The organism is Paenibacillus sp. CR_12 (genome assembly GCF_041953985.1).
In the GTDB taxonomy this organism is placed as follows: Bacteria; Bacillota; Bacilli; order Paenibacillales; family Paenibacillaceae; genus Paenibacillus_AQ; species Paenibacillus_AQ lautus_A.
Window position 1 is genome coordinate 1267579 of sequence record NZ_JAVFHO010000002.1, and the last position, 57671, is coordinate 1325249.

Sequence of the window (57671 nt, forward strand, 5' to 3'; positions counted from 1 at the left end):
TATACTTGCTGCCGAGATATTTGCCAATCGTTTTCGCCTTGGCAGGCGACTCTACGATGACGAGTGAATCCGCCACAGGTTCATCCTCCTCTCCAACATTCAAACTTTCCCATTATATGATTTTATATATAGCACCGGGTAATTGGGTAATCTGCTTTTTTATGATTAAAGATAACAGAACTGAATGCAAATGTCCAAAATCCCACCGGGTACGCTCGATCATCTCATCCAGCGACCCGGGACCCTGTTCGAGCATATGGTATATTTGTCGTTCGTCATTTGTCAACCCGGCTCGTTCATCCGGACGCTCCTGACGAGGGGCCCGCCGCTCCTTATTGTATGTATCCGAGACCCCTTTTGGCAACCAGGAATCATATTCTTCTATTATATCCCCGGCTTCCGTGACCATCTTGGCCCCTTGCTTGATCAAATCCAAGGTCCCTCTGCTCTTGGGTGAAGTGAGCGGTCCCGGAACGGAAAACACGTCCCTTCCCGCCTCCAGGGCCAAATCCGCCGTAATCAGCGATCCGCTGCGGGCATCCGCCTCCACCACCACGGTTCCCAGCGTCAGCCCGGCGATGATCCGGTTTCGCTGCGGGAAGAATCCCGGCAGCGCCTTGGTACCCGGCGGGTATTCGGAAATAATAAGCCCTTTAGCTGCGATCTCTTCATAAAGTGAGCGGTTCTCCGGCGGATAAATGACATCGATGCCGGCTCCGAGAACGGCCACCGTCGGCCCGCCGCTTCGCAAAGCGGTTTCGTGCACGACGCTGTCAATGCCTCTGGCCATGCCGCTGACAACCATAAGCCCCGCTCGTGTCAGCGCCTCTGACAGCATCGATGCAACCTTGCGCCCGTAGCCGGTAGGCATTCTTGTGCCGACCATCGCGATCCCCGGCGTGGACAGCAAATGAGGATCCCCGATGCAATACAGAACCCAGGGCGCTTGCGGCGACGATTTCAACATGTCCGGGTAGACAGCATCAAGGGCTGTTATAATACGTATTTTTGTGCGGTTTGTCAAATTCCATACCTTGTCTTCCTCTTGTCGAAGCTCGACCTCCTCGTCATTCGACAGTTCGACACGCTTTCTTTCGACGGCGATAGGGAATTCTTTAGCCAGCTTGTTTGCTTTTTCGACAGGCAGACCGCACGCTCTCCAATCCTGCGCATCATAGGACAGCAAGCCTTCATGCAGCTCGCCGTTCAATACCATTCGGTTTATGGTCTTCCATCCGATGCCTTCGCTTTCATGCAATGCAATCAGAAGTAATCTGTCCAGCCTCATCACGTGACCTCCTTAAAATATAAAATCATAAACAAAAAAGCAACCCTTCATTTCCTAATCAGGAAATAAAAGGTTGCTTACCTTAAGTTATAACGTAAATCTGGCCTATTAATGGATAGGTTTAAGCCTTAGTGCGTTGTGCAGGACTCCAAAAGACCCTTCTCTTCCAGCACGCTAACCAAGGTCGAGCCCATTTCGGCAGGCGTAGGAGCCACTTTGATGCCGCATGCTTCAAGCACAGCGATTTTTTCCTTGGCTGTTCCTTTACCGCCGGAAATGATCGCGCCCGCGTGGCCCATGCGTTTCCCTGGAGGCGCTGTTGCGCCGCCAATGAAGCCTACCACCGGCTTGGTCATGTTCGCTTTGATCCACTCAGCCGCTTCTTCCTCAGCGGTTCCGCCGATCTCGCCGATCATGATCACCGCTTTGGTATTCGGATCTTCGTTGAACAGTCTCAGCACATCGATAAACTCCGTCCCTTTGACCGGGTCGCCGCCGATTCCTACGGCGGAGGATTGTCCGATGCCGCGGGCCGTAAGCTGATGAACGGCTTCATAGGTCAAGGTACCGCTCCGCGATACGACCCCGACATGTCCCGGCGTGTGGATGTAACCCGGCATGATGCCGATTTTACATTCACCCGGCGTGATGACACCCGGACAGTTAGGTCCGATCAAGCGAGTCTTCTTGCCTTCCATATAACGGGATACCTTTACCATGTCGAGCACCGGAATGCCTTCCGTGATGCAGATCACCAGATCCATCTCGGCATCAACGGCTTCCAGAATGGAGTCGGCCGCAAAAGCAGGCGGTACATAAATGACGCTTGCGGTTGCGCCTGTTTTGGCTTTGGCTTCCTCAACGGTGTTGTAAACCGGCAGTTTGACGGTTTCGCCGTTCTCCAGCGTGATTTCAACTTCGGTTCCGCCTTTGCCGGGCGAAGTTCCGCCGACCATCTGCGTACCGTAATCCAAGGCGCCTTTTGCATGGAACAGGGCTGTTTTACCTGTAATCCCTTGCGTGATAACTTTTGTATTTTTATCGATCAAAATACTCACGATTGATTCACATCCCCTATTGTTATTTGAAAATGAAAGCAACCGCACGGCAGGGCTAAGAAGCCCATCGTGCCATGCCCCTTCAGGAATGAAATATTACTGAACGAGGGAGACGATCTTCTGTGCTCCGTCGGCCATGGAATCAGCAGGCACGATATTCAGACCGGACTCAGCCAAAATCTGCTTGCCTAGGTCTACGTTCGTTCCTTCCAAGCGTACAACAAGCGGACGAGTCAGTCCCAGCTGTTTCGCTGCTTCGACAACACCGGTAGCAATAACGTCGCAACGCATAATGCCGCCGAAAATGTTGACAAAGATTCCTTTTACTTGAGGATCGGACAAAATAATCTTGAAGGCTTCCGTTACCTTCTCCGTTGTTGCGCCGCCCCCAACATCAAGGAAGTTGGCAGGGTCGCCGCCATAATACTTGATGATGTCCATCGTAGCCATGGCAAGACCTGCGCCGTTAACCATGCAGCCGATGTTGCCGTCGAGAGCTATGTAACTCAAGTCGTATTTGGACGCTTCGATTTCCTTCTCGTCTTCCTCATCCAGATCTCGCAGTTCCAAGATGTCTTTATGACGGAACAACGCATTGGAATCGAAATTGAGTTTGGCATCGAGAGCCATGACGTTTCCGTCACCGGTTACGACAAGCGGATTGATTTCAGCGATAGAGCAATCCTTCTCTACGAATGCCTTATACAAGGCCAGCATGAACTGAACGGCTTTACCTACCAGTTCATTCGGAATATTAATGGAATACGCTAATTTCCGCGCTTGGAATGTTTGAAGTCCGATCGCCGGATCCACGACTTCTTTGAAAATTTTCTCAGGAGTTGCTGCTGCAACCTCTTCGATTTCGGTACCGCCTTCCTCGGACGCCATCATGACGACACGGCCGGTAGCGCGGTCAACGACCACCCCGATATAGTACTCTTTGCGAATATCGCAGCCCTCTTCAATAAGGAGACGCTTGACTTCCTTGCCTTCCGGACCCGTTTGGTGAGTCACCAACACCTTGCCCAGAATTTCTTCGGCATAAGCACGAACCTCGTCCAGGTTCTTCGCCACTTTAACGCCGCCGGCTTTACCGCGGCCGCCTGCGTGGATCTGCGCTTTGACAACGGTTACGGGACTGCCCAAAGATTGCGCAGCTTCAACTGCTTCTTCCACCGTAAACGCTACCTTGCCGTTCGGAACAGCTACTCCATATTGCTTCAGTACTTGTTTTCCTTGATATTCATGGATATTCATTCTCGAATCCTCCTATCAACATGACTGGAACAAGGCTGGCTGACACGGAACCAATCTATGAAAGTTCGCACTGTCAACCTTTATATATTAAACCCAAGCTATTGTAACATGTTTTTAAAACGCTTACCTTAAAAAGTTCACCGTTTATCCACTCGATTTGGCATGGGTATGATTCCTTCCAGATATAAATTGGAAATATATGTATGCTTAATTGTTTTTTCGCGCGTAATGTATCAAACCTATAATGCCTAACACCACAATGGCAATGCCAAGCAATCCTGCTGCAAGCATAATTAAGATATTTTCCCATAATATCGTCATTTCGATTCCCTCTCCATTCCTCATAGAATTAGTGTATTCGTTACTATTATACCATTAAATCCCTTTTTAGTAAGATCAAACTGTGACGCATTATAAAACTCTTTATCCTTTCTGTGCGATCCGGTAGAATGATTTGGAAAGAGAAAGACAAGTAGGCGTGTTCATAAGGAGATTCAGCATGAAATGGTTGAAATCGTTTTTTCCGCTTCATTCATTATTCGTCAAAATGTTGGTCTATTTTCTCGTCGTGATTATCCTGCTCTCCTCCTACAACCTATGGTCGATGACCTTCTATTCCCGCAATGTGAACAATGAGATCGTCAAATATAATCTGACCCTGATTCGAAACACCGTCGACAATTTCGAGAAGCAATATTCCACCTGGAAAAGCCTTCTCCTCAACCTTCAGCATAACGAATTCGTCGGCAATATCAGCAGGCAGGCCGATGCCGGCGGAAAGAAAGGAATCGATTATCTGCAGGTTGAAATGGTGACGGATCAGATTCGGACCCTGGTCAGCCAGCCATACTATCACTTGAATAATGTCATGATCTACTACCGGAATCATGCCTTCCTGCTTGAACGGGACGGCATCGTTAACGATGACCGCATGTTCAAGCATTATTACATCAGCAATTCCTATCCGTACGAGTTCTGGAAAAAGACAGTGCCCGCCAATGGGTTTATGCAAATGCTTCCCAGCAGCGCCTTCTCCATCGGGACCGAGAAGAGCGAGGTGCAGCTGCTGCCGTTAGTCGCTGATGTGCAAGGAAGCCCCTGGCAAATCATAGCTTTCGTAAATATGAAAAGCTGGTATGAATCCTATAAAGGAATGGCCGGTTCCCGTTTCGTGCTGTTGGACCCGAAGGGAACGAAACTGTATGAATCCTTGCCGGACACGGCTTCCCAGCCGCTTCCGGAATGGGACGGCCAGTCGGATTGGATCATGGAGAAGGGATCGTACTATTTTTTCGAAAAAGGGGCACGCTCCGGTCTTACCTATATATCCATCATTCCGCACAACGAACTTAATCAAAGCATCAGCCGCATGAACTGGATTGCCGTGCTGTTATTTGCCGCTACCCTGCTAATAGGCACGTTGGCATCGTGGGTCTTCTCTCGCAATATCAACCAACCGCTGAAGCGATTGGTGACGGGACTGGGCCAAACGGAGATGGAGCTGTATCAAGGAAGCATCGCCGAATTCAGCGCCATTTCCAACCATCTGAAGGGATTGCAGCACGAGCGCAAGATGATCAAGGAATGGATGGACCAAACCAAACCGCTCTTAACCAGCTATCATTATTTGGCACAGTTCAAGAACATTGCCATCGATACCGCCGCTTCCAAAGAACTTTGGGTCGGCGAAGGAGCATTCATGGTTATCGTCTATCAATTGAGGTACCGTCATAACCCGACTCTAAAGCTCGATGCCTTGATGACACGGGCAACCGGCAAAATCAAGGACATCATCACGCTGCAGATCCAAGAGGCCTTTCCCTTGTCGCACACCCTTCAGATGGAGGGCAAACAAATCTTATCCATCGTGTACACGCAGGAAAAATCAGACATGCTGCAGCAGAGCCTCAGCCAGCTCAAACGGATATTTGATCACGATCAAAGCGTCTATCTCGTGAATATCGCGGTTTCATCCGTCTTCCAGCAAACCTCGGAGTTCGATCAAGCCTATGCGGAAGCCATGTCGCTCCTGCTTCAAGCCCGGCCGCTTGAGGAAACCCAGATTATCTGGGAGAAGGAACTCCGCGGCGATGCAACGGGCTTCACCGCCGAGCAGGAGCACGAGTTTTATGTGAATTTGCAGGCGGGCAACGAGAGCAGCTGCCAAATGCTGATCGATCGGGCATTGGAACGGTTGCAGCGGCAGGAGGCTACGGCGGATCAGCTGAGCCATTTTGCCAAATCGGTCTCGGTCCGCATGAGAAGAACCGTCGAACTGCTGAAGATCAATACCGACGTGCTTCCGGATTATGTCGATATGCTTGCGTACAGCGTAACTCCCGCCCAATACCGGGAAGTCCTTCTGGGCGAGCTCGCCCATGCAACCCAAGCGATCCGCCGGAAACGGGAGGAGCATTACGATATCATCCAATATGTCATTCAGTACCTGGAGTCTCATTACAACGAAGAAATATCGCTCGAGCAGCTCGCTTATAAACTCAACATGTCACCCACCTATCTGTCCGGGTATATTAAAGAGAAGACGGGGAGCAACTTCAGCGACCAATTGAATGCCATCCGGATAACAAAAGCAAAAGAGCTTCTGGAGACGACGAACATGCCGATTCAGGAAGTAGGCAACCGGATCGGCTACCGCAACGTCACTTCCTTTATCCGCATGTTCAAAAAAATAACCGGCCAAACACCAGGCGATTACCGGAAAACCAACTGGATCCGGTAAGGCAGGTGAGGGGCCGGCCGCTTAACCTTTGACGGAGCCGATCAAAGCTCCTTTTACGAAATATTTCTGGATAAACGGGTAAACCAGCAGGATCGGCAGGGTGGACACCATGATGGTAGCGAACTTCAGACCATCCTCCACCACCACGATATCGCCTACAACAGGCCCATCCGTTCCCGTCAATTGGCCCGACAGCACGATGTTTCTTAATATCACCTGCAGCGGCTGCATATCGGCATCCCGCAAATACAGCAGCGGACCCATGAAGTTATTCCACATTCCCACCGCATAATACAATCCGATGGTGGCAAGCACCGGCTTGGAAAGCGGAAGCACAATCCGAAAGAAAATTCCGATCTCGGACAGACCGTCGATTTTGCCGGATTCCTCAAGCTCTTGGGGCATTCCCATGAAGAAAGTCCGCATGATCAGCAGGTTCCAGGTGGCTACGGCTCCAGGCAACACCATGCCCCATATGGTGTTGACAAAGCCCAGCTCCTTCACGACCAGAAACGTCGGAATCATGCCTCCGTTGAAAAACATCGTAAACACGATCAGCATCAATATCGGTTTACCCATGACCAGCTTGGCCTTGGACAGCGAATAGGCCCCCAGCGCCGTCACCAACAAGGAAATCGCCGTACCGAGAACGACATATATCAGCGTATTCTTGTATCCTTTCAGCACCCGCCCGTCCTCGAACACATACTGATACATATCCAGGTTGAAGCCCTTCGGCCACAGCCAGACCTCCCCCGAGGCAATGGAGGCGGAATCGCTGAGGGACACGGCCAGCATGTAGACAAACGGGTATAAACACGCCCCTACGACCCCAGTCAATATCAAGGCATTCAGGGCATCAAACCAATTCCATTTCGGTTTCATCACGTTCCTCCTCTACCAGATGCTGCTTCCGCTGACTCGCCGGCTGAACGCATTTGCCGCGATAATGAAAATAAAGCTGATGATGCCGGTAAACAGATCGATCGCCGTTGCATAGCTGTAGTTGCCTTGCGTTAAGCCTACTCTGTATACGTAAGTAGATATGATATCGGCCGTCTCGTAAGTAGCGGGAGTCGCAAGCAGGTATACCTTCTCAAAGCCGATCTCCAATATTTTTCCGATGTCGAGTATCAGGATGATCACAATCGCCGGGGCGATGCCGGGCAGCGTAATGTTCAGCGTCTGTCTCCACCGGTTCGCTCCGTCCATGCGCGCCGCTTCATAGAGCTGCGGATCGATGGCCGTCAATGCGGCCAAATAGATAATGGTCCCCCATCCAATATGCTGCCATACGTCCGTCGTCACATAAATCGACCTGAACCAGGAGGCTTCCACCAGAAAGTTGATCCGTTCAAGCCCAATGGCATTCAGCAGCTGGTTGACCACCCCTCCTGTAGGCGACAGAAACATGACCGCGATCCCCGCGACAACCACGTTGGATATGAAATGCGGAAGATAACTGACCGTCTGGACAAACCGCTTCAAGAAAGATTTGCTCACTTCATTAATGAGTAACGCAAGTATGATGGGGGCGGGAAAGCCGAAAATCAGCTTATACAACCCCAGCAGAAATGTATTCCGGAGAACAGGCCAGAAGTCGGGCGTATTAAAAAACATGCTGAAATATTTGAACCCCACCCAATCGCTCTCCGCGATTCCCTTAAACAAGTTGTAGTCCATGAAGGCGATCGAAACGCCGAATATGGGAACATATTTAAAAATGATGTAATACAGAGCACAGGGAAGAAGCAGCAACAGCAGGTATTTATCCCGCTTCACTTTGGTCAAGAAACTCGAATGCCGTGCTTGCAAAAAACGCATCCTCCTTTAGCAGCGAAATCCATGCGGTATCCTTAAGCGGTACCCCCTGCGGGCCGGAACCAGGCATAACGAGCATCCGAAGAGCCGATCCGAAAAAGAGAGCCGCCGCGGTTCCTCTGGCTGCATGGCGTTCAGGTTAAATTACTTGGCTTCGTTCAGGAATTTCTTCGTCCGTTCATAAGCGCTTTGATGAACATCCAGCACCTGCTGCACGCCAAGTTTGTTCACTTCTTGCACGTAAGTGTCCCATTCATCCATCGGTTTCTGTCCCAAAATGAATTTCGCAATCTGCTCCTCATGGAATTTCTTCACGGTTTCACCGACCATGCTCAGCACTTCATTCTCTTCATTCGTATACGCAAGCCTTGGCTGCGGCATCGTTTCATGGTCTGGTGCGATTTTCATCGCTTCCCGCATTTTTGGTGAATACATGGACTCGTATGCGGTCATGTCCAATACTATGTGAGCGCCGATCGTCGCAATTCCCGTTTTGGTTCTTAAGTCGCCAAACTCTTTGTAATCATCGTTGAACGTGCGAACCCCGTTCTCCGTCGTGAACGTCTCGCCTTCCCTGCCCCAGGTTGCCAGCTCAATCCCTTCGGGGGAGAACAGGAAATCAAGGTACTGCAGCAGTCGATCCCGCTCTTTGGAATTTGACGCTACGGCAAAGCCGTCACTCTGCAATCCGGCAAACACGTTATGGGACTTGCCATCCGGCGTGCCGATAGGCGGAACCATGTAATCAAGACTGAACTCAGACGATGCATCCCCCAGCATCAACGGCAGCTCATCCATGATGCCGATGTAGTCGCTGGCGATAAACGATTTGTTCTGAAGCAGCAGATCGTTAAATTGCTTGCGTTTATGTGCCATGAAGTCAGGCGCAACCAAGCCCTCCGCGTAAAATTTATTCATATATTCGACCATTTTCTTGTAGTTGTCTTCTGTCGGTCCGTAGCGCCATTCGTTCTTCTCGAAATCGTAATAATAGCCGCTGTTGGTATTAAACGCAGGTGCCATATTAACCAGCGGGCTCAATCCGTTGAACACGGCAATCGGGAAGCTGTCCGGGTACAGTTCCTTTAACTTTTTCGCAACGGTATACAGCTCGTCGTAAGTCGTGGGCGGCGTCAGATTGTGTTTCTTGAATATATCGTCCCGGTAAAGCCAGGAACGCCTGGATTGCTGCTCAAGTCCGTACAACGGCATAAAATAATTTTTTCCCTCGGGAGACAGAATAGCGGCCTTTACCTCCGGATGATCATCAAGAAACTTCTTGTAATTCGGCATCTGATCCAGATGCTCGAAATAGTCGACGAACGCGCCGCTGGCCCCGTGCGTGTTGGCGGCATTCAGGCTGTTGACCATCATGAGATCCGGGATCTCGCCCGAGGATATCGCCAGGTTCATCGTGGTGATGTAATCGCTCATGACGGGTTGCACCTTGAAGGAGATGCCGGTTTCCTCTTTTAAGTACTTATAAATCGGCCAATTCTCCTTGTACGGCCAATTCGTATGGGAAAAGGTCATCATCTCTAACGTGATTTCCTTCCCAGTATCAGCGCTTTCATGATTCCCCTCGTTTGCCGCGTTATCTTTCGAGCAGCCGCTCAACAATGCGCCGGTCATGACGGCAGCCAATGCCGCCAGCCCCAGCTTTCGGTTCCAAATTTTCACGCAACCCTCTCCCTTATGTATGATTATGTAACGCTCGACGCTCAACCCGTCTTGACGTTTACGGATTTGATTGTACCTGCCGGAGCCGCTCATTGACCATTCACAATCCTTCCCGTTATTGGCCAGACCTCAGAATCTGAAAAAGTGGCAATCATCTGAAATACGGTACATTCATCGCCGAAACTCCGCATCCTGTCCGGGTTCCTGCCTGTAAGACGGGGCTTTTACTATATACTCGCGAATTGACAGACAGGAGGGAAACTTTTACAATACGGACTAGAATCACCCAGCGAAAATGAGGAAGCACCCTTTTCGAATCTTGGATGTTCGTTCTTGTTACAATCCACTGATATCTGAAAAGAGGTGCTTTTCTTATGTACGGAAAACTTCATAGCGCCTGCTTGCACGGCATTGACGGCGTCATCATTCAAGTGGAGGTGGACCTCGCTAACGGGCTGCCGCAAACCGCCATCATCGGGCTGCCCGATTCCTCCATCCGCGAATCCGTCGAGCGAGTACGGGCGGCGATTAAAAACTGCGGTTTTACTTATCCACTGAAACGGGTGACCGTCAATCTTGCCCCTGCTGACCTGCGCAAGGAAGGTTCCTCCTTCGATCTGGCGATCGCCGTCGGCATTTTGCTGACAAGCGAGCAGTGGGCCTTCTCGAATGCCGATCGAATATTGATCATCGGCGAGCTTGCACTCGATGGCACGCTCAGGCCCGTGACGGGAGTTCTTCCGATGGTGGAACAAGCCCAAAAAGAAGGGTATGCCGGCGTTCTTCTTCCGCGGGAAAACGCGGCGGAAGCTGCTTTAATCGGAGGAATCGAGGTCTATGGGCTCGGTCATTTGAATGAGCTCGTCCCGAATCCACCAGCAGAAACCACTCGCCGTAGTGATGCAGCAGGAGATGGCACTGTTACCGTTTCGCTCTCACAGCTCCGGTACGACCGATCGATGAATGCAAGCAGATCGCAAGGAAGCAGCGATCAGGGCAAACAGCTTGAAGACTATAGGGACGTGATCGGGCAGCAGCATATCAAACGCGCCCTGATCATCGCCGCGGCCGGCATGCACAATATCCTTCTCATCGGGCCCCCCGGTACCGGTAAAACGATGCTGATGAAGCGCCTTCCCACCATACTTCCGCCGCTGGCCGACCAAGAAGCGTTGACGACGACGAAAATATTCAGCGCTGCCGGGAAGCTAAAACCATCCGATGGGCTGATGAAAAGACGTCCCTTCCGGTCTCCCCATCATACCATCTCAGCCGGCGGCCTCATCGGAGGAGGAACCATTCCGAAGCCGGGAGAGGTCAGTCTGGCCCATAAAGGCATTCTGTTCCTGGATGAGCTTCCCGAGTTCTCAAGGCATGTGCTGGAGGTGCTGCGTCAGCCTCTGGAGGATCGTGAGGTGACCATAAGCAGAGCACGGGCGGTTTTTACCTTCCCGGCGCATTTCATGCTGGCTTGTTCGATGAATCCCTGTCCGTGCGGTTACTACGGCAGCGACCATCCTCATCAGCGATGCACCTGCAGCGTTTCGCGGATCGCCCAATACCGGGCGAAAATCTCGGGCCCCTTGATGGACCGGATCGACCTTCAAGTGGACGTGCCTCGCCCCAAGGAATGGCCGGGAAGCACGCCGCCCCTATCCTCCGAGCACATGCGGGATCAGGTCTATGCGGCACAAGCAATTCAATTGAAACGCTATGACGGGCTGCCATTCGGCTGGAACAGCGAACTGTTCGGCAGCTTTCTGAGAAAACATGCGAGCCTGGACAAGGAGTCGGCAGAGCTCCTGCAAGCAACCATCGATACGCTGGGCCTGAGCATGCGCGCATATGACCGAATCCTGAAGTTGGCCCGAACCATCGCCGATCTCGAGGCATCCGACGGCATTCAAAGCCGGCATGTCGCCGAAGCGATTCAATACCGACAACTGGATCGCCAATATATAGCAACCGAAGAAACCCACCGTTTATGAAATGGAGTCGATACCCTATGATGATCAGACAGATGACCAATGAAGATCTAAATGTCCTTATCGAAATATGGCTGGCCGCTTCCAAAGAGGCGCATCATTTTATACCCGCCGAGTATTGGGAATCCAAACAGGAGGACATGCGGGAGGTATACCTCCCGATGGCCGAAACTTATCTATTGGAGGAGACAGGTCAAGTCCGGGGCTTTGTTTCCCTTGTAGGCGAGGATTTAGCGGCATTGTTCATCGATCCAAGCCGCCAAAATCAAGGATGGGGGAAAGCCCTTCTTCGCTATGCCATGGACCTTCGAGATACGTTGAAGCTTCGGGTATATGCGGATAACCAAAGGGCACTCCGCTTCTACGCGAAGAACGGTTTTGAACGCCTTGAAGAAACCGTGGATCCCGATACAGGGCAACAAGAGCATATTATGATTTGGAGCAAGAAAAAAGCCGAGAGGAAGGATAGCATGAGCGTTTCCATATTTCAGCATATCGACACCGTCTTTGTCCCCACGAGGAATATAAAAGCCGCTAAAGAATGGTACACAGGCGTTCTTGGGGGCAGAATCGGCTGGGAGAGCGAGCAAGGGGAGTATCAATGCATTCTGTTCGGACAAACCTCCCTTACCCTTTTCTCAACAGAAGAAGAGAGATACTTTGAGCGCCGGCATGCCCTGTTTAATTTTTTCGTTCCGAACGTGGAGGACGCATATCGGCATCTGAGGAAACAAAACGTACGGGTCGATACCATCCTGGAATACGGCGCAACCTATTTTACATTCTATGACCTGGACGACAATTGTCTGGAAGTATGCTCGTATTAAAGAGAACGGCCATTATGCAGAAACAGGTGAGGGATCAAGGGGCCCTCACCTGTTTCTATGGTTATTCTTATCGATTCGGATCAGATCCAACTTAAAATGCATTCTCGATATGATCCATCGAATCTGCCGTCATGTCTTCCCGGAGCATAACCGAAATGACGTCGAAACGTATCGTCCGTTCGTAATAACGCTTCTGGTGAACATACTGCTGGGCCGTGTTACGGACCTGCATCACTTTGCGGGCGTTCACGGACTCGGAGGGCGTGCCGAAGCGGGTCGTACCGCTTCGGCTCCTTACCTCGATCACCACAAGAGTCTCCCCTGTTTCCGCCACGATGTCCAATTCTCCAAAACGGCAGCGCCAGTTCCGGTCCAGAATCCGGTATCCTTTTTTAATCAGGGCGGCGGCCGCCAATTCTTCGGCAGCCGCTCCTTTTTGCTTGCGGTTGTCCTTTTTTCCGGATGGCGAGGTCATGACGGCATCATCCCTCCGTCCTTCGCTTGACGATCCGCACGATAAACATACGTCAGCACTTCCGCAACCAGCTGGTACAGCTCCTCCGGAATCTGCTGATCCAGATCCAGCTTGGAGAGAATCTCCACCAAGGCAGCATCTTCCTGCACGGGAACGCCATACTCTTTGGCTTTATCCAATATAGACTCCGCCAGTTTGCCTTGTCCCTTGGCAACCACGACCGGCGCTTCGCTTTCGCCGGGCGTATATTTAAGCGCAACCGCCTTTTTCATGGCGGTGATTGACCCTTCCTCTTTCTCTAGCTTGCTCATATCCGCATGTCCACCCCTTTATAAACCTGAGGGGTGTATTCGGCTGCCGTTCCCTGCACGGAATCTTCTGCTGCCGGCAGCGAATCCAGGGGCAGCGGTTCTGTTTTGACGCTCAGCAATTGGTAGCCGATCGACGAAACGGCTTGTGCCAACTCCTGCTTGGTCCCTTCGAACAGCTCCGCGGCAAATGGCTGATCATTCCGAAAGTTAAGGCTGACGATCCGGTCAACAACCTGCACATCGATCAGGGTCTGCCCCAGAAACTTCATATCCAGGTCGAACAACAGCCTGCAGTTGGTTGCATCCAGCTCGCCTTTACGGCCTCTGCGGGATTGAATATGTACGGACGCGGTCTGTTCCCCGTCGGCGCCATGCAAAGGTATGAACAGCGTGATCTGAGCGAACGGCGCCGTTCGATCGGTATTCAGCAAGAGCTGCTGGCCCGTTAAATGCTGAATGACCTGCTGGGCCGCTTCCTTCAGCGCCGGAGGCGCATCCTGGCTGGACAGCACCTGAAGCAGCACCCCTTTCAGGGTATCCTGCAGGGCAAGCGACGAATCCCCCGATGGCCCTGAAGCCATGGCGGCCGGATGCACGCCTTGGGTTATTTGCTGCTGTACGGTTGACGTTACCGGGTGCGTCAAGCCCGGCTGATTCGCGGCGCCGGTCTGAGCATTCGGAATACCCGGCGCCTGCTGGTTCGCGTTTGCCGCATTCCCTGGCGTGGCGGAGGCTCCTGGCATGTTCGCTGCTGCGCCCCCGCTGCCAGAGGCAGGAGTGGCGGGCAGGGAAGCTTGGGCTGCCGCAGCAGCGGTTGGCTGCGCTGCGGCCGGAGCCGGTACAGTTGCGCCTACAGCCGTTGGAGCAGCTGCCGATGCGGTCACGGCCGCATTCGCTCCGGGCGCGGCGGCGCCGTGAGCCGTGCCCGCGGCCGTGCCGCTTCCGGGCGTCGCGGCAGGCTGCCCGGCTGGCGCTGCTGGCACGGTGCTGCCACTGCGCGCCGCTTCGCCCGCGGGGCCCGTCCCGGCCCCGCGCAGGGCCTGCTGCTCGTGCTCCGCACCGAGCAGCTTCAAGAGCCGCCCCACCCACGGCTCCGCGCCGGGGGTGGGCGGCTTTGGCGAAGGGCCTGCGGCCCCTTCGCCAAGAGCTGCCGCCGGCCCTGTGGGCACGGCGGCGGGTTGTCCGGCGGCAGGCGCTGCCGTGCCGCCGCTGGCCCATGGCTGCGCGAGCTCGCCGCGCAGCTGCTGCAGCAGGCCCTGCAGCTTGGTCAGCAGCGCCTGCTGACCTGAGCCGGCCTGCGCGGCAACGCCGGCAGCATTGTTCGCTGCTGTTTGCTGCTGCGCGGCAGCGGTAGCCTCTGCGCCAGCTGCCGTCGAAGGCGCAGCGGACGCTGCATTTTTCCCGGCAGCCGCTGCGCCTCCGATACCGTTGCTTAGAGCAGACGTCAGCTGCTGCTCCAGCGACTGCAACAGCTGATGCAGCTGGGGTCCGAATACGGCCTGATGCAGTCCCTTTACGCTTTCAGGGCTAATCGGCAGTCCGCGGTGAAACGCGATCGCAGCCGACTCCGCCCATTCCGCGGCCGGGATCTGAGGAGGCTTTACGGCCAAAGCCTCTCGGAACATGGCAATATTGTCCTTCGTCAGGGGAACTCCCGCGTTCTGCATGCCCCGGATCATTTCGCGGTTTTCCTTCGTATCCGGTAGACCCGCAAAATCCAGCACCTCAGCCATGGATGAAGGGGACAACGGCTGTCCCGGCGTTTGGCTGAGAGGCTTAAGCACGGCTGTCCCTCCCTCTCCCGGCGGCTGAACCTGCAGCAGAGCCGTTTCCCCGGCTCGGAGCGGCGTTTCCAGCTTCGCTTTCACTTGAACGCCCTGGATCTGCACCACCGCTTCCTGCCCGTCCTCCGATACGTTCATAACGACACCGCGAACGACTTGACCCGGCTTAAGTTCCAACGTCTTGGCGTCTCCCGGCTTCTGCTCGCCCAGGAGTCCGCGAATCAACGATCCGATGTTCACGATAGTTCCTCCCACACCTTCTGTTTACCTTATATATCGGCAGCAGCCCGCCTTTTGACGAGGGCGGGCTGCATCGAAATCTAGAACAAGGACAATTGCTCAATCTCCATATTTTTCAAAAAGCTTCTTCTATGCATGGCGGTAGGTCCGTGCAGCTGCAGCTGTTCCCGGTGAAACTTGGTAGCATAGCCTTTATGTACGGCGATTCCGTATTCCGGATAACGCGCCTCCCATTCCCCCTCGCACAGCCTATCGCGGGTGACCTTGGCTATAATGGAAGCTGCCCCAATGGACTGGCTGTTGGCGTCCCCTTTAATGATGGCACGCTGGGGAATATCGCAATCCACCTTCTCGGCATCAACAAGCAGAAACTGTGGGGGAACCGCCAACTGCTCGATCGCCTTCTTCATCGCAAGTCTTGCCGCTTGTTTAATGTTAATGCGGTCAATCGTTTCCGCATCCACCAAACCGACGCCGACCGCCAGCGCCTGCTCCATGATAAGGTCGTATAGGGTTTCCCGCTTCTTGGCACTGAGTTTCTTCGAATCGTTAATTCCTTCAATGACCAGCCCCTCCGGCATAATGACCGCCGCAGCGACCACATCGCCGAACAAACAACCGCGGCCGACCTCGTCGATGCCTGCAATATGTATATAACGGCTCCAATACTCTCGCTCGTACATTAATAAATCTGTCATAGGTTTAACCCCTTTGGTTCCGAATTACCGTTTGTTGCCTATTCGTTCACACGGTGTATCGCATCTATTCTATCAATCTAGTAACTCTTCTAGAGTATCATACTCGCCAGGGAGCGTCACCCTTTTATCCCGTTCCGCATCCCGGCAGGAATGGGTTCGTCCATCGGCGAACCATCGGTTATACTCCCCGAAAAAAAGAGCCGCCGACAGCGGCAGCTCTTCCCTTTATTCGATTTATCGATCCTTGGCTTCAAAGCCCAAGCCGCCATCGCTGACGATCCGAAGCGGCATCCGGCTCATTCAATTCCAGCCCCGAACCGTCAGCCTTTACGGCAAGCGCCCGTCCATCGTGGACGGATCGGATGGTTACCGTATCATCTTCCTGACGTTCTACTCTCCACCGCTGATTGTTATAACCGAGATACGTGTATAACTGAATCCGGTTCAGCCCGGTATCCACATCCAAAGCCTTCCCTTCCGGCGTGCGAATGGAATACGTGCCTTCTTCTCCTGTCGGTACCCATACCCATAGCAGGTTGCCCGTACCCGTTGATTCCTTCACGGTAACGGGTTCGCCGTTTACGGATTTCTCGGTATGGATCGCCTTGTTCACGGCTTCGTTCGTGATGCTGGTTTTCGTCAGTCGAGCTTCAGACGAATGACGGACGTAGACATTTTGATAGGAAGCCTGTCCGCCGAACACATTGACCCCAAAATGTCCTTCGGCAAATGTCCCGTCCATCACATCGATTACCGTCTTCCCGTCCACGCCGACTTGAATATGCGGACCTTTCGCTTCAATCCTCAGGTGATAAGCTCTTCCCCCTTGGATAAAGCCGGGGACGCTGGCCAGGACTTGACGTTCCTCGAATCGACCTTCGACCATGTAGAAGAGCCGAATCGACTTCAAACCAGGATCCAAATTCAGATAATATCCGCTGCGGCCGTCCCCGCTTGCCCGAAACAGCATGGATCCGGCACCGCCTGCTTCCCCAAGCCGCATGTCTCCCTCGAACGTGAAGTCTCCTGCCCTCTCTTGCGCCATATAATTAGCATCGCTCGAATGGCTGCCCCGGATTCCATGCTCGGTAAGGACCCACTTCGAGGCGTTAAGATCCGGTTTCCATCCCGTCAGATTCGTTTTGAATGTTCCGCTTGAGACCAACACGCGGGTGCTCGCCGATATTTTTCCGTTTGGGGTTGAGGCCGTAATGACGGCTTCTCCCGCATTCGCCGCTTTCAATACGGCATGGGTCTCATCGGATGAAATAATCCGGACCGTATCGGGATGACTGGATGTCCATACCAAAGGTTTCTTCCCGTTGCCCGGGACACGATCCATGGCAGCGTACAAAGATTCGGTCTGTCCCCGGGACAGGTCCAGCTCGTATGAATCCAACAGGATGCGGGAAGCAGGCTCCGATGGATCAAGAGGCCTCCACACAGAATCCAGCTCATGCACCTTCAGGGATTTCAGCTTTACTTGGCCGCCTAGAGTGTAAAAGCTCATCCCCCGTCTGGCCCGATCCGGAAAAATAACGTCCGAGAACACAATGTTTCCGTCATTGCCGAACACCTCGACGGAAGATTCATCGACATAAATACGCAGCTTGACCACTCCATCTACGGGGTGCAGCAAAGCTTTGTGTTCGGTCGAGAACAGGCTGGAGAAATCCGTGGTTCCCGATGCCGAACGGTCAATGAACATGTGATGCGCGGAGTTGTTATAACCGACCACCGTCTGTTGTCCGCCGCCTTCCCGCAGCCGGAAGCCGAATTCCAGCTCGCTGCTGTCTGTCGGAATCTCGACTTCCGCCTCGATTTCAAACGCGCCGGCCTGAATCCCCTTTAACACATTCTGCGAGGTCTCCGTCACTTGCCTGTTATTCACATGGATTACCGTATTCCGGAGGGTCTCTAGCTCAGAGATTGGAGACTGGTGCAGACGTATCCCCTCACTCGTCGTTCTGAGCGACAGCTCTCTAGGGATGGTCAGCTGACCTTTCCAGCCCGAAGTCGGAAAACTGAAGGGGTAATCCCAGTTCGTCATCCATGCCAGCATGATTCTTCGATTGTCCGGCAGGTCGGAGAAAGACATGGAGGCGTAGAATTCCTTGCCCCAATCCGTTCTCAGCACGGTCCCGGCCGTATGATCATTCATAAATTTGCCGTCTGGCGTCACATCGCCGATAAAATATTCCGCATCGGAGCCTTGGGTGTTCGGATTAGCGCCGCTGCTGATCATCAACACCCATTTGCGCTGACCGGAGCCGTCCACGGCAAGCTGAAACAGATCCGGGCATTCCCACACGCCTCCACGGATATATTCCCCATACCCGAAACGGTCCGTTAAGGTCCAATCGACCAGATTGTCGGAGGTAAAGAAACGGATATGATCTCCCCCTGATACCACCATGATCCAGCGGTTGTTGGCTTCATCCCGTACCACTTTAGGATCGCGAAAATCCCATCCTCCCGGATCATCGCCCTGTTTGCCCGGGTTCTCGATGAGGATCGGCCGTTCTTTCGAATACGTCCAGGTCCGTCCGTGATCGGTGCTGTAAGCGAGTCCGATCTTCTGATTCCCGCCCGGCCGATCAGGATTGAAGGATGTGTAGTAGGCAATGAGCCCTTTGCCTCCAGAATCCCCGAACAGGCCTGAAGCGTTCGTTGTATCGGCTACGGCAGAACCCGACCAGACATGTCCGAGATCGTTCCAAGGCAGTGCGATCGGCAGCCGGTTCCAATGCACCAGATCCCGGCTGACCGCATGCGCCCACTGGCCTCCGTCCTGATGGAAGAGATGATACTCCCCCTCAAAATAGACCAATCCGTTCGGATCGCTTGCCGAGCCTCGGATTGGGCTATAGTGATACTGCGGACGATATTCCTCTGTATAATAATCCGCCATCGGGGTTACGTAAACGTCCTGAAAGTAAGCCGTTCCGGACTTTACCTTCATCCCGATCGATCCACCCGCGTAACTTCCGTCGGATACGCGGATCGCAGCGGGTTCGTAACCATCTACAGCCATTTGAATACTGTCTCCGGAGATGTGGATCTCCACATGGTGCGCACTTCTTGGCAGGCTTGGGTAGGTACGGCTCGATGCGCCAATCACCTTTCCATCCGAGGTTTCCAGCGTTACCCGGACCTGATCATCCTCTCTCCTGAATACGGCTTCGTATCCCTCCGTTCCTTGATCGTTCCCTCTCCAATAGAACCCGGCTTCAGCCTGTCCCCCTAAGGTGATATTGCCTTCCAGCACATAATCCGCAGCCGCATTCTTATAGATCCTGTAGGCTTCGAGCCCCTTCGATGCCGATCCCTTAAGCCCTATGATGTCAGGCTGCCAGTCCCCGCTCGTATTTGCCGGTCCGAACAGGTTGCCTTTCCACTCGCTCACCTTGATATTTTGAAACAGGGCGGAACCGTCCCACACATGAAGACCCAGGTATCCTGTGGAATAAGCCGTATCATCGACTTCAATCATCGGTTCATATTGGCTTCCCCAATATACCTCGATATTGCTGCCTACCACCTTGACCTTAAGGTGAACGATGTCCCCCCGACTCAACGCGACCGCTTTTTCCACCTTCAATCTTCCATTCCCTTCGCGGGCATCCTTGAGGCGTACCAAGCCTGCGCTGGGCACGATTTGCAGCATATACGATGACCAGCCGTCAACGCTTGAACGAAAGACCAGCGAAGCATCTGCTTGCATATCCGTAATCATCACATCGGCTTCATAGACAAAATCATCCGCTCTGGTTGCGGAGATCGCCGCTGCGTTCTCACTTGAATCGGAACTAAGCCGTAAACCTTCTGCCGTTTGTTCCATCCTGCCGTTGCCCTTCAACTCCCACCCCTCGAGGTTGGTATTTACATTGGATGCGCTTTCAAAAATGTCGTTTTCTCCTTTCCCCTTCAAAGCTGCATTCTCTTCATGGATCGCTGACGCCGCCCATGCCGAATCCGGAACGACGCTTGTCGCCAGCAACAAGGTCATCGTGATCGTAGACATCGTGCGCAGCAACTTTGTATGTACACCCTGCGGTAATTTCATATATCCACCTCTTTTCGATTCTTTACCCCACGTTATATAGGTAGGAAGGAACAGCCCGAACAATCGGGCTGATCTCCTGATGACAGACCTGTTTAGGATTGCGAATCTTGCCATGCCCGGATTCCCAGAGCCAATGCTCCGCATAACCCGGACTGAGTGCCTAATACTGGGGGAACTATATAATGTTCGATATCATGTACAATTTCGTCGGCAAGCACATATCCGTTCAAATTGCGCCTCACCTCTGCACGAATGAGGGGATACAGCTGAGCCTGCTGCATAACGCCGCCGCCCAGTATGATCTTCTCCGGGGAATTCGTCAGAATCAGTCCGGTAATGGACTGCGCTATATAATAGGCTTCGATTTCCCAAGCGGGATGGTCGGCCGGCAGCAGATGTCCTTTCAACCCCCATCGGGCTTCAAGCGCCGGTCCAGCTGCCAATCCTTCCAAGCAATCGCCATGGTAAGGACAGGTTCCTCCAAAGGCATCTTCGGTATGGCGTCTCACGGGAACATGCCCGCCCTCCGGATGTACCAATCCATGAACCAGCCGGCCTTCGGAATAAAGGCCGATCCCAAGACCTGTACCCACCGTATAATAAGCGCAGCTGTTCAGCCCCTTGGCCGCTCCCCAAGTCGCCTCGCCCAATGCAGCTGCATTGACATCCGTATCCCAGCCAAAGGGAATATCCATATGCGACTTCATGTTACCGAGGACATTGATCTGCGACCAACCATGTTTCGGTGTTGACGTTACATACCCGTATGTCGGGCTCTCCGGCTTCAGATCGATGGGTCCAAACGATCCGATGCCAATGGCTTCCACCTCATGGTCCTGGAAATAGGAAATGGCTCTGGATAATGTGCCCTCCGGCGGTCCTGTCGGAAAGCTGATGCGATCCTCGACGATTCCGTTTTCATTCCCGATACCGCAGACAAATTTGGTGCCGCCCGCTTCCACTGCTCCAATACGCATAACGCCGAATCTCCTTATTACTCATTCATCGTACTTTTACTGGCCACTAGATGAAGAAAACTCATAGACTTGCAGGGACTCTATCACCTTCCGGCCATCATCGGCAAATACGGTTATTCCCGTTGAAGCAGGATCAGGATAAATCAAATCCGTGATCACCGCCTGCCCGCGATCCGCGAACAGTTCCACGGACGAACGATCCACGAAAATCCGCATCTCCAGAATAGAGCCCGATGTCTGTAGCGGTGCCGAATGCTTGCCCGGGAAATCCTTATGGAAATCCGCCTGCCCTGAACGGCTGCGATCCACGTAAACCTCGGCAGCTCTTGCATCCCAGCCAACCAAGGTCTCTTGCCCTAATCCTGTCCTTACTTTCAAACCAAGCGAAAATGCAGCATCAAAGCGGACAAGGATCTCGCTGCTCTCCAACTGCAGATCGGCTAACCGGACAGCGGCTTCATCCACAGCGATACCATGCAAGGAAAGCAACTCGGTGCGGTGCGCTTCCATTTCTCGAACCGGCTGCTGCGTTAGCATGACTTCGCCTTCCAGCGTCTCCAGCTTGAGTTCCCGGACCAAGGTCATGGCTCCCCTCCAACCATCCGTTGGCGTCAGGTTTGCGTATTTCCAATTGCTCATCCAGCCGATGAACAGCCTTCTGCCATCCGCTGCCGGAATGTCCGACCAGCTGACCCCGGCATAATTATCTCTGCCGTAATCCAGCCACCGTACTTCACCTTTGGAGCGTTCATCCGGCATAAACGTTGTCCCGTCAAAATCTCCAATGAAATATTGCGTTCTGGAGCCCTCGACGAAGGCCGGATCATCCCCAATGCTGACAAGCATGACCCATCGCACTCCACTGTCTTCCGTTGCAAGGGGGAACAGGTCCGGACATTCCCAGACCCCATCATGAAATCCGATGCCCTCTCCAAACTCGCTGGCAAATACCCATTCCTTTAAGTTTGAAGATCGATAGAGACATACCGTCTGCCCGCATGCCACAATCATCACCCACTGCGACGACGGCTCATGCCAGAACACTTTGGGATCCCGAAAATCAACATAGCTGTCATGGCTAAGGACCGGATTGCCGTCATACTTCTTCCACGTTCTTCCTTCGTCCTTGCTGTACGCCAGACTTTGGTACTGCATCATTTGCTGAGCGCCCGGCACATCATGATGGTGCGTGAAGATCGCCACAAGCCCGGGCTCTTCGTCGAAAAATCCGCTGGTATTGTCCCAGTCCACAACCGCACTGCCTGAGAAGATCGTGCCATGCTCATCCGGCGCTAACGCAATGGGGAGCTCTTTCCAGGAAACCAGATCCTTGCTGACCGCATGTCCCCAGTGCATGGGTCCCCATGTGGTGCCAAATGGGTGATGCTGATAAAACAAATGGTATTCCCCATTAAAATAGACCATGCCGTTAGGATCATTCATCCAGTTCTTCTGAGGTGAAAAATGGTAGGCATTCCGATAGTTTTGCTGTTCCGTGTTCGTCATTTGTGATCTCCTTCATTATCGTTATCATGGATTTACGACCGTACTTCAACGATATGCAGGAACGGCCGCTCGATTCCACTCGGTTACTTCATGTTTCTGTCGTATCCCGTTTGTTTGATCGTCAGCCACTCCTGAAGCCCAAGTCGATCCAATTCCTTCAGATAAGCATCCCATTCCTGATCTACTTTTCCATTCTGATACCATTCGGTGCGCATTCTTTCCAGGTAAGGGAACAAGTCCGCTTCAATCGTGGATAAGCGATCCAACTCGTCGATGGAGAAGAATACTTTCGGGTATGTATTCTCCGCTTTCATGTGCGGTACCATGACGTCTTTCATGAGTTTGAGCCTCCACGCCGCATCATCCGGCATCGTGGTGTATTTTCCATAATACTCGTCCAGGATCGCAAGCGGCCCCGCGATGCTTGTTTTTTGTCTAAGCTCTACCGGAGCCGTGCCTTCAAGCGGAAGGTGCTTCAGCATCCCTTTGGCTTCATCCAGCTCAAAAATATTCTGCTGGGTATCGTCGCCGTAAGTTCCCCAGTTGTTCTGAACCGATTGGAGCGGTTCATACATGGCATCAATCCATTTTGCCGTTTCTTCCAGCTTCTTGTTGCTGCTGGTAATGACCAATCTTCCCCGGTCCAGTCCGATTCCGTTCGTCCTCGTTACATTGATCTCGCCGGTTGGCCCTGCAAGCGGCGGCATCAGATCATACGTATCATTCATGCCCGTGATGTTGGCTTTATCCCACGTAAAATACATGCCGTACCGATGGTCTTTTCCCTTGGCCAGGTAGGTATTCCAATCCTGCTGGAATGCTTCGATGTCGATTAATCCCTCTTCATACAATTCGTGAATGAATGCTATGGCTTCCTTATACCCTTCCTCTGCGGCGGTGAACACCACCTTGCCGTCATCCGTAACAACGGTGTGATCCCAGTTCTCGCCCAAGCCGAATGAAGCAAACAGGAATGTCAGATCCTCCCCGCCCGGCTTATTAATGAAGGAAAGCGGTATTTCGTCAGCCTGTCCGTTGCCGTTCGGATCTTGGGTTTTGAACGCCTTTAATACGGTTTTCAGCTCTTCCGTCGTAGTTGGCATATCCAGCCCCAGGGCGTCGAGCCACTCCACGTTAATCCATGGGAAGTTATCCACCGATTGAATCCGCTCTTTCCCTGAGCCCAACTCCTCGATCCATGGAAAGGAATAAATATGCCCATCCGGCGCCGTAATCATGTTGACGTATTCCGGTGCTTCCTCCAGCACTTTTTTCAGATTGGGCATATGCTGTTCGATTAAATCCTCCACGGGAATGATGACTCCGTCCTTTGCCAGCTTCAGCAGATCGTAATCTCCGTACCCCGCATCGAAGATGGCATCGGGCAAATCTCCGCTCGCTACGGCCAGATTGCGTTTTTCCGCAAATACATCGCTTGTATAATTCTTCCACTGGATGTGAATACCCGTTTTCTCCTCCAGGCGCTTGTTGATCAGCTTCTCGTTAGGGTCGGCAGGAGCCAGCGGCGAACTTTGCGTCAGGACGTTCAAGGTGACTTTACCGTCCGGCGACTCATTTGAGGCTTCCCCGCCCTTGCCGCACCCGGACAAGAGCAGCACGGCTGCCAGAGCTGTCAGGGTTACCGCTTTTTTACCGTTATGTTTCTTGGATCTCTTCGTATTCATATCAATGACCTCCCGAATCCTGTATTTGGATAACTATGTTGAAGCGGCCCGCTATTTGAGAGAGCCTACCATAACACCTTTCTCGAAGTACTTTTGGAAGAACGGATACATAATCAATAGCGGAAGGCTGGAGATCACGATCGCCGAATATTTAATCATTTCCGAGAGCCGTTTCAGTTCCGCCATCGCAAGCTGGTCGCTGATCATGCCCGGCGCAGCCTGGTTTTGTATGAGAATCGATCGTAGAACGAGCTGCAGCGGGTGCAGCTTGGGATCGTCCAGATAGATCATGGCATCGAAGAATGCGTTCCACTGGCCCACGAAGGCATACAGGGCGAGCACAAAGATAATGGGTTTGGATAACGGCAGAACGATCCGGACAAAGATTTTCATATCGGTAGCCCCATCCACATTGGCGGCCTCTTTCAATTCATTCGGCACTCCTTTGAAGAAGGTTCGTGACAAAATGATGTTCCACACATTCACCGCGCCGGGGATGATCACGGCCCATACCGTATTGAGCATGCCAAGCTCCCTTACAAGCAAATACGTAGGGATCAGTCCGCCTCCGAAAAAAATGGTGATAATGAACAACGTCATGAAAAAATGGCGTCCGGCCAGCCGGTTCTCCGAAAGCGCGTATCCCGCACAGACCGAAACCGTTACCGTGAGAAGCGCAAATGCCGTCGAATACAAAACGGCATTGCCAAATCCGCGGAGCATCGCGGGATTGGACAGAATCATCTGATATCCTTCCAGGCTCCAATCGGAGATTTTAAAAGATAGTCCTTGATTCAGCAGCACGGTGGGATCCATGAACGAGGCCACCACAATGTAAACCAAGGGAACGACAACGACCAGTACGGCAAGCGTTAAAAAGATCGCGTTTAATGACAACAGAAAGCGGTCGAAGCGAGAATGTTTGACGGCCATGAGTATGACTCCTTTCCTAGTAGAGGCCTTCGCCTTCATTGAGTTTTCTGACAATAAAGTTCACCGTTACGAGCAAAATGACATTGATGACGGAGTTGAATAAACCAACGGCTGCCGAGTACGCATAATCGCCTGACTGTAAGCCGACCTTGTACACATAGGTAGCGATAATCTCCGAAGTAGGAAGATTCATCGAGGTTTGCATCAGATACGCCTTTTCAAAGCCTATGGACATAATGCCACCCGCCGCCAGTATGAAGACGATCGCCATAATCGGCCTAATCGTAGGCAGATCGATATGTCGGATGCGCTGGAGAAGGTTAGCTCCGTCCAGGCTGGCCGCGTTATGCAGCTCGGGGTCCACATTCGCAAGAGCAGCTACATAGATGATGGAGGCCCATCCGGCACCCTGCCATATATCTGATAGAATATAAATCCACCTGAAGTATTCCGGCTGCGACATAAACATCAGCGGACTTCCCGTCATCCAAATGACCAATTGATTGATCGGCCCCGTCGGGGACAAGAAGATAAACAGCATCCCGACAATGACGACCACCGAGATGAAATTGGGCGCGTACAGGAACAATTGAATATTTTTCTTGACTGCCGCTTTGCGAACCTGGTTTAACATGAGCGCAAGCAGGATCGGCACCGGAAAGCTAAAGATAAGACCAAAAAAACTCAATTTAAGCGTATTCATAAAAATGACGTCAAAATTTGGCGAGGCGATAAATTTTTCAAAATGCTTGAGCCCGACCCACTCGCTCCCGAGGATTCCTTTAATCGGGCTGAAATCCTTAAATGCGATAACGGCACCGTACATCGGAACGTACTTGAAAATAAGGGTCAATATAAGCGCCGGGGCCAGCAGTATGTACAGAAAATAGTTTTTCTTGATGAAAGCGAGCGTTCGACCTGCGGAGCTCCGTCCCCTGATTACCCCTGCCCCCTGATTGGCTGGTTCCACTGAATGTCTCAAACCTGTTCCCCCGTTCTTTCTAGAGAAGTTTACATATTGCTTACAGAAAAGGCTTTCATTTTTCACTTATGTTGAATGTCGCTTTTACAATTTATCAAATGATGTAACATCAGTCAATAGTATTTGTAAAATTTAATTTGTGCAATTGACAACATTATTTGTTCATTTATTTCCTCTTCCATTCATAAAAATGAGCAACAGAAGCTCTTTTCCTTATAAAGTTGGAAGGATTTATTATTTTTTTCCTTGTTAGATGATGTTTCAGCCAATATAAATAAATGGCAACCAGGAAAATGACAAAACCTCTTCTGTTTAAATGTTAAATATATTGTGCATTTGTAAAGTCAAGGTTGCTATTTGGGCTAATCTATTATACATTTGATTTAAGATATTCAGAGGTCATAAGCGACTGGAAGAAACAGCGGACCTTCGCATGAACTTGATCATTTGAGGTGAAATCAGATACATGACGAAAGAAAAAGTCACAATTCAAGATATTGCCGATGCACTGGGGATCTCCAGAAACACGGCATCCAAGGCTCTGAACGGAAGCGAAAGTATTCCGGACGAGACGCGCAGCAAGGTTATCCGAAAAGCGATTGAACTGAAATACAAACAGTTTGCTTTCATGGAGACGGACAATCTGCTGACCAAAAACCCGGGAAACATCGCTCTTCTGACGGCGAATCTCCCAAGCACCTCCCATTTTGGCTCGCGATTAATCAGCGGGCTTGAGAAACGAATCAGCGCGGAAGGATATAACCTGTCCATTCATATTGTCCGTGACATCGATCGAAGCTCTCGGACGCTGCCTAACAATTTTGAATCCTCCAAAGTGGATGGCATCATATGTATCGAGTTATTTGATATGGACTACAGCAAGGAGCTCACAAGCCTGGGCCTGCCTACCGTATTTATCGATTGTGCCGCTGACATGTTCTACCCGGACTTGCAGGCGGATTTGCTTCTGATGGAGAATGAACACAGCACCTGCCACATGACCAAGCAGCTCATCGAGCAGGGCAACGCGTCTTTGGGATTCATCGGGGACATCCGGCATTGCAAGAGCTTTAACGAACGCTGGGTGGGATTTAATCGGGCTTTGACCGAGATGGGGGTCCGGCTGGATCCGGAACAGTGTGTCCTAAACCCGGACCGCGAGTTTTTCTCCGAGTCCGACTGGATGGAGAAGCGGCTGAAACAGATGAAACAGTTGCCGTCCGCTTTTGTATGCGCCAATGATTTTATTGCGGTCAATGTGATGAAAGCCTTGAAGAATAGCCATATCGCCATCCCCGGCGACATTGCCGTATGCGGCTTCGATAATGCGCCTGAATCGCGCATCGTTGAACCCCATTTATCAACGGTACATATCTATAGCGATGAAATGGGAATTGCTGCGGCTAATATGCTGTTGTCCCGGGTGAAAGAGCCGGCGTTGCCCTATCAAGTCACCCATATCCAAACCAAGCCGATCTTCAGGGCATCGACCGAAAAAACAGACTAGTTTTATCCTTTTTAAGAAAAAAGAACCGTTCTGCCGGTATTCGGCTGAACGGTTCTTTCGGTTTAATGGGGTGGGAGAGACAGTGCATTCTCCCTTAAACGAATCAATAAGGCGATTCCATGGAATACCGCCCAAGCTTCCCTGCGCGAAGCTCACGCAGGAATAGGCTTGAGGCTTTTTCCAGATCGACTCTTCCGCCGCTTACGATGCAGCCGCGTTTTCTTCCGATCGCCTCCATGACCGCGACGATTTCATCCGGGTTGTCCAGATCCGTCGGGCGCTCCTTTAGGTCAAAGCGCTCGCTCATCGTTTCCCAGTAATAGTTGGCGAAATATTTGATCGCAAAAAAGGCAATATCCTCTACGTTCAATATTTCCTCTTTGATGGCACCGGTTACCGCTAAGCGGTATCCTACATTCTGATCCTCGAACTTCGGCCACAAAATACCGGGGGTATCCAGCAATTCCATCTCACCGCCGGCCACCTTGATCCACTGCTGCCCTTTCGTGACGCCCGGACGGTCTCCCGTCTCCGCGATGTTACGACCGGCAAGCCGGTTAATCAGCGTGGATTTGCCAACATTCGGTATGCCTACAATCAACACGCGCATCGCTCGCGGGTTCATGCCCTTGGCGATTTGTTTGTCGATCTTCTCTTTCAGCAGCAGCTTAATCTGGTTCGGAATATCCTTAACGCCTGTCCCCGTGGATGCATCGACGGGAAAAGCCGTCAGTCCGTTTTCTTTAAAATAGGCCTGCCATTGCCTTGTAACCTCAGGATCGGCCAAATCGGCTTTATTCATAATAACGAGCCGCGGCTTGCCCTGCAAAATCTCGTCGATCATCGGATTTCGGCTTGAGAGCGGAAGCCTCGCATCGATCAGTTCTATAACGGCATCGATCAGCTTCAGCTTCTCCTGAATTTGACGGCGCGCTTTGGTCATATGTCCAGGAAACCATTGTATTGTCAAACGTCGTCACCTCTACTTTGCTCTGCAAACTTTCATCGTTTCTATAGCGCCATGCGGCTGGCTAATGGTTGATGAGCCCTATGTCTTTAATCGGCCAGAAAATCAAGTCTGCTCGACCGATAATATCCCCCAAAGGAACATATCCTATCATTCGGGAGTCGGTACTGTTGGAGCGGTTATCCCCCATCACGAACACATGGCCCTCAGGGACAACGCCGTCCTGAACAAACGAGTTCGGAAAATCCGTGTTATTGTATAATCGATTTTCAGCATGGGCTTGATCAATTGCTTCCTGTATGTAGGTTTCATTCACAGGTTCCCCGTTGACAAGCACTTTATCGCCTTCCACTTTAACCGTATCACCGGCAACCGCGATCACGCGTTTAATGAAATCCCTGCCCTCGTCAGGAACATGGAACACGATAACTTCGCCACGCTCGGGTTTGCGGATATCATATAAAATCTCGTTGACGATCAGCTTCTGATTCGAAACAAAGTTAGGTTCCATCGATGGTCCCTGCACAATAAACGGTTTAAAGAGAAGCCAGCGAATGAGAACGACGAGAACCAGCGCAATGAGAAGAGCCTTCAGCCATTCTACAAGCTCGTTCTTAGCCTTTTTGGCCGGTTTCCCCACGTTGGTTTCAATGGCCTCCTGGTGTTGATCTTTCTCCATAATCCACCGTCCTTCCCTATAGATCGCTTTCGCATGATAACGATTTTTGGATATACAAAAGGGGCTTGTATATACGCACAAGCCCCTTTTACCGCCTTGTAATTAACGACGAATTTCTTTAATTCTCGCTGCTTTACCGCGCAGTTCACGAAGATAATAAAGCTTCGCACGACGCACTTTACCACGGCGAGCCACTTCGATTTTATCGATTTTAGGCGAGTTGATTGGGAAAGTTCTTTCCACACCAACACCGTAAGAAATTTTACGAACGGTAAAAGTCTCACTGATTCCGCCACCGCGACGTTTAATTACTACACCTTCAAACAACTGGATACGCTCACGAGTTCCCTCGATAACCTTAACGTGTACTTTTAAAGTATCACCAGGACGAAAGCTCGGAATATCTTTACGAAGTTGTTCTTGAGTAATCGCTTGAACGATATTCATCTAGGACTCCCTCCTCTCACACAGGTGTTCTTGCATCTTCCGGAAACTCTATGTATTTCCTTCATTATCCGCAGCGGACCACCGTATTCACAACAAAAGAAATAATAACATATTTTGCTGACTGAATCAAGTGTTTTATCTTTACACCCTCATCTATAAACCCGCTCAACGCTCACTGGTCTTTAAAAAACCACTTCCAGCATGAAGATCATGCCGGAAGCGGTTAGGCTGAACTTAATTTACGTTTTCTTTCGAGTCATGCAAGCCTTTGTGGCGTTTGCCATAGTATTCCAGGATGTCGTCTACCGTTTGGAATTGAACTTCAGTATGGTTTGTTTCTTCTATTTTTGCTTCCTGTTGTTGTCGATGTTCTGTCATGACATGATGCCTCCCAGTAATCTCAAGTGTTTCTTCAGATACATATTACCCACCGAAGGAGACGATGCATCAACCATATTAAAAAAATTGACACTGAAGTATACAATACTGGGCTATGAGCCAATTCTAAAGATAGAAATTCTTGCAGCGGTTTGCGGTGCCGTTATCGATTTACTGACCGGCGATAAATTATAGAGCCCAACGGTATTACCTGCGCTTAAATTGATGACGGCAGATCCTGATACTTCGGCGTTGGTTGAATTCGAGTTCATGTTCGCCGTATTTGTCGTATTACCGTTGACAACGATTCCGAAAGTATTAGGCGCCGTCGAACCCGTTTCAAGCGAAATCTGCCAGTCAAAGTAGTAGAAGCCAGCTGTCACGATGGTCAGCGTCGTGGTACCGTTAAAGGTTACACCTTGAAGTGTGCTTGTTGAAAAAGTAACCGGCGAGTTGGTAGCCACATTTTGAGCGACTCCATTGCTGGCATAGATCACACTACCTCCCACAAGGGTTGTGGAGCCGGTTGGACCCGTCGGGCCTGCCGGACCTGTTGCACCGGTTGCTCCCGTTGCTCCTGTTACTCCTGTTGCTCCCGTTGCTCCGGTTGCACCAGTTACTCCTGTTGCTCCCGTGGCTCCTCTTTCTCCTCTTTCTCCTGTTGCTCCCGTGGCCCCCGTTGCTCCTCTTTCCCCAGTCACACCTGTGGCTCCGGTTGCCCCTGTTACTCCTGTTAGCCCTGTTACTCCAGTTGCTCCCGTTACTCCGGTTGCACCAGTTACTCCTGTTCCTCCGGTGGCTCCTGTGGCTCCCGTTGCCCCCGTTGCTCCTCTTTCTCCTGTGGCTCCGGTTGCTCCCGTGGCTCCTGTCTCTCCGGTTGCCCCCGTTACACCTGTCGCTCCCGTTTCACCTGTAGCTCCGGTAGCACCGGTTGCCCCTGTTGTCCCTGTTCCTCCCGTTACTCCCGTGACTCCCGTTGCCCCAGTTTCTCCTGTTGCCCCTGTTACCCCCGTTGCTCCTGCCTCTCCGGTTGCTCCTGTCGCTCCTGTTGCTCCTGTTACTCCTGTCGCTCCTGTTGCACCGGCTGCTCCCGTGACTCCTGTTACCCCCGTTGCTCCTGTTGCTCCCGTTGCTCCTGTTACACCTGTTGCTCCGGTTGCCCCTGTTCCTCCTGTTACTCCCGTTGCACCCGTGGCTCCTGTTACTCCTGTTGCTCCTGTCTCTCCGGTGGCTCCAGTGGCTCCTGTTGCTCCTGTTACCCCTGTTACTCCTGTGGCTCCTGTTGCACCCGTTGCTCCTGTTGCCCCTGTCGCTCCAGTTACCCCAGTTACACCTGTTGCACCTGTTGCCCCTGTTACCCCCGTTTCTCCTGTTGCCCCAGTTTCTCCTGTTGCTCCTGTTACCCCAGTTGCTCCAGTTGCTCCTGTTCCTCCTGTTGCACCAATTTCTCCTGTCGCTCCCGTTACCCCGGTTGCTCCTGTCACTCCCGTGGTTCCTGTTACCCCAGTTGCTCCCGTAGCTCCTGTTGTTCCCGTAGCTCCTGTTGTTCCCGTTGCTCCCATTGCTCCTGTCTCTCCGGTTGCTCCTCTTGCGCCTGCTGCGCCCGTTGACCCCGCTGCCCCTACCCCTCCCGTCGCTCCTCTTGCGCCTGCTGCACCCGCCACTCCTCTTACACCTACCGCTCCCGCCGCTCCTCTTGCTCCTCCTGCACCCGTCGCTCCTCTTGCGCCTGCTGCGCCCGTTGACCCCGCTGCCCCAGGAACACCCGGTACTCCTTGGGCACCTGTAGCTCCAGATTCGCCCGTCGGTCCCGTTAGATCTTGTACATTTTCAACGAAATCCTGCATCATCATACTTTGAACGCTCTCGGCACTTATTCTTGAAACAGATAACAAAGAAAACAACAACCCATTCCGATCAGTTGTCGGTATATCCAAAGTTGTTACCGTTTCTCCAAGCATATTGGTATAATTCATCAATCGATCATTCACTTGCATCGGAGACGCGCCTTCCACCAGTGATGCTATTACGTTCTGGGACGCTGTCTGCGGAGCTTCCCGCTGCGCTGCAGAAGCGCCCAAACGGGATACTTGTTGATTGATATCTTCAAAAACAACTCCTAATCTATTCGCGGATTCCATCCCTGGATTCGTCACTGCGTCCGCAATATATAACGGGAGATTATCGACCAAGTTGTGTAATGGAATCAAATCCATTCTTTCTTGTGCATAACCCCATCTGTTGAGCGAACTGCTAATTTCGAGAACGGATGATCTAATCAATCTTCCTATTCCAATGCGCTCGGCATAAGAAAGGATAAGTACTGCAAAAAAGTTTATTCGATCTATAATTTCTCTGCTATTGTTCATATTAGAAATAACTAATACTTGTTCAGCAGCCATTCGGATAAATCGCTTTTCGCTTTTAGATAGTGACATATTGGAAGACAACAACATTTTTTGGATCCGTCGAACTTGTCTTTTTAGACGAATGAAGTTTTCATGTACCGGTTGCTCAATGAATATGCGGACAAGTGCTCTCAATTGGCGAAACGACCAAACCAGGCGACTCAACCAAAGCTCTCTTAACCTCGTTCGCCTGGGCGCTATTTTTCGTGAAGGCGTGCACTTCAATTTGCCGCGATTTCCTCTCCGTGGGGAATCCAATATGCTTCACTCCTCGTTCTGCTTCTCTACGACTCAGCAAACACCCATATCTGCAGATTATTCACTGGGCGAACAATAGGTTCGAAATCTTACAGTTGAGCCGCAACAAAAAAAGAGAAGGCCCATTTACGAGAAGCCCTCTCTTTTCGTCATCCAAGTTATTCGTTTCATTTTGCCTTGCCGCTTTGGGCACGTAATTTCTCAAGATACGCCGTATCCTGTTTCGAAAGCTCCAGTCCCTCCAATAATTCAGGGCGTCTTTCCCATGTTCGTTTAAGCGCTTGTTCACGGCGCCATACATCGATATTCGCATGATGACCGCTTAGCAAAATATCCGGCACTTTCCAGCCGCGGAACTCCGCCGGACGTGTATAGTGCGGGTATTCCAGCAGGCCCGTACTGAATGAATCCGTCACCGCCGAGGTTTCATTCCCAAGTACACCCGGCAGCAATCGGACGACGGAATCGATGACCACCATGGCCGGCAGCTCTCCGCCGGTAAGCACGTAATCTCCGATGGATAACTCATCCGTCACGAGAAACTCGCGGATTCGTTCATCGTAACCTTCGTAATGCCCGCATATAAACACCAGATGCTCTTCTTGAGACAGCTCTTCCGCCTTCTTCTGCGTAAAAGTCTCTCCTTGCGGGCACATCAGAATGACTCGCGGAGGCTTGGCTGGGCCGGTGATATCCGCCGAAATCTCTCCGGCAGGATGAACTCCCTCCCCATGATTCGAAATCTCATTCGGATCCGAAGCGAGGATGTCCTCTACCGCAGCAAAAATCGGGTCCGGTTTTAACACCATTCCGCCACCCCCGCCATATGGCGTATCATCGACCTGCCCATGCTTGTTCCCGGCATACTGGCGGAAGTTGATGGCATTCAGGTTCACGATTTCTTTCTCAGCCGCTTTACCCAGAATACTCGAATGGAACACGCCATCAAACATTTCGGGAAACAGCGTCAACACATCAATCCGCATGGACTATAACAACCCTTCCATAAGATGCACGCGGACTAGCTTCGATTCCTTGTCGACATCCAGTACGACATCCGGTATGGCCGGGAGTAGAATTTCTTTTCCCTTAGGCGTTTTGACAACCCATACGTCATTGGCGCCTGGCGTCAAAATCTCGGAAATCGTGCCAAGCTCCTCAGCCGGTTCCTCATCCGTCATCACCTTGCAACCAATGATCTCGTGGAAATAGTACTCGTTCTCCGGAAGCTCCTCCTGAAGATCCTCGGTGATTTTCAGCAGCGAGCCCTTATATTTTTCAGCCTCGTTAATCCCATGAAGCTCCTTGAATTTCAGGACATACATGTTTTTATGAAAGCGGGATGTTTCGACCGTTACTTCAATCATATTCCCTTTGTCGGGAACGATATACAGCTTGCTCTTCGCGGCAAAACGCTGGTCGGCAAAATCCGTATGCGGCATGACCTTAACTTCGCCGCGAATGCCGTGCGTGTTCACGATTTTGCCTACGGTATACAACTTTTCAGACATGGTCTTCCTCCTGCATCACTTAATGAACGTTCTAAGCTGGTATGACCGGCTGATTTCTTCAGCATGTACGAAAAAGGGCTAGGACATGCATCCTAACCCCCTTTCGTATATTTTAAGAAATGATATCAACGGTCACCCGTTTATCCATTTTAACTGCCGCCGATGTAACGACTGTACGCAATGATTTGGCGATACGCCCTTGTTTGCCTATGACCTTCCCGACATCGTCAGGATGCACGTACAGTTCATATACAATCAAGTGCTCCTTCTCAACGGTTTTCACAGTCACATCTTCTGGATGATCCACTAAAGCCTTAGCAATAACGCGAACTAATTCTTCCATAGATAACCCTCGCGATCAGTCTTATTTCTGATGCTTCAGCTCATGAAACTTCTTCATTACGCCCGCTTTGCTAAGCAAGTTGCGAACCGTGTCAGATGCTTGCGCACCATTTTGAAGCCAGTTCAGTGCTTTCTCTTCATCGATCTTAACTTCAGCCGGTTGAGCAACCGGATTGTAATAACCGATTTCCTCGATAAAACGGCCGTCACGTGGGGAACGGGAATCAGAAACCACCACGCGGTAGAAAGGAGCCTTGTGAGCACCCATGCGTTTCAGACGAATACGTACTGCCATTTGAAAATTCACCTCCTTCAAAAAATGTCCATTCGATATAACCGGGGCTTAACGGAACGGAAACTTCATGCCTTTTCCGCCGGTCAGGCCCTTCAGCTGCTTCAAGGCCTTGTTCTTGCCGCCTTTAGGACCCATCATATCCGAGAACTGTTTCATCACGCGGCGCATTTCGTCAAACTGCTTGATGAGCCGGTTCACTTCAGCCAGCGAGGTTCCGCTGCCGGCCGCAATCCGTTTACGACGGTTGTGATTGATAATGTCAGGCTGCTGCTTCTCCGCCGTTGTCATGGAGTGGACGATAGCCTCAATGCGTCCCATCTGCTTCTCGTCAACCTTGAGATCCTTGGCTTGCTTCATCTTGCCCATGCCTGGAATCATATCCATCAGCTGATCCAGAGGACCGAGCTTCTTCACCTGATCCATCTGCTCCAGGAAATCCTCAAACGTAAATTCGGCATTGCGCATTTTACGTTCCATTTCCTTGGCCTTGTCCGCATCAATGTTCGATTGTGCTTTCTCGATAAGAGACAGCATATCGCCCATGCCGAGGATCCGCGATGCCATCCGTTCCGGATGGAACGGCTCGAGCGCATCAATCTTCTCCCCGAGCGCCGCAAATTTAATCGGACATCCGGTAACGGCCTTAACCGAGAGGGCAGCACCGCCTCGGGTGTCACCGTCCAGCTTTGTCAGCACGACGCCCGTGAGCGTCAGCTGCTGGTTGAAGCTTTCCGCGACATTCACCGCATCCTGACCCGTCATCGCATCAACGACAAGCAGGACTTCATCAGGATTCACCACGCTGTGGATCTGCTTCAATTCTTCCATCAGCTCTTCATCGACATGCAGCCGGCCGGCGGTATCGATAATGACATAATCGTGGCCGTTATCTTTGGCATGCTGCAGGCCCTGCTTCGCGATTTCAACCGGGCTTGTCTTGTCTCCTAAGGAGAATACCGGCACATTGATCTGATTGCCGAGCACTTCGAGCTGCTTGATCGCAGCGGGGCGATAGATGTCGCCTGCCACGAGCAGCGGTCGGCTGTTCTGCTTCTGAAGCAGCTTAGCCAGCTTGCCCGAGGTCGTTGTCTTACCGGCACCTTGCAAACCGGCCATCATAATGACCGTCGGCGGCTTATTGCTCTTCGCCAGCTTGGCTTGGCTTCCCCCCATCAACTCCGTCAGCTCTTTGTTAACGATGTCGATGATCACCATGCCGGGCGTAAAGCTGTCCATCACTTCCTTGCCGATGGCCTTCTCTTTTACTTTGGATACGAAATCCTTAACCACTTTGAAGTTAACGTCGGCTTCCAGAAGCGCGAGTCTAACTTCACGCATGGCGGCTGTTACATCTTCTTCGGACACCTTGCCTTTACCACGAAGCTTGCTGAACACATTCTGTAGTCTGCTGGTCAATCCTTCAAACGCCATATCCGCCACCTCCGTTCATACTTAATCCCATACTTTCAATCGTTCGACCATATCGGTCATTACATGCTTATCTTGTTCGTCCAGGTCGCTAGTCTCCACCATTTCCCGGAACTTATCCAACTCTCGGACACGCGCCTCATGCTTGCTCAGGAGTCCCAGCTTCTCTTCATAAGACTCGAGCACCTGCTCTGCGCGCTTAATATGCTCATAGACGGCCTGACGACTAATCTCAAATTCGCCGGCGATTTCACCTAGGGAAAAATCGTCATGGAAATAATATTTCAAAAAGGTCTGCTGTTTCTCTGTCAGCAGCTGCTCATAGAAATCGAACAGCAAATTGATCCGGTTCGTCTTCTCGAGCCGATTCTCCTGACTCATTTAAGGGCACCCCCCTCGTCAAGGAAAAACACTTTACAGTTCGCTTAACGAACCTTATCATACAAAAAACGAAGAAGGATGTCAAGCCATTTCCCTTGTCATCCTTCATCATGCGCAGATAGCCGTCTTCCCAGCGGTTCAGCCGATAGGCAGAAGGTATATCAGTATCGCAAAAAAGTGGAGAATCGAGCCCGCCAGCACAAACAAATGCCAGATGGCATGATGGTACGGGAAGCCTCTCCATACATAGAAAATGGTACCCAGCGTGTACAGCACGCCGCCAAGAACTAGCAAATTCATGCCTTGAGGCGCGACTACCGCCGTTAACGGATTCCAGGCAATGACGATCAGCCAGCCCATCGCAATGTAGAAAATCGTGGAGAGGAACAGAAACTTTTTGACAAAAAACGCTTTAAATACGACGCCGAACAGCGCAATGCCCCATACGATTCCGAAGAGACTCCAGCCCAGCGGCCCCCGGATGGCGACCAACAGGAACGGCGTATAGGTCCCCGCGATAAACAAATAAATGGAAGAGTGGTCCATAAACTCAAAGAAATCCTTGGCTTTCCCGTCCCTCAAGCCGTGAACGAGCGTTGAGCTCAAGTATAGAAGAAGCATCGTGGATCCGTAGATCGTAAAGCTCACAACATGCCAGGCTGTGCCCTTCAAGCTTGAAAAAACGATCAGGAGCACCAGCGCGGCAACGCTTAGCGCGGCTCCTATGCCATGCGTTATTGCGTTCGCTATCTCTTCTCTGCGCGGATAAGTGTAAGTATTGGCCATAACAGGTATCCTTTCGCTCTGAAATCTTATAGAGGTTGTTCAAAAAGTCATCTTTTGATCACGAAGCAGCACATGAAGCGACTTTTTGAACCCAACTTATACTTCATTATAAGCTCTGCCTGCATGCAAAATCCAGCGGACGCCCATATCAGCTTCTTTGCGGTAGGAACGAGCTCCGAACGCAACAAGTACCTTCTTGGAATTCGCGAACCTTCACTCTCCCTCGTTTTATATGAAAAGACAGGACCGAAACGTCATATTGAAGGCAATATATGGAATTTAATAGATTCGTTCCGGCCAGGGGAAAGCCTGTAGAAATCAACCATTTTTCAGCGATTCGGCGCATTCGTCCAATTCTATGAAGCTAGCATTGCATATATTATCCGGAGTACAAAGAAAGGAGGAAACCTCTTGGCTGTCATCATTTATCCGAGAACGATGAACTGGTCGTACATGAAACAGAGACCGCAGCAGCTTATGGCGCAATTGGGCTCGCTTGGTCATCAGGTTTTCTTCGAAAACCTGGCCCCGCTCGATAAGGAGTTCAAAGAAATTGAACCGAATGTGTATCTGTTCACCGATACCAAAACGTTTCTGCACAAAAAGCTGCCTGCCCTCCGCAAAGAACATCCCATTGTCGTCTGGACCACCTGGTCTAAGCTCCGGACGCGCATTTCCACGCTTTTCAAGCCCGATATTACGATCTACGACTGCTGTGACGAATTTCCGCATTGGGCTAAATATGAACCGAAAATGATTGATGAGGCGGACCATGTCGTGTGTACCGCAGAGGTGATCCACACCCGGTTGTCCTTGGCTTATCCGGATAAACCGCTCACCCTGATCCCGAATGGAGCTGACTCTTCATTTTTTCATATTCCATTCAGCGAAAGACCCGCCGATCTCCCTCCGGGTCCTGTTGTTGCTTATATCGGAGCCTGGGCATATTGGGTGGATCATGAGCTGTTCGCTAAGGCCGCCCTTCGGTTTCCGAACGTCCAATTCGTTTCCATTGGTGCTCCTTACGGCAGCTCCGGCGATTATTCGAAGCTACCGAACGTGCATATTCTCGGGGAAAAGCCGCACCAGGAGCTGAAGCGTTACCTTACTCATATCGACGTTGCGTTGATTCCCTTCCAATACCATCCGATTACGCTCGCTACCAATCCGGTCAAAGCATACGAGTATATGGCTTCCGGCGTCCGGGTGCTGTCGACGGCGCTGCCGGAATGCATTGCCATGGAGCCGCACGTCACCACAGCGACGACCCATGATGATTTCTTGGGCAAGCTGGAAGCCATGCTGGATCTCCCCGATTCAGCAGAGCACAAGCTCGCCCGCATAGCCTACGCCAGAGAGAACCGCTGGGTTGAACGCGGATTGAAAGCCGATCAAGTCATCCGGCAAGCCATCATGGACAAAAGCATGAATGCCCAGTGATCCCTTACGCCACGATCCGTACGCAGCCGTTCGGCTATAGGTCCACCGATGCCGCATCTTATCGTGAGCGGGTCATTCAGGAAGTATCAGGGACAGACCGCGAGTGGATTTTATGGAGCTGCAGCTTGTCGTTTACCCATCGAGGATCGTCGGCTCTGGTCCCAATGCCGCTTCATATACCGGCCCATGTCGTCTGTATATGTATGAGCGGTGCCCCGATCTATTGGAGAAGAGCCTGGCTGCTTGCTGCCCTCGCCCGCTGGAATGACAAGCTTCCCGCTGCCAGATTTCTGCCTTATGATCTCCTGCCAGTCGATTCCAGCCTAACGTTACATCTGAAAGCTGCGCATTACCCACCGTATCAGAAGGAGCTGGAGTATATTCTCCCCGTACTGTCTGCAACACGGAGGCAAGATAGCGCCGCTGGCCCCGAAGGGGCTTTATCTTCCAAACCGCCTCAGCAGCCAGAAGTCTCCATTCTCATGAGCATTTATAACATGAAGGACACTTTAGGCTGGAGCATTCGTTCCGTATTGGCGCAAACGAACGAAAACTGGGAGCTCTTAATCGGCGATGACGGCTCGGAGGACGAAAGTCTGAAGGAAGCCTGCGCTTTTCATGACGGTCGAATACGGGTGATAACACAATCGCGTAACCGAGGAAAGGCGATCATGATGAATCGCCTGCTTACGGAAGCAAAAGGTCACTATATTCTGGAATTGGATGGGGATGATTGGCTGGCACCCGAAACGGTTGCTCTCCTATCCGAGGCGCTTGACAAAAATCCGGACGGGCTGATCGCCACGGGCAGATACGGATGCTGGGAACGAACCCGGCAGCTCGGTCCGTTATGGAGAAGGAATGTTGACTCCGGCAAGCTATATTCGATATACTCTCCGTCCTTCGATCGATCGCATGAACACGACCACCCGCTCGTTCCCCGAATGTACCGCAAATCTTCCCTGGTCGCCGTTGACGGCTGGTGGAATCGCGAGGATCGTTTCGGACGCATCTTCGAAGATATCGATGTGACCGCACGCGTTCTTAAACAAAGTTCGCCGATCTGCGTGGATGCGCTGTTGTATCATCGCGTCGTTTATGGCGGCAGCACCAGCCAACGAAGCCGCAGCCTCTACGAAGCCTGGTATCAGCAAACCATGCAGGGTTAGCGATTGAAAAGGAGGTGATACGTCATGCATATTGCCGCTTCCGGCTACTATGGAATGGGAAACTTCGGCGATGATTTGTTTCTTCACACCCTTCGACAAGTATTCCACGAACACCACGTCTATCCTTGGAATTCCCGACTGGATCCCCGTCAGACGGATGCCTTTATCATCGGCGGTGGCGATTTGATTACCCCTTACTCGTTCAATTCGTATTACTTCCCTCCGCAGCTCAAAGGACAGCCTACCTGGGTTTACGGCGTCGGCATCGTCGATGCCTACCCGGAACACACCTGGCCTGAAGAGCAGGTATCCGCCTACCGGGAGATGATCTCCCAGGCAAAACGCGCGGTGTTCCGGGATGAACGATCGTCGGCCATCGCCAAGCGGGCTGGCTTTCACCGAAACGTCGAAACGGCCCCAGATATGGTATTCGGCTACCGTCAGCCCGACATCCCGGTAAAACGATTCTCGAAGCGTCCAACGATTGGCGTTGTTGTGTTTTCCTATGAATCGTTCCCAATGGATAATATGACCAAATTGCTGGGTCATCTTGTCGCAGCAGGCTATCATACCGTCCTTATTCCGGTCATTCATCATCCGGGGAACGCGTATTCCGATTACAACACATGCCTGCAGTTACAGCAGAAGGTAAGGGAGCTAACGCCCGGCGCTTCCATTGAAACGCTGCCTTTTCTCATGGATATTGAGCTCACCTACAGTTTCATACAATCCGTGGACTATCTGATCTCGTTCAAGCTTCATCCTTCGCTGGCCGCTTTACGCGGAGGCAAACCCGTACTGGCGCTCAGCACCATGGGCAAAGTGCACAGCCTGCTGAGCTCTTTTCATCTCGGGCAATACTTTACGGATTACCGTCAGCCGCTTGATGCGCTGGTGGATAGAACCGAGAGCTTCCTTAAATACGGCCCTGGTCACGTGCAGCAGATGATGCCGCTGATCCGGGCAGCCGAGAAAAAAAGCACAGCCTCGCTCCTCGATTTAAAGAATCACATCGAAGAGCACAACCGTTGGTAATACAGAAAGGAGAATGAGTATGTGTTGCTTCCTGTTCTGCAGAAAGCTTGCCGGACGAGTAAAAAAACTAACGCGGCAGGTCGAGCTTCTAAGCCAGGAAACCAGTCAATTAACCGTTAGGGTGGAATCGCTGGAGAGCCAGGTGCTCACGGGGCTAACCATTAATCCGGAACTGACTCAGTATTTCGAAGTCCGCACCGGTCAACAGGTTAGAGTAAGCACAACGTTTGTCACCTTGGAGGGGATCGTATTGGCCACCGCCGAAGACGGCGTTCAGCTTCGTGAAGCATCCGGTGACCTTGTGCTGATTCCATTCGCCAATATTACTTCCGTTCAGTAATCCCGCTTAGGGATGCTGAAGATCAGCTCCAAACTTTCATTTACGGCAAGGAGGTTAACCGATATGCGCTACGTGGATTGGCTTCAAGGATTTATCGGCTCGGAAACCGAAGTAACCGTGTCGGGAGATGTCATCATCGGCACGCTGAACAAAGTGGGCGAGGGAACCATCACCTTAAAAGTACCGCCGATCATCTATGGCCCGCCAACCGATACCGCCATCATCCCGCTTCGCTCGATTGAATTCGTTCGAATCGTCTCTTCATAAGAATATGTATGCATGGCTCTTGGACCGAACAGAACATGAAAAAGGACCGAAAGTATATCTTTCGGTCCTTTTGTATACCTGCTCGTTTTCGCTAGACAAGGGTCTAGTCTTGTTGTTCTTCAGCATTCTCTTCTTCTTTAATCAAACCCGCAAAGAGAGCATGCACAAACTGCTCCGAATCGAAGGTCTGCAGATCACCCATCTTCTCCCCCAAGCCCACCAGCTTCACCGGCAAATTCAGCTCTTGACGGATCGCGATGACGATTCCGCCCTTAGCCGTACCATCGAGCTTGGTTAACACGAGGCCGGTCACGCCGCTCTTCTCGCCGAACAGCTTCGCCTGGCTCAGCGCATTCTGTCCCGTCGTCGCGTCAAGGACCATCAGCACCTCGTGCGGGGCACTTGGAATTTCGCGTTGAATGACGCGGAAGATTTTGTTCAGCTCTTCCATCAGATTCGTTTTGTTCTGAAGGCGTCCCGCCGTATCGCAGAGCAGGACATCCGCCTGCCGCTGCTTGGCGGCTTGAACCGCATCAAACATGACGGCCGCCGGGTCTGAGCCGGGCTGCTGTTTAATGACTTCAACGCCAACCCGCTCCCCCCATACCTCCAGCTGCTCGATCGCACCGGCCCGGAAGGTGTCTCCCGCTGCGAGCAAAACCTTCTTGCCCTCCTGCTTGTAACGATGCGCCAGCTTGCCAATCGTTGTTGTTTTGCCGACTCCGTTAACGCCCACGAACAAGATGACCGTAATCCCGTCCGGATTCTCCCGCAGCTCGTTGCTGCTGTCATCCCGGAGAAGTCCCATCAGCTTCTCGGACAATACCGGCTGCAAATCGGCAGCGTCCTCGATCCGCCGTTTTTTCACCTCGGCACGAAGATCGTCCATCAGATCCATCACCGTATTGACGCCGACGTCAGCGCCAATCAGAATCTCTTCCAATTCCTCGTAGAACTCCTCATCGATCTTTTTCCGGCGAATCACCAGGTCCGATACTTTCTCGATAAACCCCTTCCGGGTTTTCTCCAATCCGTCGCGGAACTGTTTTGTTACGTTTTCCGTTTTGCTGGAAATGCTCTCTTTTAACCTCTTAAAAAAGCTCATACGTTCCCTCCATGTCGTTTATGTTAAAGTACGTGTTCAAAAAGGTCGGTTTTCAGCACCAAGAAGGTTGGATGAAGCTAGGGACTGAGGAGTGGAGCGTACGTTTTTGGTACGTGAGCACCGGAAGGCCCGGCTGAATTCAAGATTCGATGCCGAGTGCCTTCCTGATTCACTTCGTGATCAAAAACGGGCTTTTTGAACAACCTCTTAAATTAGGCAATCTCCGCTTCCTCATTCTCAAGCTTGACCGATACCAGCTTCGACACGCCGCCTTCCTCCATCGTGACGCCGTACAGCACGTCCGCCTCTTCCATCGTTCCTTTGCGGTGGGTGACCACAATAAACTGCGTTTGTTCAGAGAATTCGCGCAGATACTGGGCAAATCGTACCACGTTCGCTTCATCTAGCGCCGCTTCGACTTCATCAAGCACGCAGAACGGAACCGGCTTCACCTGCAAAATGGCAAACAACAGCGCCATAGCCGTTAATGCACGTTCTCCGCCGGAGAGCAGCTGCAGATTCTGCAGCTTCTTGCCTGGAGGCTGGGCGACGATATCGATCCCCGTCTCAAGCAATCGTTCCGGATCGATCAGGATCAGGTCGGCTCGTCCTCCTCCGAACAGCTTCGTAAACACCGTGCCGAACTCGCGCCGGATGGCATCGAAGGTCTGCTTGAAGCGCTTGGACATTTCATCGTCCATTTCCTTAATGACTTGGTAGAGCGTCGTTTTCGCTTCTACCAGATCCGCCTTCTGCTCGCTCAGGAAGAGGTATCTCTCATTGACGCGCTGGTATTCTTCAATGGCCCCGAGGTTGACGTCCCCCAGGGAAGTGATGGACCGTTTCAAATCACGAACTTCGTTCTGAGCGGCCGTGATGTCTTCCGGAATCGGATACCGCTGCTTGGCAAGCTCGTAGCTCAGCTCATAGTCCTCGCTTAACTTCTTTAATATATTTTCAAGCTCGACATCGAGCCGGTTTACCCCAATCTCGGTCTGGCGCAGCTGATCATCCACGGACCGCAGCTGGGTGCGCTGTTCCTTGGTTTCGCTCTCTTCCAGCTCCAGCTTCCGGCTTAGCGCGCTGCGTGCCGCCCTTTTGAATTCGAGCTGCTGCGTGGCTTCTTCCTTCTTCAGCTTGTACTGGTTCAGATCCTCGATCTGCTTGACGCTCTCGCTTTCGTTCTGACTTAGGTCCGCTTGAACGGAGGCCAGCATTGTGCGGTTCTGCTTCTGTTCCTTCTCATGATTGTCAACATCCGATTGCAGGCGTTTCAGCTGCTCCTCAAGCGAGAAGGTTTCCTGATCCAGCTTTCCTTCGCGAACCTTGAGGGTTGTCAGCTGGCTCTGAAGCTCTTCCTTGGCCGATTCATTTGCTTTTCGGGCAAACTCTGCCGCTTGGATGGCCAGATGGGTGGACTTCTCTTCTTCCTCCAGCTCAGACAGCAGCTTCTGCGCGCGTTCACGGCTTTGCTGAATTTCCTTGGCTTCCTTCTCTTGACTGCTCTTCTCTTCGCCTGCCAGCTCGGCTTGCTCGAGGACGTGCCGCAGCTCATGTTCAAGCTGCTTGCGGTCGCCCGCAGCCTGCTGTTCCTCGATCCGTTTGTCGTCTCCGGCTTTGCGAAGCTCGTCCAGCTTATCTTGAGATTCAACCATTTGATTCCGAACGCCTTCAATGCCCTGCTGGAGCTTCTCCAGCTGCTTCTCGGTTTCCGAAATTTCCTGATCGAGCTGCTCCAGCTGCCGTTTGCGTCCCAGCAGGCTGCTTGTCTTTTTATGCTGACTGCCGCCTGTCATGGAGCCGCCTGCATTGACGACGTCCCCCTCTAGGGTGACAACGCGGAATCGATAGGAGAATCGCGCCGCGATTTTATTCGCTTGCTCCAGGGTCTCGGCGATAACGACATTGCCAAGCAGACTGCCGACGATGTTGCTGTATCTGGAATCATACTTCACCAGCTCGGAGCCAAACCCTACGAACCCGGCCTCCCCTTCCGCCAAGTGCCGGTCGGATGCCGATACGTTCCTTGGACGAATAACGTCCAAAGGCAGAAATGTCGCACGGCCTAACTGGCGCTGTTTCAGGAAGGAAATCGCCTGCCTCGACACGGATTCGTTCTCCATGACGATATGCTGAACCGACGCGCCAAGGGCGGTCTCCATCGCAAGCTCTAGCTTTTCCGGCACGCGAATAAGCTCGGCCACCGCACCATGGACGCCATGGAGCACGGATTTGCGCGAAGCCTTCAGCACTTCCTTAACGCCCAGCATAAATCCGTCAAAATCGTCCTGAAGCTCTTTCATGGTATCGCGCCGTGATATTTGCGCTTCCCGCTTCTGCTCCCATTTCCGAAGGGCTCCCTGCGTCTCCTCCTGCAGTTTCTGCAGGGACTGATACCGCTCGCTTTCGCTGATGTAACCGCTGCGAAGGGCCGCAATTTCTTTGCCGAAACGTTCAATGCTTCGATCGATGCTATCTTTGCGACGAAGCAGATCTTCTTTCAGGGCTTCCCATTTGCCGGATTCCTCCTGCGCCCGGTTCATCCGCCGGTCGAGCGCTTCCTGCTGCTGGTCCGCATACCGGATTTCATTCCGCGCCTGCGCCATTTGGTTCATAAGCTCCAGCAAATTCCCCTTCAAGCTCTCTTCCTGCTGCTGGCTAATACCGCCGGTTACGCCAACCAGCTTCGCTTCTTCTGCCGACAGCTGATCCCGAACCAGGGTAAGCTCCTGCTGCAGATCCTGCAGCTTGCTCTTCATTCTCGCGAGCTCGCCTACACGCTCTTCCAGACGATGTTCGCCCGAGTGCAAGCTTTCTTCCAGCTGCTCGCGCGTACGTTCCAGGTTGCGGCGGCGTTCCTTGAGCACCTCGCCATAACCCTCGCTCTTCTCGAACAGCTCACTGAATTGAAGCAGCTGACTTTGCAGATCCTCAACTTCCTGCTCCAGCTGGCGAAGGGCCGATCGGTCACTCTCCAGCTTGGCATCATGCGCGGATACTACGGTGGATAAGGCAAGCTGCTCTTCCTTCAGCTGTTCAAGCTTGGCATTAGCCTCGCTCCATGAGGTATGTATCTGTTCGATCTGATACACATACAGCGAAATTTCCTTGTGCTTCAGCTCCTCCCGGAGCTCCTTGTAGCGAATCGCCTTCTCGGACTGCTCTTTGAGCGGTCCGATCTGATCCTCCAGCTCGGTGACCAAATCATGGATGCGAAGCAGATTTTGCTCCGTTTCATCCAGCTTGCGCACAGACTCTTTTTTACGAGACTTATATTTAACGATCCCGGAAGCTTCCTCAAAAATCCCCCGGCGATCTTCTGATCGTGTACTCAGAATTTCCTCAATGCGGCCTTGTCCAATGATGGAATAGGCTTCTTTGCCGATCCCGGTGTCCATGAACAGCTCCGTAATATCCTTCAACCGGCAGGACTGCCTGTTAATGAAATACTCGCTGTCCCCGCTGCGGTGCACCCGTCTGGTTACGGTCACCTCGTTAAAATCCAGCGGCAGCACATGGTCCTCATTGTCCAGCGTAAGGGAAACCTCCCCATAGTTGACCGCTTTACGCGCATCGCTTCCGGCAAAGATAATGTCCTCCATCTTGCCTCCGCGGAGGGATTTAGCGCTTTGCTCGCCAAGCACCCAGCGGATCCCGTCGGAAATATTGCTCTTGCCGCTGCCATTCGGACCTACAACGGCCGTGATTCCCCGGACAAACTCCATCTCCGTCTTGTCGGCAAACGATTTAAATCCTGCTAACTCGATCCGTTTCAAAAACATATTCGAACTATCACCTCTCCTGCTATTGTACCACAAGTAGAATCGGCTTCACCGCCGTCTTTGGACGAGGCCCATCAACGTTATAAGCAGCTGTCCCCTTTAACAAAAGACAGACAACGAAAAGAGCAAAAAACAGTCATCCTATCCGGGTCCGGTTATCCGCTTGACTGCTCTTTGCTCTTTGTTTGTCATCACATCAGCGAAGCTTTAGGCATCCGCACGTTTCAGCTGCTTTAAGGCTACCGCCGCTGCCTGCTGCTCGGCTTCTTTCTTGGATCTGCCGCTTCCGCGTCCAAGACATTCGCTTCCCATGTATACCTCCGAGACAAACTCCCGCTCATGCGCCGGTCCTCGCTCTTCTACGATACGATATTCCAGTGCGCCCATGCCGTGATGCTGGGTCAGTTCCTGAAGCTCGGTCTTATAATCGCTCATCTGCGGTCGACCGTTGACGGTCACCGTAGGGAAGACGTGGTCGCTCAAAAACCGGCGAACCGCTTCCAATCCCTGATCCAAATAAAGCGCCCCCACAAATGATTCGAATACGTCCGCAAGAAGTGCCGGGCGGGTTCGACCGCCCGTCATTTCCTCTCCTTTGCCTAGCAGAACGTATCGTCCAAAGTCCAGACTTACAGCAAATTGCACCAGGGAGGGCTCGCATACGATAGCGGCCCGCAGCTTGGTTAATTCGCCTTCCGGACGGTCCGGAAAAAGGTTGTACAAGAATTCGCTGACCGTCAGTTCCAGAACGGCGTCTCCGAGAAATTCAAGTCGCTCGTTGTCCTGGCTCTGACTGAAGCGATGCTCGTTTACATAAGATGCGTGGGTAAAGGCCTGCTTCAGCAGCATTGCATTGCGAAACTGGATTTGAAGTTTATGCTGTAACTGCTTCAGATCTCCACTCAACACACTGTCCCCTTACTCGGCGTATTTTTTCAGGATAATCGTGGCATTATGCCCGCCAAACCCGAACGAATTGGACATCACGACATCCAAATCGGCTTTACGCGGGTGATTCGGCACGTAATCCAGATCGCACTCCGGATCCTGATCCTCCAGGTTAATCGTCGGTGCAATGGTCTGGTTCTTCAAGCTCAATCCGCAGATAACCGCCTCGACACCGCCGGCGGCCCCAAGCAAATGACCTGTCATCGACTTGGTCGAGCTCACGGCCACTTTGTATGCATGGTCGCCAAGAGCCATCTTGACGGCCTTCGTTTCCGAGCGGTCACCCACCGGCGTAGAAGTCCCGTGAGCATTAATGTAATCCACGTCTTCCGGCGCAATGCCTGCGTCGCGGATCGCCATCTTCATGCAGCGGGCTGCCCCGTCCGGATCCGGCTCGGTAATGTGATGGGCATCGGCGCTAAGGCCGTAACCAACCACCTCGGCGTAGATCTTGGCTCCGCGTTTCAACGCGTGCTCAAGGGATTCGATGACGAGCACGCCGGCACCTTCACCCATGACAAAACCGTCGCGGCCGGTATCGAATGGCCGGCTGGCCTTCTCCGGCTCGTCATTGCGGGTCGACATTGCGCGCATAGCGCAGAAACCAGCCATCCCCGTCGGACGAATGGTCGCCTCCGCCCCGCCGCAGATCATGACGTCGGCATCGCCGCGCTGAATCAGGCGATAGGAATCGCCGATCGAATGCGTTCCGGTAGCACAAGCCGTCACTTGGGTGGTGTTCGGCCCTTTGGCTCCCAGATTGATGGACATTTGGCCTGAGGCCATGTTGGCGATCATCATCGGAATAAAGAAGGGGCTTACACGTTTCGGGCCTTTTTCCAGCAGGATGTTATGCTGATCCTCCCAGGTTCCCAAACCGCCGATACCCGATCCGATGGAAACGCCGACCCGCTCTGCATCGGCATTCACGCCGATATCAAGACCGCTATCCTCCAGCGCCTTCGAACCAGCCGCCACAGCTAGCTGCACAAATCGGTCCATCTTGCGGGCTTCCTTGCGGTCCATGTAATCCTCCGGGTTGAAATCCTTCATGGACGCAGCGATCTGCGTGGTGTAATCACTCACGTCAAACGCTTCGATTCGGGATACGCCGGACTTGCCTTCCATCAAACTGTTCCAGAATGTATCAAGATCTTGACCAAGCGAGGTCATGACTCCCATTCCTGTTACAACGACTCTTTGTTTCAAACAGACTCACCTCTATGTGGACTGCCCGTCCATCTATGAAACCGCAAGGACTCAAGATGAACCAAGGCAGTAATAATCTATCACTTGTTAGAACTAAAGCTTTGATTGAATGTGGAGAAGTCCCGCCTTGCTAAAGAACGGGACTTAACTGTAATGACTTAGGTATGAGATTGTATGTAGTTTACAACTTCACCTACGGTCGTAATTTTCTCCGCATCTTCATCAGAGATCTCCATATCAAACTCATCTTCCAACTCCATCACCAATTCAACTACATCGAGAGAATCAGCTCCAAGGTCGTCTTTGAAAGATGCTTCTAATGTTACGTCGGCTTCGTCAACACCCAGGCGGTCGATAACGATGCGTTTTACGCGTTCCAATACATCGGACATCCGGCTCACCTCCTCTTGGTCATTATACGAGATATGACTTCAAATTGCCATAGAAGGCATTTGAAAACGATTTAGCGCCCGGCGCGTCAAGCGCCGGAACAGCAGCGGCTCTACATGTACATGCCGCCATCCACATGCAGCACCTGTCCAGTCATATAAGACGCGCTGGAAGATGCTAGAAAAGTCACCACGCCGGCAATCTCTTCCGGCTGGCCAAGACGGGCCAGCGGAATTCCGCCAAGCAGGCCTTCGCGCATGTCCTCGGGAAGTTCACGGGTCATGTCGGTATCGATAAATCCTGGCGCTACCGCATTTACCGTAATGCCACGGGAAGCCAGCTCCCTCGCGGCTGATTTGGTCAGACCGATGACGCCGGCTTTGGCCGCGACATAATTGGCCTGTCCCGGATTGCCAAGCGCTCCGACAACGGAGGATATGTTGATAATGCGTCCATAGCGCTGCTTCATCATGGGACGCGTCACCGCTTTGAGGCAATTGAATACCCCTTTCAGATTCGTTTCGATCACCTGATCGAACTCCTCTTCCTTCATGCGCATGATTAGATTATCTCTAGTAATCCCCGCATTATTCACCAAGATATCAATTCGACCAAAAGTCTCTAACACCTGCTTAACCATCGCATCGGCTTCCTCGGTCCGTCCGACGTTGGATTTAACCGCGATCGCCGAAACGCCCTTTGCGCGAATCGCCTCCACAACCTCGGTTGCGGCCGCTTCGCTTCCTGCATAATTGACAGCAACGTTCGCGCCCAGATCGGCAAGTGCGAGGGCAATGCTCCGGCCGATTCCTCGGGAAGCACCCGTAACAAGCGCAGTCTGTCCTTTTAGAGCTTCACTCATACCTGTTCCTCCTTTCCAGAGTGATCCGGTTGGCATCAAAAGCTGTTTAAACAACCGTCTCCAAATTATTGACGCTCTCCAGACTATTCACATTCATGACTTTGACGGATTTATCAATTTTCTTGATCAAACCGCTGAGAACGCTGCCGGGACCAATCTCAACGAAGGTGTCCACGCCTTGAGCGATCATCCACTCCACGCTGTCATGCCACAGCACAGGGGAATAGACCTGCTCCACCAGCAAACCGCGGATGGCAGCCGCATCTTCCACCGGACGCGCCGTCACGTTGGCAACCACCGGTACGGAAGGTGCGTTGAATGAAGCCTGCTCCAGTTTGCCGGCCAGACGCTCAGCCGCCTCCTTCATTAAGGAAGAATGGAAGGGGCCGCTGACTTCCAGCGGGATGGCCCGCTTGCCGCCGGCTTCCTTGACTCTTTCTGCAGCAGCTGCAACGCCTTGAGCCGAACCGGAGATGACGATTTGCCCCGGGCAGTTCATGTTCGCAAGCTCTACGACATGCCCCTCTGCCGATATGCCCTTGCACAGCTCGGCCAGGGCCTCCCGGTCTGCGCCGAGAACGGCTGCCATGGCGCCTTGTCCTCCGGGAACGGCAGCTTCCATGTATTCGCCGCGTGCTCTAACGATCGACACGGCTTCTTCGAACGAGAGCACGCCTGCGCACACAAGCGCACTGTACTCGCCCAGGGAATGGCCAGCAACGTAATCCGGCACGATTCCTTTGCCGCGAACGGCTTCCAGATAAGCCATGCTGGTTGCGAGCAGAGCCGGCTGCGTGTTGACGGTTTGCTTCAAATCTTCATCAGGGCCATTAAAAATAATGGAGCTGAGCGGAAATCCAAGCTGAGCATCCGCGGTTAGAAATAAATCGCGTGCGGAAGGAACCGCATCATAGGCGTCTTTTCCCATTCCGACGGACTGAGCGCCCTGACCCGGAAATATAAATGCTGTTTTACCCAAAATCGTTGGCTCCCTTCTCTTCTTTCACTAGTCCTGTTAAATCCATTCGGTTTACCAGATGAGTACGGAGGAACCCCATGTCAATCCGCCGCCAAAACCAACCATCAGCACCTTGTCCCCTTCTTTCAGGCGGCCGGACTCCTGGGCTTCCACGAGCGCCAGCGGCACGGAAGCGGCCGAGGTGTTGGCATACTTGTCAACATTGATGACGACCTTCTCCTCCGGAAGCTCCAATCGCTCCATGGCCGACTTGATAATCCGGATGTTCGCTTGATGAGGAACGAATAAATCAATATCTTTCTTGTCGATGCCTGCTTTGGATAAGACGGCTTCCGTGGCAGTGCCCATGACCCGCACCGCAAACTTGAACACTTCGCGGCCGTTCATGTAAATGTAGTGTTTGTTGGTGTTAATCGTTTCAGCAGACGCCGGCAATCTCGAGCCGCCTGCCTCGATATACAGATGGGCCCCGCCCGCGCCTTCCGCGCCCAGATCAAAGGCCTGGAATCCGCGGCCTTCCGGCACTTCGCCGACGATCGCCGCTCCGGCGCCGTCACCGAACAGGACGCAGGTGTTGCGGTCGGTATAGTCGGTAATCCGGGACAAGCAGTCCACCCCGATGACCAGGGCGTTGTTGTACATGCCCGTTTTCACGAAGTTGGTGGCAGTGGCCAGGCCGTATACAAATCCCGAGCAGGCCGCGGACAGGTCAAATGCCGCTGCTTTCTTGGCTCCAAGCCGATCCTGGAGCAAACAAGCGGTCGATGGAAAGAACATATCCGGCGTAATGGTCGCCACAATAATCAATTCCAGATCCTCAGCCTGCATGCCGGCGGATTTCAACGCATTCACAGCAGCGTGATAAGCCAAATCCGAAGTCGCTTCGTTCGGCGCGGCAATATGCCGCTCGCGGATTCCCGTCATCGAGACGATCCATTCGTCGCTAGTATCTACCATTTTCTCTAAATCGCTATTGGATAAAATCTTTTCAGGCACGTATTTGCCTGTGCCAATAATACCGACCGGACGCAAATTGTTCATTTCCTCACTCACTTCCCGCTGATTTCATTCGAAATACTCTCTACCAACCGGTTCTGCAGCGCCGTACGCGCTTGACGAACCCCATTCTTGATGGCGTTCGCATCCGACGAACCGTGGCTCTTGACAACCAGGCCGCCCAGACCAAGCAGCGGCGCACCGCCGTGCTCCTTATAATCGAGCGTCGATTTCAAGCTGCGAAGCTCCGGCATCATCAACGCGGCCGCCATCTTGGTCTTAAGGGACTTGCCGAACTGCTCCTTCAACAGCGAAAAGAGTGCACCGGCTGTTCCTTCAATCGATTTTAACAGAATATTGCCCGAGAACCCGTCGCAAACGAGCACGTCGCAAACGCCGTTCATGACATCGCGCGACTCCACATTGCCAACAAAATGAATAGGCAATTCCTCAAGCAACGGATATGCGTGCTTCGTCAATTCATTGCCCTTGCCCGGCTCGGTACCGACATTTAACAGCCCGACGCGAGGTTTGGCGATACCGTGCACTTTCTCGCGATACAGGCTGCCCATCAGCGCATACTGCTGTAAATGCTCCGGCTTCGAGTCCATATTCGCTCCGAGGTCCAAGGCGAGCATCCCCTTGCCGTCGAGCGTCGGAATCATAGGGGCCAGCGCAGGGCGCTCAATCCCTTTCATCCTGCCCACGACGAGCAATCCGGTCGTCATGAGCGCCCCCGTGTTGCCCGCCGAGATCATGGCATCCGCTTCGCCTTCCCGAATCATCCGCCCAGCCACAACCATCGACGCATCCTTCTTCCGGCGCACGGCCTTAACGGGCTCATCCTCCGCTTCGATGACTTCGCTCGCATGAACCACCTTCAGATTGGACGGCTTGTCCTTCAGAAGGGCTCCAATCCGGGCCTCATCCCCGACGAGGATGATCTCGGTGTCGCTCCATTCCCGTGCGGCAATCAGCGCGCCGTCGACGTTGCTCTGGGGGGCATTGTCCCCGCCCATCGCATCAACCACAATTCTCATGCCAAATTTCCCCCTTCACTTATGTCATTCTCCTGCAGATCGGTAGATTACGAAATTTCCCTGAAACACCATTTCATCAGCGACATAAGTAAACACTTCCACCTTGGCCTTCCCCTTCTGGCCGGCAATGGACCTGACGTAGGCTTTGGCAATGCATTTCTCGCCGAGGCGCACCTGTCTCAAAAACCGTATATCCGCTGAAGACGTCAAAGCGATTTCTTCATTGATCACGGCAATGGCAAGCGAATTGGCCTGAGCGAACACATAATGTCCGCGGGCAATCCGCGTTTTGCTGAAAACATGTTCCTCACGGATTTCAAATATCGATATTCCGCTCTTGTCCAACTGCAGGTCAACGACATCCCCGATCACCTCTTCAAGCGACAAGGAACGAACCTGGTCATAGGAATGCTCCGCCATCTGCTTCATTCGCTCACGGAGCTCCGGGATGCCCAGTTCCATACGGTCGAGGCGTATCGTTTGAATGCTTACTTTAAGCTGGCGAGTCAACTCGCGGTCCGTAACAAAGGGATTCTCGTCGATCAGCTGAATCAGCCGCTGGTGACGGTCTTTCTTGGATAAACGATCGATGACGAAACAACTCCTTCTGCCGCTATGGTAGCCGCCAATCTTCAAACATACTTATATGTAAATTAGTCGCAAATATTAGAACCTGGTACTAATGTTAAGTATAAATCATGTCACGTTAAAAAGAAAGAGGGACTTCAGACAAAAAAAATAGCACCTCACCAAAGATGAAGTACTACTTATTTAGAAACTATTGTTTGATGATCTCTCTTGCTTTATACGTTCCGCACACTTTACATACGCGATGAGCAAGCTTCAATTCACCACATTGCTCGCATTTCACCATGCCTGGCACAGCCAGCTTAAAATGAGTACGACGCTTGTCACGACGTGTTTTGGACGTTCTACGTTGAGGTACTGCCATGTTCCCACCTCCTTATCAATTCAACCCGCTGAACACGGGTGCCATATCCATCATCATTTAAAGAAGTCCTTCAGTCCGGCTAGCCTAGGATCGATCACTTCCGTATCGCAGTCGCAGGCGCCTTCATTCAGGTCCTTGCCGCAATTCGGGCAGAGTCCCTTGCAGTCGGCTTTGCAAACCGGAGCTAGCGGCAGGTGGAGCAGAAATGCTTCTTCTACATAGGGAGTGAGATCCACACTCTCACCCTGCACGTATGTAGTATCGTCATCCTCATCCTGAACCACAGATTCAGGATCTTCCACCGGCTGGAACACTTCATGAAAAGGGATGTGCACGTGCTCGCTGATCGGCTTCAGGCAGCGGGAGCAATTCATCTCCAGCTCGCCTTCTAATCGTCCGCGAACATCCACCGAACCGGTAACCGACGGAGTTGCTTTCAAATCCACGTCTAATGGCTTAACCGCAACAATATCCTTCCGGTCCTTAATGGCATTGCTTACATCCACGGTTTGATGGAACTGTAACGGTTGATCGCTGGTTGTCAATTTACGAAATTGAATTAGCATATCCATCACTCCAAACAAACAAAGATTATTATACCGATTCCCAGAGAGTTTTGTCAACAGGATAACCCTAACAACCTCTATATTGTTACCCGATATTTCTCTTCATACTACCAGAATTATAACACTCCCGGGAGGGGCGCTTATGGTTGCAGGAACGTCATGCAATTATGTTATATTCTAATCAAGGAGTTGAAACGAATGAAAACGGTTGGCATAGTCGTTGAATATAATCCCTTACATAACGGTCATGTACTGCATTATCGCAGTTCCAAAGAAGTATCGGGGGCAGATGCCGTCGTCGCGGTGATGAGCGGTCCGTTTCTCCAGCGAGGCGAACCTGCCATCGCTAGCAAGCGCGCTCGGGCGGAAATGGCCCTTGCCATGGGCGTTGACCTGTGCCTCGAGCTGCCGGTAACCTATGCCGTGCAGCCTGCGGAATGGTTCGCGTTCGGTGCGGTAGCCATTCTGGAAGCTACAGGGGTCGTGGACTGCCTTTCCTTCGGATCCGAAAGCGGGACGCTGGAGCAAATCTTGCCGTTGTCCCGTTCGCTCGCAAACGAATCCGGCGAGCTTCGATCCGAAATCGAAAAGCGCCTCCGGGAAGGCATGAACTTCCCATCTGCCTACGGCGCTGCCGCCGCTGTCCTTTTCGGTGAATCCGGTCCTGCAACGGCAACGACAGAGCTGCAAGAGCTGCTCACGCAGCCGAACAACTCCCTGGGGCTGCACTATCTGATCGCACTCCAGCGCCTCGGCAGCCGCATTACGCCCTATACCATTCCAAGAGTAAGCGCACATTACCACGATCCGCTGCCGGGAACGTCATCCATTGCCAGCGCAACCGCCATCCGGAACATTATTCTGTCACAAGGCTTGGAAGCGGCCAGACCCTATATGCCGGAATTCACGTACGACATCATGGAACGGGAAATCAAGAGCGGACTAGCTCCGGTCCATTGGGAGCAGTTTCGCCAGCCGCTGTTCCAAGCTCTGCTCACGCATACACCCGCTCAGCTTGAAAGCTTCCTCGAAGTAACCGAGGGCTTGGAGCATCGTGTTCAGCGCTCGCTATCGCAGCTGGAACAGCCGACGGTTGACGCCCTTCTGGAAGCCTTGAAGACCAAGCGCTATACGCGTACCAAGCTTCAACGCATGCTGATGCACATCATGCTGAATCATGACAAGGCATCGATGAATCGTGAAGAGCTCGCCAAAGGTCCGGGATATATCCGGGTCCTGGGCTTCAGCGAGACGGGGCGTTCGCTGCTGAAACGAATGAAGCGAAGCGCTTCACTCCCCGTCATTCATCAGCCGGCTAAGCTGGAGCATCCTCAGCTGGAGCGTGACCTGGCGGCAGCCGCCGTCTATGCTAACGGGCAACCCAGGCCCCAAATCGGAAACTACTACAGCGATTACCTGCTGCCGCCGCTCACCCCTTAGGCGGCAGCTCCTCCAAATAATCCACGGCATCCTGCAGGTCATCGACCGGGATCAGCTTCATATCCGTTTTGATCCGGTCCGCGCGCTTTTTGGCCTCATCGTAATTTTTTTGAGGCACAAAAAAGATATCGGCTTCCTTCCGGTCGGCAGCCACGATCTTGTGCTTCACGCCGCCAATGGGGCCTACGGCGCCTGATTTATCGATGGTACCCGTTCCGGCTACCCGGTAACCCTTGCTTAAATCCCCTTCGGTAAGCTGATTATAAATCTCAAGGGTGAAGATCAGTCCGGCTGACGGTCCTCCGATGTTGGTATTCGCAAAGTGAATGGTGTGATCGGGATCAGCCGGCTCCACGTTCTGCATCGTGGCAATCATGACGCCTAATCCCGGACGCTCCGCGCCGGTCTTCTCATCCTTTATACTTACAAGCTTCACCTGTTCCTTCACGGTTTTCCCCTTGCGTTCAAGCTCCACGGAAACCTCTTCTCCGATGCTTTTCCCGCTTAACAGGCTGGCGATCTTCTCATTATCCTCTGCAGGCTGACCATCGATCTTGATCAATTTATCGCCAGGCCGAAAATGCTCGGCATTGGCCGAATTCTCGGAGATCGACATCACGAAGACGTAAGCGGGCTCGATCCTGTAATCGATTCCGGCCTCCTGATAAGCGGCTTCCATCGCGGAAGACTGTGAAGAATTCATATAATACACTTGCGTGGCCGCATACTCGTCCTTGCTCTGATCGCCCATTTTTTCGGCCTTCTTCACGACCTCTGCATTAGGATTAAACGCGGACAGCATTAACAAAGCCATATTGGCATAGCTTGCCGACACGGTAGTCATCATGAACGTACCCTCTTCCGCCGGATCGCCCTTCTCGACATTGATCATGGGACGAACCTCTTCGGCACTCCCGGGCTGGTATACAAGATAAGGGGTCGGCATATAAACGACAACGTACAGCATGACCCCGACCAGCAACAAATACAGCGCAATTTTTAAGCCATTCGGTTTTACGGACTTCTTCATGGTTTTCCTTCCCTCCGCCTCATATATCCAGCCTTCCACCAAGTTTGGTCTGACGGTTGTCTCCTCTGCATAAAGTTGTACTAGCCATGTTTACGCCGAAAGGAGATTCCTTATGAATAAAGACAACGCCGTCAAGTCATCCAACGGACTGTGGAACACCATTCTTCTCGGTGCCGCCGCGTTCCTGCTTGTACTGGCCGTCGTCAGCGCGCCCGAACCCGCCTTCCAAGCCACCCTGCAAGCACTCAAGCTGTGGTGGAATATCGTATTTCCATCTTTGCTGCCTTTTCTCGTGCTGGTTGAAATACTCATCGCTTACGGCTGGGCCCACGGGGTTGGCGTACTGCTGGACCCTATGATGAAAAAAATATTCAAACTCCCCGGTACTGGCGGCTGGGTTCTTATAACAGGAATGACAGCC

General features: G+C 52.2%; 53 protein-coding genes and 1 pseudogene (2 of these 54 only partly in view). 11 read left to right on the forward strand and 43 right to left on the reverse strand.

The genetic code is table 11. The annotated features are described in order from the left end of the window. The 4 genes from topA to sucC form a co-directional block, all read right to left on the reverse strand. A protein-coding gene (gene topA / locus RB297_RS09505; RefSeq protein WP_096774518.1) for a type I DNA topoisomerase crosses the window boundary here: on the reverse strand, positions 1-76 show its 5' end (the start). The gene continues 2024 nt to the left of window position 1, outside the view; the window shows 76 of its 2100 coding nt (coding positions 1-76); its start codon is at positions 74-76; its stop codon lies beyond the left edge, outside the window. Positions 77-112: 36 nt separating this feature from the next. Next, a complete protein-coding gene (dprA, locus tag RB297_RS09510; protein ID WP_375120309.1) occupies positions 113-1288 on the reverse strand; it encodes a DNA-processing protein DprA in 1176 nt (391 codons plus the stop codon). 128 nt (positions 1289-1416) lie between these two features. Continuing rightward, positions 1417-2346: a succinate--CoA ligase subunit alpha gene (sucD, locus tag RB297_RS09515; protein ID WP_009594770.1), complete on the reverse strand. Its 930-nt coding sequence runs from the start codon at positions 2344-2346 to the stop codon at positions 1417-1419. 96 nt (positions 2347-2442) lie between these two features. Further along, complete coding sequence (gene sucC / locus RB297_RS09520; protein WP_009594712.1) at positions 2443-3603, reverse strand: ADP-forming succinate--CoA ligase subunit beta; 1161 nt, start codon at positions 3601-3603, stop codon at positions 2443-2445. A gap of 499 nt (positions 3604-4102) precedes the next feature. Between sucC and RB297_RS09525 the strand changes: the two genes are divergently transcribed. Further along, entirely contained in the window at positions 4103-6343 is a 2241-nt protein-coding gene (locus tag RB297_RS09525) for a helix-turn-helix domain-containing protein (RefSeq protein ID WP_375120310.1), read from the forward strand. Positions 6344-6364: 21 nt separating this feature from the next. Here RB297_RS09525 and RB297_RS09530 read toward each other — a convergent pair whose 3' ends face one another. The 3 genes from RB297_RS09530 to RB297_RS09540 form a co-directional block, all read right to left on the reverse strand. Continuing rightward, positions 6365-7228 (reverse strand): carbohydrate ABC transporter permease, encoded by an 864-nt coding sequence (locus RB297_RS09530; RefSeq protein WP_119847452.1) that lies wholly within the window; start codon positions 7226-7228, stop codon positions 6365-6367. Between the two features lie 12 nt (positions 7229-7240). After that, complete coding sequence (locus RB297_RS09535) at positions 7241-8167, reverse strand: ABC transporter permease (protein ID WP_375120311.1); 927 nt, start codon at positions 8165-8167, stop codon at positions 7241-7243. Positions 8168-8308: 141 nt separating this feature from the next. After that, on the reverse strand, positions 8309-9844 hold the full coding sequence (locus RB297_RS09540) for an ABC transporter substrate-binding protein (RefSeq protein WP_375120312.1): 1536 nt from the start codon (positions 9842-9844) through the stop codon (positions 8309-8311). A 374-nt stretch (positions 9845-10218) separates the two neighbouring features. Here RB297_RS09540 and RB297_RS09545 point away from each other — a divergent pair, with 374 nt between their 5' ends. Beyond that, a complete protein-coding gene (locus RB297_RS09545; RefSeq protein WP_375120313.1) occupies positions 10219-11832 on the forward strand; it encodes a YifB family Mg chelatase-like AAA ATPase in 1614 nt (537 codons plus the stop codon). Positions 11833-11849: 17 nt separating this feature from the next. Further along, positions 11850-12656 (forward strand): N-acetyltransferase, encoded by an 807-nt coding sequence (locus RB297_RS09550; RefSeq protein WP_375120314.1) that lies wholly within the window; start codon positions 11850-11852, stop codon positions 12654-12656. A gap of 91 nt (positions 12657-12747) precedes the next feature. On the opposite strand, the gene RB297_RS09555 is transcribed toward RB297_RS09550, so the two are convergent. The 10 genes from RB297_RS09555 to RB297_RS09600 all read right to left on the reverse strand — a co-directional run bounded on the left by RB297_RS09555 (position 12748) and on the right by RB297_RS09600 (position 26271). After that, positions 12748-13131, reverse strand: a complete 384-nt coding sequence (locus RB297_RS09555) for a YraN family protein (protein ID WP_192571266.1) — start codon at positions 13129-13131, stop codon at positions 12748-12750. Further along, positions 13128-13442: an EscU/YscU/HrcU family type III secretion system export apparatus switch protein gene (locus tag RB297_RS09560; protein ID WP_375120315.1), complete on the reverse strand. Its 315-nt coding sequence runs from the start codon at positions 13440-13442 to the stop codon at positions 13128-13130. Before RB297_RS09560 ends, RB297_RS09555 begins: the two co-directional genes overlap by 4 nt. Beyond that, complete coding sequence (locus RB297_RS09565; RefSeq protein ID WP_375120316.1) at positions 13439-15466, reverse strand: hypothetical protein; 2028 nt, start codon at positions 15464-15466, stop codon at positions 13439-13441. Before RB297_RS09565 ends, RB297_RS09560 begins: the two co-directional genes overlap by 4 nt. Positions 15467-15546: 80 nt before the next feature. Further along, positions 15547-16164, reverse strand: coding sequence for a ribonuclease HII (locus RB297_RS09570; RefSeq protein ID WP_009590921.1), 618 nt, complete (start codon positions 16162-16164; stop codon positions 15547-15549). Positions 16165-16414: 250 nt separating this feature from the next. Next, positions 16415-20230 (reverse strand): GH32 C-terminal domain-containing protein, encoded by a 3816-nt coding sequence (locus RB297_RS09575; RefSeq protein ID WP_375120317.1) that lies wholly within the window; start codon positions 20228-20230, stop codon positions 16415-16417. A gap of 92 nt (positions 20231-20322) precedes the next feature. Beyond that, positions 20323-21207: an ROK family protein gene (locus tag RB297_RS09580; RefSeq protein ID WP_375120318.1), complete on the reverse strand. Its 885-nt coding sequence runs from the start codon at positions 21205-21207 to the stop codon at positions 20323-20325. 36 nt (positions 21208-21243) lie between these two features. Next, a complete protein-coding gene (locus RB297_RS09585; protein ID WP_375120319.1) occupies positions 21244-22713 on the reverse strand; it encodes a glycoside hydrolase family 32 protein in 1470 nt (489 codons plus the stop codon). 83 nt (positions 22714-22796) lie between these two features. Further along, complete coding sequence (locus tag RB297_RS09590; protein ID WP_375120320.1) at positions 22797-24398, reverse strand: ABC transporter substrate-binding protein; 1602 nt, start codon at positions 24396-24398, stop codon at positions 22797-22799. Positions 24399-24449: 51 nt separating this feature from the next. Next, the gene (locus tag RB297_RS09595) at positions 24450-25331 is read right to left on the reverse strand and encodes a carbohydrate ABC transporter permease (protein ID WP_096774532.1); all 882 of its coding nucleotides are present in this window, start codon (positions 25329-25331) and stop codon (positions 24450-24452) included. 16 nt (positions 25332-25347) lie between these two features. After that, a complete protein-coding gene (locus RB297_RS09600) occupies positions 25348-26271 on the reverse strand; it encodes an ABC transporter permease (protein ID WP_228468976.1) in 924 nt (307 codons plus the stop codon). A gap of 508 nt (positions 26272-26779) precedes the next feature. Between RB297_RS09600 and RB297_RS09605 the strand changes: the two genes are divergently transcribed. Further along, complete coding sequence (locus RB297_RS09605; RefSeq protein ID WP_096774534.1) at positions 26780-27820, forward strand: LacI family DNA-binding transcriptional regulator; 1041 nt, start codon at positions 26780-26782, stop codon at positions 27818-27820. A 103-nt stretch (positions 27821-27923) separates the two neighbouring features. Here the strand turns inward: RB297_RS09605 and ylqF are convergent, their stop codons facing one another. The 13 genes and pseudogenes from ylqF to trhA form a co-directional block, all read right to left on the reverse strand. Then, complete coding sequence (ylqF, locus tag RB297_RS09610; protein WP_192571259.1) at positions 27924-28790, reverse strand: ribosome biogenesis GTPase YlqF; 867 nt, start codon at positions 28788-28790, stop codon at positions 27924-27926. Between the two features lie 61 nt (positions 28791-28851). Continuing rightward, positions 28852-29466 (reverse strand): signal peptidase I, encoded by a 615-nt coding sequence (gene lepB / locus RB297_RS09615; protein WP_036663956.1) that lies wholly within the window; start codon positions 29464-29466, stop codon positions 28852-28854. A 102-nt stretch (positions 29467-29568) separates the two neighbouring features. After that, positions 29569-29913: a 50S ribosomal protein L19 gene (rplS, locus tag RB297_RS09620; RefSeq protein WP_015736355.1), complete on the reverse strand. Its 345-nt coding sequence runs from the start codon at positions 29911-29913 to the stop codon at positions 29569-29571. 234 nt (positions 29914-30147) lie between these two features. Continuing rightward, positions 30148-30291, reverse strand: a complete 144-nt coding sequence (locus RB297_RS09625; RefSeq protein ID WP_176502426.1) for a hypothetical protein — start codon at positions 30289-30291, stop codon at positions 30148-30150. A 113-nt stretch (positions 30292-30404) separates the two neighbouring features. Next, on the reverse strand, positions 30405-32501 hold the full coding sequence (locus tag RB297_RS09630; RefSeq protein ID WP_375120603.1) for a hypothetical protein: 2097 nt from the start codon (positions 32499-32501) through the stop codon (positions 30405-30407). 30 nt (positions 32502-32531) lie between these two features. Further along, positions 32532-32957, reverse strand: a pseudogene (locus tag RB297_RS09635) (collagen-like repeat preface domain-containing protein); the annotation flags it as partial. Between the two features lie 167 nt (positions 32958-33124). Next, positions 33125-33943, reverse strand: coding sequence for a tRNA (guanosine(37)-N1)-methyltransferase TrmD (gene trmD, locus RB297_RS09640; protein WP_277746403.1), 819 nt, complete (start codon positions 33941-33943; stop codon positions 33125-33127). A 3-nt stretch (positions 33944-33946) separates the two neighbouring features. Further along, the gene (rimM, locus tag RB297_RS09645; RefSeq protein WP_096776716.1) at positions 33947-34468 is read right to left on the reverse strand and encodes a ribosome maturation factor RimM; all 522 of its coding nucleotides are present in this window, start codon (positions 34466-34468) and stop codon (positions 33947-33949) included. A 112-nt stretch (positions 34469-34580) separates the two neighbouring features. After that, positions 34581-34811, reverse strand: coding sequence for a KH domain-containing protein (locus tag RB297_RS09650; RefSeq protein WP_006211360.1), 231 nt, complete (start codon positions 34809-34811; stop codon positions 34581-34583). A gap of 21 nt (positions 34812-34832) precedes the next feature. Then, on the reverse strand, positions 34833-35105 hold the full coding sequence (rpsP, locus tag RB297_RS09655) for a 30S ribosomal protein S16 (protein ID WP_006211361.1): 273 nt from the start codon (positions 35103-35105) through the stop codon (positions 34833-34835). Between the two features lie 48 nt (positions 35106-35153). Continuing rightward, on the reverse strand, positions 35154-36536 hold the full coding sequence (gene ffh / locus RB297_RS09660) for a signal recognition particle protein (RefSeq protein WP_009594989.1): 1383 nt from the start codon (positions 36534-36536) through the stop codon (positions 35154-35156). 21 nt (positions 36537-36557) lie between these two features. Next, positions 36558-36914 (reverse strand): putative DNA-binding protein, encoded by a 357-nt coding sequence (locus RB297_RS09665; RefSeq protein ID WP_096776717.1) that lies wholly within the window; start codon positions 36912-36914, stop codon positions 36558-36560. A gap of 138 nt (positions 36915-37052) precedes the next feature. Further along, positions 37053-37700 (reverse strand): PAQR family membrane homeostasis protein TrhA, encoded by a 648-nt coding sequence (trhA, locus tag RB297_RS09670; RefSeq protein WP_015736361.1) that lies wholly within the window; start codon positions 37698-37700, stop codon positions 37053-37055. Positions 37701-38111: 411 nt separating this feature from the next. Between trhA and RB297_RS09675 the strand changes: the two genes are divergently transcribed. From RB297_RS09675 to RB297_RS09695, 5 genes are all read left to right on the forward strand, one after another. Further along, entirely contained in the window at positions 38112-39140 is a 1029-nt protein-coding gene (locus RB297_RS09675) for a glycosyltransferase (protein WP_096776718.1), read from the forward strand. Beyond that, positions 39137-40309, forward strand: a complete 1173-nt coding sequence (locus RB297_RS09680) for a glycosyltransferase family 2 protein (protein ID WP_375120321.1) — start codon at positions 39137-39139, stop codon at positions 40307-40309. The genes RB297_RS09675 and RB297_RS09680 overlap by 4 nt, the downstream gene beginning before the upstream one ends. Positions 40310-40333: 24 nt before the next feature. Further along, on the forward strand, positions 40334-41344 hold the full coding sequence (locus RB297_RS09685) for a polysaccharide pyruvyl transferase family protein (RefSeq protein ID WP_375120322.1): 1011 nt from the start codon (positions 40334-40336) through the stop codon (positions 41342-41344). Between the two features lie 13 nt (positions 41345-41357). Beyond that, positions 41358-41684 (forward strand): hypothetical protein, encoded by a 327-nt coding sequence (locus RB297_RS09690; protein ID WP_249732758.1) that lies wholly within the window; start codon positions 41358-41360, stop codon positions 41682-41684. A gap of 63 nt (positions 41685-41747) precedes the next feature. Next, positions 41748-41951 (forward strand): hypothetical protein, encoded by a 204-nt coding sequence (locus tag RB297_RS09695; RefSeq protein WP_015736366.1) that lies wholly within the window; start codon positions 41748-41750, stop codon positions 41949-41951. 103 nt (positions 41952-42054) lie between these two features. On the opposite strand, the gene ftsY is transcribed toward RB297_RS09695, so the two are convergent. From ftsY to RB297_RS09755, 12 genes are all read right to left on the reverse strand, one after another. Then, complete coding sequence (ftsY, locus tag RB297_RS09700) at positions 42055-43056, reverse strand: signal recognition particle-docking protein FtsY (RefSeq protein WP_213579211.1); 1002 nt, start codon at positions 43054-43056, stop codon at positions 42055-42057. 212 nt (positions 43057-43268) lie between these two features. Further along, positions 43269-46838, reverse strand: coding sequence for a chromosome segregation protein SMC (gene smc, locus RB297_RS09705; protein WP_375120323.1), 3570 nt, complete (start codon positions 46836-46838; stop codon positions 43269-43271). Between the two features lie 207 nt (positions 46839-47045). After that, on the reverse strand, positions 47046-47744 hold the full coding sequence (gene rnc / locus RB297_RS09710; RefSeq protein WP_036663972.1) for a ribonuclease III: 699 nt from the start codon (positions 47742-47744) through the stop codon (positions 47046-47048). 12 nt (positions 47745-47756) lie between these two features. After that, positions 47757-48995: a beta-ketoacyl-ACP synthase II gene (gene fabF / locus RB297_RS09715; RefSeq protein WP_015736369.1), complete on the reverse strand. Its 1239-nt coding sequence runs from the start codon at positions 48993-48995 to the stop codon at positions 47757-47759. 158 nt (positions 48996-49153) lie between these two features. After that, the gene (gene acpP / locus RB297_RS09720; protein WP_006211375.1) at positions 49154-49387 is read right to left on the reverse strand and encodes an acyl carrier protein; all 234 of its coding nucleotides are present in this window, start codon (positions 49385-49387) and stop codon (positions 49154-49156) included. 110 nt (positions 49388-49497) lie between these two features. Next, positions 49498-50247, reverse strand: coding sequence for a 3-oxoacyl-[acyl-carrier-protein] reductase (gene fabG, locus RB297_RS09725; RefSeq protein WP_009594984.1), 750 nt, complete (start codon positions 50245-50247; stop codon positions 49498-49500). 46 nt (positions 50248-50293) lie between these two features. Continuing rightward, on the reverse strand, positions 50294-51226 hold the full coding sequence (gene fabD, locus RB297_RS09730) for an ACP S-malonyltransferase (protein WP_192571254.1): 933 nt from the start codon (positions 51224-51226) through the stop codon (positions 50294-50296). A 51-nt stretch (positions 51227-51277) separates the two neighbouring features. Beyond that, a complete protein-coding gene (locus RB297_RS09735; protein WP_009594985.1) occupies positions 51278-52267 on the reverse strand; it encodes a beta-ketoacyl-ACP synthase III in 990 nt (329 codons plus the stop codon). Positions 52268-52275: 8 nt separating this feature from the next. Further along, positions 52276-53262 carry a phosphate acyltransferase PlsX gene (gene plsX, locus RB297_RS09740; RefSeq protein WP_015736372.1) on the reverse strand — a complete coding sequence of 329 codons (987 nt, stop codon included), beginning with the start codon at positions 53260-53262 and terminating at the stop codon, positions 52276-52278. Between the two features lie 24 nt (positions 53263-53286). Continuing rightward, positions 53287-53898, reverse strand: coding sequence for a transcription factor FapR (fapR, locus tag RB297_RS09745; protein ID WP_015736373.1), 612 nt, complete (start codon positions 53896-53898; stop codon positions 53287-53289). Positions 53899-54040: 142 nt separating this feature from the next. After that, positions 54041-54214 (reverse strand): 50S ribosomal protein L32, encoded by a 174-nt coding sequence (gene rpmF, locus RB297_RS09750; protein WP_006211382.1) that lies wholly within the window; start codon positions 54212-54214, stop codon positions 54041-54043. Positions 54215-54267: 53 nt separating this feature from the next. Then, entirely contained in the window at positions 54268-54780 is a 513-nt protein-coding gene (locus RB297_RS09755; protein WP_096776724.1) for a YceD family protein, read from the reverse strand. A gap of 198 nt (positions 54781-54978) precedes the next feature. Between RB297_RS09755 and RB297_RS09760 the strand changes: the two genes are divergently transcribed. Next, a complete protein-coding gene (locus tag RB297_RS09760; protein ID WP_375120324.1) occupies positions 54979-56220 on the forward strand; it encodes a nucleotidyltransferase in 1242 nt (413 codons plus the stop codon). Here the strand turns inward: RB297_RS09760 and RB297_RS09765 are convergent. Further along, entirely contained in the window at positions 56210-57250 is a 1041-nt protein-coding gene (locus RB297_RS09765; protein WP_375120325.1) for a SepM family pheromone-processing serine protease, read from the reverse strand. The two genes, RB297_RS09760 and RB297_RS09765, sit on opposite strands and share 11 nt — an antisense overlap. A gap of 112 nt (positions 57251-57362) precedes the next feature. Here RB297_RS09765 and RB297_RS09770 point away from each other — a divergent pair, with 112 nt between their 5' ends. Further along, positions 57363-57671, forward strand: partial view of a nucleoside recognition domain-containing protein gene (locus RB297_RS09770; RefSeq protein ID WP_192571251.1) — the start only. 921 nt of this gene lie beyond the right edge of the window; only the first 309 of its 1230 coding nucleotides appear in the window; it begins with the start codon at positions 57363-57365; its stop codon lies beyond the right edge, outside the window.

Bases quoted from the DNA above. Each gene is read 5' to 3' on its own strand.
- RB297_RS09535 (WP_375120311.1), bottom strand. From the start codon at position 8,167: ATGCGTTTTTTGCAAGCACGGCATTCGAGTTTCTTGACCAAAGTGAAG.
- RB297_RS09595 (WP_096774532.1), bottom strand. From the start codon at position 25,331: ATGGCCGTCAAACATTCTCGCTTCGACCGCTTTCTGTTGTCATTAAAC.
- RB297_RS09530 (WP_119847452.1), bottom strand. From the start codon at position 7,228: ATGAAACCGAAATGGAATTGGTTTGATGCCCTGAATGCCTTGATATTG.
- rplS (WP_015736355.1), bottom strand. From the start codon at position 29,913: ATGAATATCGTTCAAGCGATTACTCAAGAACAACTTCGTAAAGATATT.
- smc (WP_375120323.1), bottom strand. From the start codon at position 46,838: ATGTTTTTGAAACGGATCGAGTTAGCAGGATTTAAATCGTTTGCCGAC.
- RB297_RS09575 (WP_375120317.1), bottom strand. From the start codon at position 20,230: ATGAAATTACCGCAGGGTGTACATACAAAGTTGCTGCGCACGATGTCT.
- RB297_RS09585 (WP_375120319.1), bottom strand. From the start codon at position 22,713: ATGACGAACACGGAACAGCAAAACTATCGGAATGCCTACCATTTTTCA.
- rimM (WP_096776716.1), bottom strand. From the start codon at position 34,468: ATGTCTGAAAAGTTGTATACCGTAGGCAAAATCGTGAACACGCACGGC.
- RB297_RS09755 (WP_096776724.1), bottom strand. From the start codon at position 54,780: ATGCTAATTCAATTTCGTAAATTGACAACCAGCGATCAACCGTTACAG.
- RB297_RS09650 (WP_006211360.1), bottom strand. From the start codon at position 34,811: ATGGAAGAATTAGTTCGCGTTATTGCTAAGGCTTTAGTGGATCATCCA.
- RB297_RS09605 (WP_096774534.1), top strand. From the start codon at position 26,780: ATGACGAAAGAAAAAGTCACAATTCAAGATATTGCCGATGCACTGGGG.
- RB297_RS09580 (WP_375120318.1), bottom strand. From the start codon at position 21,207: ATGCGTATTGGAGCAGTGGAAGCGGGCGGCACCAAATTTGTCTGCGGT.
- RB297_RS09735 (WP_009594985.1), bottom strand. From the start codon at position 52,267: ATGAACAATTTGCGTCCGGTCGGTATTATTGGCACAGGCAAATACGTG.
- acpP (WP_006211375.1), bottom strand. From the start codon at position 49,387: ATGTCCGATGTATTGGAACGCGTAAAACGCATCGTTATCGACCGCCTG.
- dprA (WP_375120309.1), bottom strand. From the start codon at position 1,288: ATGAGGCTGGACAGATTACTTCTGATTGCATTGCATGAAAGCGAAGGC.
- rpsP (WP_006211361.1), bottom strand. From the start codon at position 35,105: ATGGCAGTACGTATTCGTCTGAAACGCATGGGTGCTCACAAGGCTCCT.
- RB297_RS09560 (WP_375120315.1), bottom strand. From the start codon at position 13,442: ATGAGCAAGCTAGAGAAAGAGGAAGGGTCAATCACCGCCATGAAAAAG.
- RB297_RS09665 (WP_096776717.1), bottom strand. From the start codon at position 36,914: ATGAGTCAGGAGAATCGGCTCGAGAAGACGAACCGGATCAATTTGCTG.
- trhA (WP_015736361.1), bottom strand. From the start codon at position 37,700: ATGGCCAATACTTACACTTATCCGCGCAGAGAAGAGATAGCGAACGCA.
- trmD (WP_277746403.1), bottom strand. From the start codon at position 33,943: ATGCGGATTGATGTGTTGACGCTGTTTCCCGAAATGTTTGATGGCGTG.
- fabG (WP_009594984.1), bottom strand. From the start codon at position 50,247: ATGAGTGAAGCTCTAAAAGGACAGACTGCGCTTGTTACGGGTGCTTCC.
- RB297_RS09525 (WP_375120310.1), top strand. From the start codon at position 4,103: ATGAAATGGTTGAAATCGTTTTTTCCGCTTCATTCATTATTCGTCAAA.
- RB297_RS09545 (WP_375120313.1), top strand. From the start codon at position 10,219: ATGTACGGAAAACTTCATAGCGCCTGCTTGCACGGCATTGACGGCGTC.
- RB297_RS09695 (WP_015736366.1), top strand. From the start codon at position 41,748: ATGCGCTACGTGGATTGGCTTCAAGGATTTATCGGCTCGGAAACCGAA.
- RB297_RS09690 (WP_249732758.1), top strand. From the start codon at position 41,358: ATGAGTATGTGTTGCTTCCTGTTCTGCAGAAAGCTTGCCGGACGAGTA.
- RB297_RS09570 (WP_009590921.1), bottom strand. From the start codon at position 16,164: ATGACAGATTTATTAATGTACGAGCGAGAGTATTGGAGCCGTTATATA.
- RB297_RS09765 (WP_375120325.1), bottom strand. From the start codon at position 57,250: ATGAAGAAGTCCGTAAAACCGAATGGCTTAAAAATTGCGCTGTATTTG.
- RB297_RS09625 (WP_176502426.1), bottom strand. From the start codon at position 30,291: ATGACAGAACATCGACAACAACAGGAAGCAAAAATAGAAGAAACAAAC.
- sucC (WP_009594712.1), bottom strand. From the start codon at position 3,603: ATGAATATCCATGAATATCAAGGAAAACAAGTACTGAAGCAATATGGA.
- lepB (WP_036663956.1), bottom strand. From the start codon at position 29,466: ATGGAGAAAGATCAACACCAGGAGGCCATTGAAACCAACGTGGGGAAA.
- plsX (WP_015736372.1), bottom strand. From the start codon at position 53,262: ATGAGAATTGTGGTTGATGCGATGGGCGGGGACAATGCCCCCCAGAGC.
- RB297_RS09760 (WP_375120324.1), top strand. From the start codon at position 54,979: ATGAAAACGGTTGGCATAGTCGTTGAATATAATCCCTTACATAACGGT.
- RB297_RS09685 (WP_375120322.1), top strand. From the start codon at position 40,334: ATGCATATTGCCGCTTCCGGCTACTATGGAATGGGAAACTTCGGCGAT.
- rpmF (WP_006211382.1), bottom strand. From the start codon at position 54,214: ATGGCAGTACCTCAACGTAGAACGTCCAAAACACGTCGTGACAAGCGT.
- RB297_RS09550 (WP_375120314.1), top strand. From the start codon at position 11,850: ATGATGATCAGACAGATGACCAATGAAGATCTAAATGTCCTTATCGAA.
- ftsY (WP_213579211.1), bottom strand. From the start codon at position 43,056: ATGAGCTTTTTTAAGAGGTTAAAAGAGAGCATTTCCAGCAAAACGGAA.
- RB297_RS09555 (WP_192571266.1), bottom strand. From the start codon at position 13,131: ATGACCTCGCCATCCGGAAAAAAGGACAACCGCAAGCAAAAAGGAGCG.
- RB297_RS09590 (WP_375120320.1), bottom strand. From the start codon at position 24,398: ATGAATACGAAGAGATCCAAGAAACATAACGGTAAAAAAGCGGTAACC.
- ffh (WP_009594989.1), bottom strand. From the start codon at position 36,536: ATGGCGTTTGAAGGATTGACCAGCAGACTACAGAATGTGTTCAGCAAG.